The following is a 56,873-nucleotide window of genomic DNA, read 5'->3' as shown; positions in this document are numbered from 1 at the left end:
AAAATAACAGCGGGCTATATGTTCGGCCTTGGAGGAATTGCTTATGTAAGCTGGGTTCTCTGTACGGGAGTTGGTTATTTGTTCGGAGCCAGTTTGCCCCATGCCTTACAGGAAAGTATGAGTATTGCCCTCTATGCGATGTTTATTGCTCTGTTAATGCCAGCATTGGCGAAAAGCCGTAAAATCCTCCTCCTTGCTGGTATGGGAGCAATCTTTAACACAATATTATCTGTAACGGGTCTTTTATCCACCGGCTGGTCAATTATTGTGGCAACGCTTTTATCAGCCTTTCTGGTTGAATGGATGTATACGTTGATTGGCAAAAGGAGGACAAGTGAATGACGGCATCTAGTTTTATACTTATATTAGGGATGGCCCTCGTTACATACATACCAAGAATGCTGCCTTTTGTTTTGTTTAAAGAAATGAAGCTCTCTCCATTTTGGGAAGGTTTTTTACAAAACATCCCCTATGCAACGCTGGGTGCATTGATTTTTCCTGGTGTGCTTTTTATACAGGAAAACATTTGGATAGGATTAATCGGTGGGATGTCAGCTATCATTCTTTCTTTGCTTGGAGCCAATGTCATGCTTGTAGTGGTGGGATCGATTAGTATTTTAACAGTCTTGTCTATCTTTTTATAATTTTATTCGCGTACCTAAAAGGGGGACTCTCTCTCCCCTTTTTTTCTTTATTTTCAATTATTAGTTTGTCAGATTAAGATTTATTCCAGTATATATATGGTTGGTTTTTTATTGTTAAATTATGGGTTTTTAATTATGATTAATCACAATACCTAGTATAAATATCAAATTGCTTTAGGGAAGGGAAAATACATGACTTTTTTGCATGGGAAAATAGCTTTAGTAACAGGTGCGAGTGGTTCAAGGGATATTGGGACGGCCATTTGCAGAAAACTAGCTTCACAGGGAGCTGATATATTTTTTACATACTGGAAAGCAGAACAAGAATGGCCTGAAATCTTTTTTAATGAAATACAAACTAACGGAGTCCGTTGCAAAAGCATGGAAATTGACCTGTCAGATGCAAATGCAGCCTCCGAAACAATTAAGCGTATTTCAGAGGAATTAGGTGTACCTTCCATATTGATTAATAATGCAGCCCATTCAACAAGAGATGGGTATCTAAATCTGGACGCTAAAACTTTGGATGACCATTATGCCGTTAATATGAGGACTACTTTTCTGTTATGTACAGAATTTGCTCGATGTTTTAAGAATGCTGGATATAAATCAGGCAGAATTATTAATATGACATCAGGTCAGGACTTGGGTGCGATGCCTGACGAATTAGCTTATGCAGCCACAAAAGGAGCTATTTCAGCGTTCACTCGGTCATTGTCCGCTGAACTGGCATCATTAGGAATTACAGTCAATGCTGTAAACCCTGGTCCTACTGATTCAACATGGATGACAGATGAGATTCGGGAACATCTTTTACCTAAGTTTCCAATGGGACGTATAGGTGTACCTGAAGATGTAGCCCGTATGATTGGCTTCCTTGCTTCTCAAGAAGGAGAGTGGATAACCGGTCAGATTATACATTCAGAGGGAGGATTTATACGAGGTTGAAAAGAAATAGTAGATTCATATTGGAGATATAGATGAAAATAAATAAACAGGAATACCATTCAAATAGCTTAATCTTATTAAGTTTTAAAAAGAGAAAGGGGCTCAATTATACATATGTATAAGAATCATGAGTTAATTATTCGGCCAATCAGAGAAGAAGATTTATATTCTTTATGGGAATTAGTTTATAAAGAAGAATCTCCTGAATGGAAAAAGTGGGATGCCCCCTATTTTGAACATAAGTCTATATCGTATGATGATTACTTGAAGAAAAGGGATAAGATTATCAATCAAGATTACTACTGGGGAATAGAAGTAGATGGAAAAATAATTGGTACAGTCAGTTATTACTGGGAGCATGAGCCGTCAAAGTGGCTAGAAATGGGCATTGGTATATATAATCCTCAATATTGGAATGGGGGATATGGTACGAGAGCTTTAAAATTATGGATTGACCATTTATTTAAAACGATGCCTTTAGTTCGTGTAGGGTACACAACCTGGTCTGGTAATCAGCGAATGATCAAAGTTGGAGAAAAATTAGGTATGCAAATGGAAGCAAGGTTAAGAAAATGCCGTTTCTATGATAACGAATATTACGATTCAATTAGAATGGGCTTATTGCGAAAAGAATGGGAAACTATTAAATAAAATCAAGAGCTGTCAACCAGTTCTTTTTTGTTTTCGATAAAGCTTTGGTTTTTGGAAGGTATTTCATATCTCAATGTAGAATCAAATAATTGAGAAATTTGTCGAATCAGAGGTGAGTCAATGGGTGGATTTAATAAAATAAGTCCAATTGAAGCCGGGCAACGGTTTATTAAAATTTATTTTCCAAACTGTCAGGGTGCTCTATTGGCAGGGAGCGTTGTTCGGGGTGAAGCAACTGAAACATCTGACTTGGATATCGTTATTTTCGATAAAAATATCAGTTCATCCTATCGAGAGTCATTAGTTGAATTTGGATGGCCTATTGAAATGTTCGTATATAATTTAACCTCTTATAAACTGTTTGTTGAAAGTGACTGTGAAAGGGCAAGACCTTCACTGTCAAGAATGATTTCTGAAGGGATAATCTTAAAAGATTGCGGAATAATCGATTCAATTAAAAAAGAGGCTAAAGAAATACTGGCTAAAGGTCCAGAAGAATGGACAGCCGAAATAATCAATACGAAGCGTTATTTTATTACGGATGCACTCGATGATTTTAAAGGCTGTACGAATCGGGCAGAGGAACTCTTTATAGCCAATACACTTGCTGAATTGGTAAGTGAATTTATCTTAAGAGCAAACCGTCAATGGATTGGCACATCAAAATGGGTAGTTCGTTCTCTCAAGCAATATGATGAATTATTTGCAAACCAATTTGTAGAAGCATTTGATTGTTTTTATAAGACAGGAGAAAAGGATCAAGTAATCCATTTAGTTGAAAATATATTAGAACCTTTTGGAGGGGAGTTATTCCATGGCTTTTTACTGGGGGAAAAATAAAGGAAGTCGGAATTACTAAAGAATAGAGTAGAACAGGCAAATTGCAAGATAAAATGACTAAATATTCAGAAATAAGAGGTGGATTATGGATCCGTTCACGATTAAAGAAATTAAATCAGTAAATGAAATAGTTGAAGCATTCCCTGTGATGAAGCAGCTGCGTACTCATCTCGATGAAAACTCCTATCTTGAACTCGTCTTGGATGCACAAGAAAGCGATAGATATAAAATGTTTGCTTTGGTTGATGCGGGTGAAATAGTTGCGGTAATTGGTTTTAAAACGATGATCACTCTTTATTATGGACGATTTGTTTGGGTATGTGATTTGGTTACGGATATAAATAAACGTTCCAAAGGATATGGTGAACAATTACTTACATATGTTCATCAATGGGCTAAGGAAAACAATTATGAAACGATATCCTTATCATCAGGATTGCAGCGTAAAGATACCCATCGTTTTTATGAAGAGCGGATGAACTATGACAAAGTAAGTTATGTATTTAAGAAGTCTTTAAATTAGAGATGTTCTATATATCTAGACCAGTATTAAGGGGAGGTGGTAATCATGATAGAACTAAAGTATTTTGAACGCTCTGATTTTAAACAGCTTATCAATTGGATTGATTCGCCTGCATTTTTACTTCAATGGGGTGGCCCTGGGTTTAACTATCCCTTGAATGATACTCAATTAGAAAAGTACATGGAGAATGCCAATCATGCTAACTCAGAAGCTCTGATTTATAAAGTGGTTGATCAAGAAACAGGCAACGTTATTGGACATATCTCTTTGGGGAGAATTGATAGAAAAAACGAATCTGCAAGAGTTGGAAAAGTCCTAATCGGTGATAAAAACACAAGAGGTAAAGGGATCGGTCAGCAAATGATTAAAGAAATACTTAAAATCGCATTTGAAGAACTTCACTTACATAGGGTTAGTCTTGGAGTATTTGACTTTAATGACTCTGCCATTGATTGTTACGAAAAGGAAGGATTTGTAAAAGAGGGTTTACATAGAGATGCAAGTAAAAATGGCGATGAATACTGGAGTTTATGGGAAATGAGTATTTTAGAAAATGAATGGCTGGAGATTAAAAACGTATAGTAGAAGAGATAGTTTATACTTTAGATGAATACAAAATGGCAATTTGTGGTGTAATCGGTAATGAGATTGTAATTAAATCTATTAGAAAATGACCAACCAGCTGTTCATTCATAAGTTGAGGAATGAACAGTCAAAAAAGTCATACCTCGTCTTAGCTGAAGATGATTTTTAATAATCCTATTTTTGTAGACGGAGGTATTTTCAAAATGAAACAAAGTTTACTCGGAGCTGTTTGTTTATCCTTGGCCGCCAGTTTGTGGGGCGGTATGTACGTAGTGAGCAAATATGTTTTGAATTTTATTCCGCCATTGACGCTAGTATGGCTAAGGTATGTAGTTGCATTTGTTGTTTTGTACGCTATTTTAAAGACCATTCAAGTCAAAAGTAAAACTCGTGAAACGATACAGATGAAAGATTGGCTGCTGCTGGGGTGGATTGGGTTTATAGGTTACTTTGTATCAATTGCTTTTCAATTCATTGGTACTAAATTATCCGATGCCCATACGGGATCTTTAATAACATCAGCTACACCAGCTTTTATGGTTGTTTTTGCAACGCTTATTCTGAAGGAAAAGCTAACGGGCAGAAAAGTTATCTCGGTCATACTCGCATCAATCGGAGTCACCATTGTTATTGGATGGGATACAAAGGCTGGAGATTATTTTTTAGGTAGCATGATATTAGTGGGAGCTGCCATTACCTGGGCTTTATTATCCGTCTATGTAAAAATTGCCTCTGCGCGTTTTACGTCATTAACAATCACTACCTATGCGGTCATGTTTGCGCTTGTGTTTACAACACCTGTAATGATATGGGAACTTCAATCAAATGCTGCTGACTATGATAGTGCTTTAGTTATCATGGGGGTTATCTATCTGGGGGTAGTTTCAACTGCGGGAGCGTTTTTCCTTTGGAACAAAGGATTAGAAATGATGGATGCAGGAATCGGCTCATTATTTTTCTTTTTTCAGCCACTGGTTGGTTCTTTCTTAGGGTGGCTCATACTAAATGAAAAGTTGGGCATTAATTTCTTTGTAGGTGCCATTTTAATTATTGCTGGTGTTGTAATAGTTACTTTTCAAAAGGAAAAACAGGTGTAAATTCTTTCAAGAGGGCAAGTTATCTTGCTTTCTTTTTTACAGCTAAGGTGAATAAAAATAATGAGGAGTGAAAGATAGAATGTCATTTGAAATATATAGTATGGCACAAGAACAAGCAGAAACAATTGCTTTCACCTGGCATTATGATAGTGAATATTCTTTTTATGATTTGGAAGCGGATAAAGATGATTTAGAGGAATTTTTAGATGTTGATAAACGAGGTAACTCTATGTTCGCTGTATCAAAAGATGAAGAATTAATAGCTTTCTTGAGTATTCACAGAATTGACGATAACACGGTTGATATCGGTTTAGGGATGAGGCCTGATTTAACTGGAAAAGGGATGGGATTAGAATTTTTAAAGGAAGGTATGGAGTTTATTAAATTTGAAGCGAACCCTCAAAAAATCACCTTATCAGTTGCTACATTTAATCAAAGAGCAATTAATGTATATAGAAAAGTTGGATTTAAAGATGTTGAGATTTTTATGCAAGATACAAATGGCAGCACTTTCGAGTTTTTAAAGATGGAATACATATGTTAAATTTTGTTGTTTTATATTGAGAAACGAGTATCGTAAAGAGCGTTGTCTTTGAGCTTTCAGATAGAGTAAGTTCGATGAGGAGGAGATTTTTATTATAAAACGTATCATTGAACATTTTGGATTGCAGGTAATATCAATGAATGAAGTTGAAGATTCCTTTAGTTCAAACGTCTATAAATGTGAGTTGCTTAGGGGAGCGACGGTTTTTATTAAAATTCCTTATACAAAGTTAAAGTTTCAGCGGGAATTGGAAGCTTATGAGATTTTAAAAGGAAGAATTGCGATTCCTGATATGCTAGATTGTTGGTTTGGAGATGAGGAGTGCCCTAGTGCTTTTTTGCTTTCCGAATTAAAAGGACAACCTTTAACACCTGTGGCTTCACCCAAAGCAGTATATCATGTTGGAGTTATACATGCTTCAATGCATTCTATTCAGCTGCCGATAACGAACGAGTTGATTGCCATACAAAATGAATTCCCGAATTGGTCCGACTTTCTTGAATCAAAATTCTATAGTTTTGCTGTGGATGTAAGAGATGTATTGGATGAACATTTATATGAACAGGCTATAGAAAAGTTTGAAATCATGAAACGGCAACTCCCTGCCCCAGACGGACCAAGCTTAGTACATATGGATTTTCGCCCCGCCAATATTATAGTGGACGACAATCAAGTCTCAGGAATCATCGATTTTGAATCCGTACGATTTGGTTCAACAGAAATCGATTTCACTAAAATTTATCGTGATATTTTAAGCTGCGATCATACCCTCTACCAGGCATATAAAGAGGGCTATAAAAGTATCCGACCTTTAATTGATTTAGATATTGTATTGCCCTTTTATCGATTTACAGATGCCTTCAATAGCATTGGGTGGTGTAAGAAGCGTGGAATGGAAAAAAACGCTGCATTTCTTGAAGAAAATTTAGCGATTTTGAAAAAACTTTTACCATCAAATAGAAGTGAAGGTAAGTAATAAAAAGCTGCCCTATGGACAGCTTTGCTTTTACCGAAGTACATCTCCCTCATTATTAAAAAACGTAGAGCCAGTAGAGGTATGTCCATTAATCCATTCCTGCGAGATTTTTGATACATTAGCCCAATTAGGGATTTTTGCATTATGCTCTGCGATCCAGCTTAAGCAATATTGGGGATCAATATTTTCTTCATAGCATTGGGTTAAAAAAGTCTGGATATTGGTTTCTGTACAATTTTCAAAGGAGCCGCAGGTATGAGATAAAATTTGCTCCATTTTTATTTGAATAGAATCCTTGCTAGAGTTAGTCATCCAATTGCTCCTTTCATTTAGAAAATATAATCTGATTGTTCGTCTTGTGACTTGATATTTGAACCATGGCGGTCATTTACAGTAGGTATATGCTTTAAAGGAGTATCACCGTTTTTTGATGTCGTTTCCTGATTTCGTACCCGGAATTTAGATTGATCTTGATTATTCTTCATTTACTCTCACCTCCATTGTCTAACATTTGAAGAAATACAGAAAAATATTCAATTTCAAGCGCAAAATGTTAAGATACCTCACCAGAAATGAGAATGCTACACCTAATTTGAAAATAAATATTAGATAGTAAAAACACAATTAGTAGATAAAGGGCTATAAAATAAGCGGATTAAAATAATAAGCGTTAGTAAAGGGACTGATTAAATGGATGTGAAATTAAAGGAACAATTAAAGGAATTAGAGGAAAGCCATATTGGATTTGAAGTTCGTAAAAGTCGTGACAAGCTGGATAAAATACTGGCAGACGATTTCTTTGAGATTGGCAGTTCAGGGTTTATGTTTGATAAAAAAGCCTGCCTGGAAGATGGAGTGGTTTTAACTGAGATGTCACTCTATAACTATACTATTTATCCGTTAGCGCCAGATGTTGTTTTATCTACTTATTTCATTGTTGATAAAACTCGAAATCGTAACACCTATCGAAGTTCAATATGGAAATTGATTGGTGGCAGATGGCAATTATATTTTCATCAAGGCACTATCTCACCTTTACAATTAAATGAGGTTCTTAAAAATTCTAATTGAATTAGGATAGTTTCGTCTCAATAGAATAGCTTAGCTATTTCTCTTTAAATAAAAGGATTTTTAAAAACTTGATTGGAGGTAAATTGTGAGGTACTGTAATATGCCGTTTCATTAACACTGTATTCTATGCTTCTCCGCAAGAGCTCCTCCTATATAGGAAGTGGACAATCCAATCATTAAATATAAGGAGGATAACTAAATGGAGAATGGACAATTAATTGATATTAAAGGGAAAAAGATATATGTGGAAATTAGCCATAAAAAATGTGATAAAGCGATTTTATATTTACACGGAGGCCCCGGAGAAGGCTGCTTCTATTTTACCTATCACCAAAAGACTCGTTTAGGAGATAAATTTAAACTAATAGCATTTGATCAAAGAGGGGTATGCAGGTCTGAAGGCATAAGTAATGGAGAAGCATTTAGTCTTGATGATTTGGTTGACGATTGTGAGGGAATTCGGCAATTCCTTGGAATAAAGAAGTGGTCTATAATAGGTCATTCTTTTGGAGGTTACCTGGCAGTACTTTATGCATCACGGTATCCTAACTCCATAGAAAAAGTGATTTTTGAAGGACCAACATTTGATTTTGGACTAACAGCTAAAGCGCTTCTTAAAAAAACGGCTAGTTTATTTGAAAAATATAAGATGGTCGAGAATGAATTAAAGTGTATAAAACTTTATAATGACGCCACTCTTTCACCACGAGAACTGGTAGAGGGATATATGGAGATTGGTGAATTTCTAGAAGAAAATAGGATGGAAATCTATACTCATAATTTTAATAATCCAACTGATACAGGCGTATATTCAGATGGTCAGTGGGGTAACTTCTATAATAAATCAGCAATCCATTTCGACCGCTTAAGAGATGAAGGAAAGATATTTGAGTCAGTTTTTCCTTTGTTGAAAAAAATCAATATCCCCTGTCTCTTAATTTTAGGAGAGCATGATGCTGTGACCTGCCCGATTCAAGTTCAAACGTATATAACCGAGGTTAAACAAGGTGAAATATATACGGTGAAATATAGCGGGCATACACCTCATTATGAAGCTGCAGATGAATTCTGTGATGTGGTAACAGACTATCTAACAAAATAAGATGTAATGAAAAGGCTGCTAAATTGAAGGTGAACCCAAAAGTTGACTTTTGACTCTAACTTTTAGGGCGTACATCAATTGCAGTCTTTTTATCATGCATTTTGTTGCATATACAACAAAATATACTATAATAAAAGTAATAGCATAATTTAAGTGCTTAAAGTAATGGAGATGTATTTATGAAGGAAATTCTACGGGAAATAGGCATGATTGCCAGGGCTTTAGATTCGATTAGTAATATAGAATTTAAGGAATATGACCTTACTAAAGGGCAATATTTGTACCTGGTCCGCATTTGTGAGAATCCTGGTATCATTCAAGAGAAGTTAGCTGAGATGATAAAAGTGGATCGAACCACGGCTGCACGAGCTATAAAAAAACTTGAACTGAATGGTTTTATTGAAAAGAAAGCTGATCATCAAAACAAAAAAATAAAAAAGCTCTTTCCAACGGAAAAAGGGGCAAAGGTTTACCCATTTATAAAACGAGAGAATGATTATTCTAATAAAGTAGCATTAGCTGGATTATCTGAAACAGAGATAGATATTATTTTTGATCTCCTTCAAAGAGTTAGAAAAAATATTGAAGTAGATTGGGAATTTGTGAAAAAAGGAAATAAGAGAACGTATTGATTACATAAAGGAGACATCCATAAAATGAATGTAAATATACAAAAGTGCAATCATGAAGATATACAGATCCTCCAAGAAATTAGTATTCAGACATTCACTGATACATTTAAGGATCAGAATTCGCCTGAAAATTTAAAGGCCTATTTAGAAAGGGCATTTAATCGCGAACAGTTAGAGACGGAATTATCCAATGCTTCCTCTGAATTTTATTTCATCTATTTCTGTGAAGAACTCGCAGGCTATTTAAAGGTCAATTTCAATGATGCTCAAACTGAAAGAATAGCTGATGAGGCACTAGAAATTGAGCGGATTTATATAAAGTCAAAATTTAAAAGAAGCGGATTGGGCAACTATCTGATGGATAAGGCAGAGGAAATAGCCATTGGACAAAAGAAGAAGCTTATGTGGCTGGGCGTTTGGGAAAAGAATGAGATTGCTCTTAATTTTTATAAAAAAAGAGGATTTGTTCAAATAGGATCTCACTCCTTCTATATGGGTGATGAAGAACAAGTCGACTTTATCATGAGTAAATCATTGATATAACTATTTATAGATCCTTTCATGATTAAAAACGATGAAGTGGAGTGTTGTGTGATGGTGAAATTTATTGTCGATACTGAATTTTGGGATGTTTTCCCGGATGCTCAAATTAATATGTTAATTGTTAGAAATATTAATAATCGAGGTTCGGAAGAAAACCATGATGATTTCTCTGAACTACTTAACAGAGCGGCTAAGGAGGCTACTCAGTTTCTGACAGAAGATACATTTAGCCAAAATCAAGTTGTTGATGAATGGCGTAAAGCATTTGGCAAATTTAAAACGAAAAAGGGTACTCGTTCATCGATTGAAGCATTGCTAAAGAGAGCCAATCAAGGTAGAGAGTTTACACCAATTAATCCTTTGGTGGACATCTATAATAGTGTTTCTCTAAAATATGCTGTTCCCTGTGGCGGAGAAGATTTAAATTGTATCACTGGGGACTTACGTCTTGGGAAAGCAAAAGGAGGAGAACCATTCTTGCCACTTGGTGCTGATCAAGATTCCCCTGCTTTACCGGAGGAAATCATCTATTATGATCAGGACGGAGCTATTTGCAGATGCTTAAACTGGAGAGAAGCTCAAAGAACGATGCTAACTGATGACACAACGGATGCTGTCCTATTCATTGAATCCATTAACAAAGAACAAGCTGAACGTGCTAATCAAGCCATGAATGAATTGAAGCAATTGATTGATTCCTATTTCAACACTATAAGTACGGATATGATATTGACGGCAAAAGATTCAGCTTTTGAATTTTAATATTTTTACATATTTTGAATCATATCTTTTTAACTCTTCTTTGTTCTTTTCTTAGACGAACTTAAGGAGGAATATCACAATGTTCATGCCTGAGTGCTTTACTATCGATGACGAGGAAACCATTTATGATTTTATTGAAGAATACAGCTTCGCTACTCTTTTTTCACAGCATAACGGCGAACCATATGCTACGCATTTACCCCTAATATTAGATAAAGATCAATTTGCCTTATATGGCCATATGGCACGTGCAAACAAACAGTGGGAAGAAGTAGGAAACCAGCAGGTCCTTGCTGTTTTCCATGGCCCTCATTGTTATATTTCTCCTACTTATTATAAAACGACTAAGGCAGTACCTACTTGGGATTATGTATCTATTCATGTATATGGAAAAATGGAGATTGTGAGTGAAAAGAATGTCATCCATCATACCTTAAATAGCCTGGTTAATAAGTATGAAAAGGCAGATAGCTCATACCATTATCTAGACTTAGATTCCAGTACGGTTGAAGGTATGATCAGAGAGCTTGTTGCCTTTAAGATTAAGATTTCTAAAATAGAGGCACAGGCTAAGCTGAGTCAAAATCATCCTGTGGAGAGACAAGAGTTAATTATTAAACATTTGGAAAACAATCCGGATCAAAATGATAAACAAATCGCAGCTTTAATAAAGAGAAATTTAATTAACAATTGACTGAAGGTAATAGTGGGAAAATTTGATTTTCTTAGAGAGCATTAGTCCATATGGATTAATGCTTTTTATTTGGACAAAAGATTTCTCTTATTAATAATGGATTTGATAGGATCTTTAATTTTTGGTTCTAATATAAGCTACAATAATTGCTGATAGAAACAAGGAAATACTAGGAAATATGATGTTCCATTTTGAAAATGAAATATCAGGATATTGATAATAGTATTTAGAATGCCAAACTTCAAAGATCAGGTTGGCTATTAAAGTCACTAGCGGGCCAATAAAAATTTTATTGGTTATGGCTGAGACTAATACGCCTAATCCAATCACAATGGTTGGGACAATAACTAGCTGCAATAAAAAAGGATCCATAGTGTCAAGAAAACTCATATTTATATTCTCCTCAAGACAACGGTGTATATGAATCTCATAAACGCTAAGAATAGATTGTATTAGGTAAAGAGATACAAATATACAATAGAATTATAAATAAATGAAAATCGTTACAATAAGTGAGGTTAAAAAGTATGCAAGAGAGCCAAAGAAAACATAGGAAGGATTAAACTTACTTTGAGTTCCTTCTGGTCGTAGGCCAGTACTGCCTTGAATTTGAACATCAAGACTGCGACTTGTGTAGCCGCCAGTTGAAGTAAAAAAATAAATAATTATTGTAGAAAAGAAGCCAACAAACACACTGTAATCAAAGAAAGAAGCATCAAGCGATGAGGTTAATGCAAAGTTAATAATTCCAATGATTAAAAAGGTACCTATAAAAATAATATATTTTCTGATTATATTCACCTCCATAATTTAATTATATATTATTTGGGAAATTATGTTACTTCATACTTTCTACAGTATGTAAACAAATAGTAATAATATGAAGTTTAAGGCTGAATGATTCAATTTTGTTGCTTGAGGTTAATATAGGTTCAAATAGATGGCTAGAGACACTAATTCAACACTTAGGAGTGTGTTGAGTTAGTGTCTTTTTGTTTGTTTGCAGGAAGGATTTTTATGTGATTTATATATCTAATGGTCCAGGTTAATACAAGAAGGATATTGCGTGTAATTGAAGAATTATTTAATCATCACACATTTGAAGGATAATGATATGAAAGAAATTAATACCGAAAAAATCCATCCATTAATACGGAATCTTCTTTCCTATGCGACATCAGAATTTAGGATTGACGAGGAATACAATAAATATTTAAAATCTCCAAATCGAAAATTATTTGGTTTAGAATGCAATGGGAAATATGTTGGGTGCATAGGATTTGAAATGATTAGTCCAAAAGAATGTGTCATTTCACATATTGCTGTATTTCCGGAACAAAGAGAAAAAGGGATTGGCAGCAAAATGATAAATTTCCTGTCCAATCAATTCTGTCTTATCTCTGCTGAAACGGATAAGGATGGGGTGGATTTTTATCGTAAATATGGCTTCATGATAACAAGTTTAGGAGAAAAATATCCGGGTGTGGAACGATTTCAATGTGAATTTAGAAATGAAAGTATTTGTTAAACTTGCTTGGTATGAATCTAAGAGAGATTGATAATTTTTTTGAAATGAACGAAAAGGAACCGCAATGTTCCCATAAGTTACAATTGAAGAGGAGTTTATGATGGAAACACTATCAGACCGTTTATTGCTGAGACCATATAATAATCATGATTTAGATTTTCTTGAATCACTTTTAACGAATCCTAATATTGTGCGATATATAGGAAACGGACAAATAAGAGATCAAGAAGGAATTCAAAAATTTTTGAATTGGATTATTGATACATATGCCATTAATCCTAATTATGGATTGAAGCTCATTTTAGAAAAAGAAAGCAACAACAGAATAGGTCATGCAGGATTGGTACCCCAATTGATAGATGGAAAAAAAGAGATTGAAATTGGTTACTGGATTTCACAGGAATATTGGGGTAGGGGATTTGCAACTGAAGCAGCCAGAGGGGTAATGGAATATGGGAAGAATAAGCTGAAGCTTGAAAAAATGATTGCCCTTATTCAAAAAGACAACACTGCCTCTCAAAAAGTTGCTCAAAAGATTGGTATGCGAATAGAAAAAGAACTACTATTAAATGGAAAAGATGTTTTTGTGTACTATTGCTAATTTTCTTTTTTGGTCTGAAGCCGATGCAGATTTTATTGTGGATGATTTATCTGAAATTCCTGTGATTATTAAAAAGATGAACAATGTGTATTGTTGATTCAACATGAATTTAGTGCATAGGTTAATAAATGAAGATATATTATTTTAACGATATGTAGTTAACTACTATCAGGTTCTGATTAAAGATAGAGAACAATGGTGAGACACGCTATATTGATACCAGACTAAATCAGGCGCTCACTGTGCTAAAACTTTATACATAAGCGAATAATGGAGGACTGCTTTTTGCGGAAGATAATTTTTATATTTATCATCTATGCCACTTATATTAGTTTAGGGTTACCCGATCCCCTTTTAGGGATAGCTTGGCCTGAGATGGTGGGAGAATTTAATGTAGCACATAGTGCGGCAGGCTTAATCTCAATGACTATTGCAATTTGTACGGTTATTTCTAGCTTGTCGACTATGCGAATTAATAAAAAAATCGGAACGGGAAGACTAGTTCTAGGTAGTGTATTGCTTACTGTGATTGGATTGATAGGGTTTGCGTTTACACAAAATTTCTTATTATTAATTGTCTGTGCATTACCTTTAGGTTTTGGAGCTGGCGCTATTGACACCTCTGTAAATGACTACGTGGCTGCTAACTTCAAAGCACATCATATGAATTGGTTACATGCTTTTTGGGGAGTAGGAGCAACTCTCGGCCCAGTTATTATGGGTGTCGTTTTAAATAATCAATTTTCCTGGAGAAACGGTTATTTTATTATTGGCGGTATTCAAATTGTATTAGCTATTATTCTCTTCCTATCTATTCCTCTCTGGAAGACAAATCAACAAAAGGGATCCGAAAAGTCTGAAGAGAGTCCCGTGTCCAATGGCTCGGTTTTGAAAGAAAAGGGAGTTGTTTTTGCGCTATTATCTTTTGTATTTTATGTTGGTTTAGAAGGTACAATATTTTTGTGGGGAAGTAGTTATTTAATAGAAATGAAGTCATTATCAGTAGCTACTGCTAGTTTCATAATATCAGTATTCTTTGCAAGTTTAACCATGGGAAGGTTTATTTCTGGTTTTATTACGTTTTGGCTATCTAATCAGAAATTGTTACTGTTTAGCGAAATTGCACTACTCATAGGAATTATTACGGTTGCTTTTGGAACAGGCAGCGTTTTGTACGGTGGATTCATATTAATTGGTCTTGGATGTGCGGCAATTTTTCCAACCATGATACATGAAACTCCAAGAAGGTTTGGGAAAAGGAGTGCAAGTGCAATTATTGGGCTTCAAGTAGCTTTTGGCTCTGTTGGGGTAACCATTTTACCTCCGTTAGTAGGAATCCTGTTTCAGAATTATACAATGAATCTATTTCCGGTCGTTTTAGTAATTTTTGCTCTTACGTTACTTGGGGCAACCATTATTATTGAAAAGAGGAAAAGAGCAACTGAGTTTGATACTTTATCTAAACAGTTGTAAAAAACTCTGGGGTGTATGAGTGCTTACTGATCTGAACATTAAGGAGAATCTTTACAACCTTGCGGGGTTATCATTTCTTTTGATTTACTTACAGAAAGTCCAAGCAACTTTTACCTTTTAAAGAATTATAAAGAAACAGGATTAATCATCATGACAAACACAGATATAGGTGTCCGCCAGCTGAAAGGAATTATTGGAGAAGTATTTCATTCATTCAATTTCAAGCTCTGAAGGAGATACCCAAAATAGGCACAGATTTCATCTTTAAATGAATGAAATCCGTGCCTATTTTTATTGCCGTGCCAATTTCTAGTTAGTAAAATGAGCCAGTTTAGCGAAAGAAGGATTACTTCTTATCGTTATAGAATAAAGGACATAGAGAAAATAATACTAAACGAGGTGTTTGGCTTGGTAGGAGTTTTAGAATTGGTTCTAGATGTAAAAGCGACACTGGGAGAAGGTCCATGCTGGGATAGGCAAAGACAATTGTTATATTGGATTGATATTTTAGAAAAAAAGATATACATCTTTAATCCAAATACAAATGAAAACCACGGAATTCAGTTAGAACAATATATTGGGGCAATAGTACCTCGAAATATAGACGAAGCAGTAGTGGCATTAGAAAATGGTTTTTATTTTTTGAATTACTCCACGGAAAAAGTAACCCTGATAAATGAACCGGAGAGTCACTTGATTAATAATCGGTTTAATGATGGAAAATGTGATGCTTATGGACGCTTTTGGGCAGGTACAATGGACAAATCTTATATTAAAGAACAAGGTTCCCTTTATTGCTTAGATACAAATAGAAAAGTAGAGAAGAAGCTGAGTAAGATTGGCTTATCCAATGGCATGGCATGGTCACCTGATAATAAATTTATGTATCACATAGATACTCTATCTAAAAAGGTTAGTTGTTTTAATTTTAATCTTGTTACGGGTGATATTGAAAATCCCGTGGAAATTATCAGTTTCAAAGAAGAAGAAGGAATGCCTGATGGTATGACTATAGATGAAGAAGGAATGTTGTGGATTGCCCATTGGGGTGGTTCAAAAGTATCTAGGTGGAACCCTAAAACAGGTGAACAGATAGGCTCCATAGAGGTCCCAGCACTAAATGTTACATCTTGTACTTTCGGAGGGAAAGATTTAAATGAATTATATATAACTACAGCAAAATCGGGACTTAGTGAAGAACAACTTAAGAATTACCCATTATCAGGAGGACTTTTCAGGATCAAAATGGATGTAAAGGGAAGTCCATCTTATTCGTTTAAAGGGTAATAAACCTGATTGTTGAAAGAACATCTCTAGGCTGTTTTTTTATAAATATAAAAAGGGTGAGAATCGATGATAGGATTCTAACCCTTTTTAATTTGCATAATAATATTTATCCTTTGTATAAGTTTACTTTACTTTTATAAAAGTGTAGTTTATTATATATTTATGGTAAAAAAAGGAAGGTGTTGACCTTGAAAGAAAAAATGGAGGATTACGTTGAAAATAAAGTATATGAGCATCGAGTTTTAAAAAGATTGTCCCAAAAAGAGCTGGCTGACGCTGTGGGAGTATCCAAACAAACCATATATGTGATGGAGAAGAATAATTACTCTCCTTCCCTTGTTTTAGCTTTTCGAATTGCTGAGTTCTTTAACGTAGATATTAACCATATTTTTACTTATGTGAAAGGGTGCGATCAAAATGAAAAGTGAGGAAATATCAAATACAACTTTTTATCCATTAAAAACTTGGGCGGAAGCATCAACTGGTAATTGGAATATGCTTATTGGCATCGGTATTTTATTGCTTATAGTCGGAGTAATTCTGTTGTACGTATTTTATAGAAAAATAGGTAAGGCTGACGAAAGAACAAATCAAATACACTTAAAAAGTACCTTCATTATGTTAAGCGTAGTAATTTTATGTGACGTAATTTTCCCGAAAGAATATATGTGGCAAATTTTCTTCTTATTTAAATATTCTCTTGCATTCATTGCTTCAGGAATATTTCTAGCTGTTCAATATAAAAAGGATTTTTTAAACTAAGTAGGAAACAGAAGATCATTTAATTCATACAAATTTAAAAAACGGGATATTACAATACTATCCAGAGCTGTGAACAGCTCTATTTTTTATGCAGCAAAAAGGGGATGTTTTGTAATAATATGTATATAACAGATATAATCATAGTATTGTATATTTGCAAGCTTCATTTATAAAGTTGAAATGGGGATTAACTAATGATTTGGAAACAAAATAGAAATTGCAACCATACTTCATATAAATTTGAAGCTGATTTTATGAGTGACCCAATTTGGTGTAATGATTGTGGAGTAAATTTGGAGATAGATAATTTCCCTATATCAGATAAATTACAGGAAGAACTATTGGAATGGATATCGGAATATGGCAATTGGATTGAGTTAGAAACCGACCTATTAAAGGAAAATGGAGTAAAGCTAGAGGAATGGCACAATGAAAAAGGATTGCGGCTGTTCCAGGAAGTGAAGAAACAATTACGCGGAAAATATCCAATCGTATTTGTCCCATCTAGTTCAGCACAACAATATAACGAGTTAGAAAATGGTTGAAGCAGTTAAAAGTTGAAGACCAAGACTGCTACTGAGTAGTAATTATGGAGGCTAATGGGACAGATTCTCTATTAGCGAAATAATAAGTTTTTATGGATAAAAGTATTTAAACAAATGAAGTCTTTCTAGAAATAACAAAGGACATAATCTATTATCCTAATAGGTTATGTCCTTAATTTATATATCTATTTTAAATTTGGTGATGATAAATTAAAGCTAACTGTAAGGACAGTAGATATTTTAAGGTTTAACAGATTTTACTTTCTTTGGCAATGATATAAATGAATATGAACTTCATTGATAACCATTATCATTTATGATAATATTATTCAGAAATAATTTTGTTAATCTTTATCACTTCTAATTAGAAAGGAGAAGGAAGTGAAAAAATATATTTGGCTAAATCCTGTTGTTTTAAAAATGTATGAACAGGAAGAATTATATTCTACCTTAGAATGCTTAGATTTTCAGGTTGTTACTTGTGAGGAAAATCACTTGATGACTGTGAAAAATAAATACAAAGAGCGATACGAAGGATGTAATCAGCTCCTTTGTGATAATAGATGTCCTAAAGCAATTTCCTATGTAAAAACTCATTATGATCAAATTGGCCAGGAGTACGCTACTATCCAACCAATCTTAATTCATTGTGCTGAAGAACTGGCTAATAGATATAAAGATGATGATGCAGAACTATATATCATCACTCCTTGTACAGATTTAAAAGACCTAGGAACTAGCTTGGCATTGAAAAATACGATATTTCAAACATGGACTGAATTTTGCAGAGATCACCAAATCAAGCTTAATGGTAAACCAACTGAAAACAGTCCGATTCCACCAGGCTTTTTTGATAATATCCCTAATGTAGTCAGCCTTGCATCGAAGGATGATATTGATTGCTTTTTCCAGAGTACTCCTAAGCAAGAAAAACAATTAATAGAAATGTTATATTGCCAAGGTGGCTGCCATAATGGAGATGGAGTTAGGATAACAAATGAATAATCTTATAAAAAGATTGATACCGATTGCTTGTATTTTAATCGCATGGTATTTATGCAGCTATTTCGAAGTTTGGAGTGCCTATATTCTGCCTAGTCCAATGCAAGTATGGAATACCTTTGTATCAATGGTACAAAACGGAGAATTATTTATTCATATCTTTGCAAGTTTATATAGAGTACTAGTCGGCTTTTCGATTGCCTTTGTATTCGCCTTTTTTCTAGGCATCATTGCTGGTTTAAAGCCTGCCCTTTCTCCTTATTACAATCATATTGTGGAGTTCTTCAGAAATGTACCTCCACTTAGCCTGATTCCCTTGCTAATTTTATGGGTTGGTATCGGAGAAGAATCCAAAACAATCATAATCATTTTAGCTTCCTTTTTTCCAATGTTTTTAAATATAAAAAAGGGCTTTGGTTCTTGTGATTATAAGCTTTTGGAGGTCGGAAAAGTTTTAGGATTAAATCCAAGGCAACGTTTTCTGAAAATAATTCTTCCGTCTGCTGTCCCAGATATTCTTTTAGGAATGAAGGTTGGCCTGGGATATAGCTGGAGAGCTATTATTGGTGCTGAAATGATTGCCGCTGCAAGCGGTTTGGGGTACTTCATATTGGATGCGCAGACGATGTCTCGCTCTGATAAAGTGATTGTGGGAATTCTGGTGATCGGCCTCCTGGGAGTCATCTGCGATAAAATTTTCTCGTTCTTTAGCAAGAAATTCACTCGTATTGGAGGTATAGACAATAGCTGGGATTAAAATAAATCAACTTTATAAAAGTTTTATGGTAGATGGAAAAAAGCATGATGTTTTAAAAAATGTTAATGTCGAATTCCCTCAGAATAGCATCAGTGTCATTCTCGGAAAAAGCGGATGTGGGAAGACGACACTCCTGCGCATATTAGCCAATCTGGAGCAATGCGATGCAGGAGAAGTGTCCATTAATAGCAATGAAAAAATTAGCTTTGTATTTCAAGAACCCCGTTTGATGCCATGGTTACCCGTATCTAAGAACATTACATTCGGTTTAGAAAAACAAAAGATTAATGATGTGGAAATAGAAGAGTTAATGAATTTGATAGGATTAAAAAAGTTTGAAAAAGCCTATCCACACCAATTATCCGGAGGCATGCAACAAAGAGTCGCATTAGCAAGAGCATTAGCCTATGACCCATCCATTATCTTAATGGATGAACCATTTGCTGCACTCGATTATTTCACACGTGAGGCAATGCAGAAAGAATTAATAAGAATTAACCAACTAAAAAAGAAAAGTATAATCTTTGTTACCCATAGTATCGAAGAAGCCATAGCAATAGGACAAAATATCTTTGTAGTTAATGAAGGAAGGATTCATGCTCAATTTAACTTAGAGCAATATGAATATCCAAGAGATGTATTATCGCCTTCTCTAATAGAAATAAAGAAAAACATCATAGAAAAACTAGCGTGAGAGTGGGACATAAAATGAAAAAATGGTTATTATCTTTACTTGCTTTACTGAGCATATCAGTTATCGTTGCTTGTGGAAAAGATACCGATTCTGATAAGAACAGTACAAAAAATAACGAGGAGAACACGTATACTGTTGATAAGGTGCAGACAACTTATGTGCAATCTCCTTTAAATATTCCTTCTATTGTAGAAAAGGAAAAAGGATTGTTGGCCAATTCTTTTGCGGAAGAAGGGATTGAATTCGGCTATTCCAATTTAACAACCGGCCCTGAACAAACTCAGGCTTTGGCTTCAGGTGATATCCAATTCCTGAATGCAGTCGGTGCCACATCTGTCATTTTATCTGCATCGAATGGAGCGGATATCAAAATTATGAGCATGTATAGCCGTTCTCCTGAGGCTTTCATGTTATTTACAAACCTGAAAGATATTAAATCACCTGAAGATCTAGCAGGGAAAAAAGTTGCTGGTCCAAAGGGAACAATTTTACATGAACTGCTTATCAATTATTTAGCAACTGAAGGCTTAACAGAAAAGGATATTGAATTTGTTCAAATGGATATACCTTCTGCACAAGCAGCGTTAGTAGCAGAGGAAGTCGACTTTGCGTTACTAGCTGGCCCTACCGCATATAATATGATTCAAGATGGGTACCAGGTGGTTACAAATGGTGAAGGGCTGGTCGATGGAACAATTGTAGTTGCAACTAGTGAAGATTTCTACTCGAAGAATCCTGGCTTAGTAAAGAAATTTTTACAAGTACAAGAAGAGACACTGCAATATATCGATGAAAATTATGAGGAAGTCATGGAAATTACAGCAAAGGAAACCGAACTACCTCTAGATGGTGTAAAAGAAATGTATGAAATGTATGACTTCAATATGGAAATCAAACCATCAGATATCGAGAGTATGGAAAAAACAGTGAAATTCATGAAAGAGAATAATATGATCGAAAATGATGTAGATATTGAGTCCTTAATTTTAGATGTAGAATAATAGTAAAAAGCATGTTTCTGTATCAAGAAGCATGCTTTTTTTGATTAAAAGATATGGCAATACTAAACGGCCTCAATTTGATAGTGTAGAGGTGTTTTATTGTAAAATATAAAGGTAAAATCAAAAAAGATTCTTTTTTAAAGAACTATTTGCAAGATCATTAATAGAATATTGGCTCAAGACATCTTTTATTTTATGTTGTGCTTCTAGTAGAATATCTAAAATATTTTTGTCCATTTCATCGATTTCTTTATCCATTTTAGTCGGATGTGCGTCTTTCACAATGGCAACATACACATCATAAAGAGTTGTCTTTTCGGGATTAACAACCAGCTTATAACCACCGTAGCGCCCTTCAAAACCTTCAACCATTTTTTCCTGCATTAATTTAGCTAATACCTTCCTAATAAAGCTCGATTCAACATTTAGTTTTTCAGTTAAAGTGCTGCTAGTTACAAGCTTTTTTTCGTTTGCAAGTATTGCTAAGGACTTAATGGCAACGATGAAGTTCGTTTTACCTAAGTAGCTTAATTGTAAGAGGTCTTCCATACATTCACGTCCAATCTGTTACTATTTTAGCAATGAATTGTTTGAAATTAAAGATAAAATGATTGACCTTAAATGGATGGATTGTTAAGTTTTAAGTGTGATAAAAAATCACATTTAATCGAATGGAGGGATTTTGATGGGACGTTTAGATAATAAAGTAGCAATTATCACGGGTGCTGCGTCAGGTATGGGGTTAGCTGCAGTTCAATTATTCATAAGTGAAGGCGCAAAGGTTGTAGCAACAGATATCGCATTTGATAAGTTAGAAGAAGTAACTGCTGTAATAGAAGGCGATATACTATGTGCTCGTTTAGATGTCACTTCTGATGAAGATTGGAAAACTGTAATGGAACAAACAAAAGAGGCATTTGGTAAAATTGATATTTTAATTAATAATGCCGGTGTATCGTTTCATAAAACACTTTTGGAAGAAACATTAGATGGATGGAATCGTACTATTAACTTAAATTTAACCTCCGTGTTCCTAGGAATGCAATCCGTTATTCCTTATATGCAGGAAAATAGCGGTGGATCAATCGTCAATTGTGTATCTTTAGCAGCGATTATTGGAAGCGCTGACAATGGTGCAGCTGCGTATGCTGCAGCAAAAGATGGTGTCCGTGCCCTATCAAAACATGCAGCTATCAACTTTGCTAAAGATAATATCCGAGTAAATTCTATTTATCCAGGAGCCATTTTAACAGGTGCTGCCGAGCGTCATGGTGTGACATCCCGAGAAGTATTGGGGAAAGCATTTGAAGGTACAATACCATTACCACCATTCGCAGGTGAAGCGATTGATATTGCTAACGGTTATTTATATTTAGCCTCTGATGAATCCAAATTTGTTACTGGTGAAGAATTAATCATTGATGGTGGATGGAGTTCTAAATAGTTTTATTTACCTTACTGAATTTACGGGGTAAAAACGGTAAATAAAAAGAGATATTTTACATTACTGGTGCTTTGACTTTGAATATGTATAATGAACCAAATGTTGCGTTGATTCAAAAGGATTAACGCTTTTTTCTGTTGAACCTCTTATGTGGTGGAGAAACAGTTAGCTGAAGAAGGATTTCTTAAACCTAATAGAGAATTTACTTGTTTAGAGTGACTTTTTGGAAGAGTATGCTCGTGATAAAGGGGGAAATATGATGCGTTTCACTGTCACAGGTCATGAGTTGAATACGGTACATGATATGAAAAAAATAACTTTATTATTAACTCAAGCAACCTTAGATGAGCTACATAAAGAAGAAAATAAAAAAATCCAAATAACGACTTCTCATTGTTTAATCATTGCCGACAAAATCAATACAAAAGAACCTATTATGGGTGAGATGTCTTTATTGGAACAATCAATCCTTGAAGCAGAAGATGATATACACAGCATTATTAATGAAGGCAATACTACCAATTTATCTGGAATGATATTGCTTAGAAATGTAAAAATAATTCCATTTTCAGCACCTGATAACATCATTGAATTAGAATCCTATGCACTTTATACGGATCATATTATGGGCTTTAGTCTTACTGATTGATATGTATAGGTGAGAGTGATACTCCGAGCAGTCCGCTTCATATGATGTGACCAGCTCTTTTTTTCTAATTCTATAAACTGGGCAAGAAGGCCATGGAACGAATTATAGAGAATATTGAATGTAGGATTTACTGCTTAGAAATGAGGTTAATAGGATGCCATATTGCAAAGTCTGCCAGGCAGAAATATATTATGAAGACATAGGTGAAGGTAAACCCATTTTAATGTTACACGGGTATTCCCTCGATCATCGATTAATGAAAGGGTGTATGGAACCCATATTTACTGATAGAAATGGGTATCGCCGTATTTATTTTGACCTTCCTGGCATGGGTTTGACGAAAAACTATGATGACATTACAAATGCTGATGATATGCTGAATACCGTTCAAGATTTTATTCAAGCCATCCTGCCTGACCAAGAATATATCATTGCAGGTGAGTCCTATGGGGGATATATAGCAAGAGGAGTTATTCAAAATCAATATGATAGTTTATTAGGTGCTGCTTTTATCTGTCCGGTTATCTTCCCCTATTTAGAAAACAGAAGAGTGGAGAAACATCAAATATTTAAGACGGATGAAGAATTTTTAGCCACATTAACAACGGAAGATGTAGAGAATTTCAGCAAAAATAATGTCATACTTGATGAATACACATGGTTGAGGTATAAACGAGAGATTGTAAGCGGCAGTAAACTAGGTGATGAAAAATTTTTGATGGCGTACATAGACCAATATGGATTTTCCTTCGAGATTGACCAAACAAATTTTATTAAGCCAAGCGTTTTCCTGCTGAGCAGACAAGATTCGTCTGTTGGCTATCAGGACGCACTCGAATTAATTAAAAAGTATCCTAGAGCAACTTTCGCTATTTTGGATAAAGCAGGCCATAATTTACAAATTGAACAGCCCGAAATTTTTAACGTTCTAATAAATGAATGGTTGGATCGAATTGAAGGATTATGATAGATTATTAAATAATACAAAAAACAGGTACTTTCTCTTTTCTAGAAAGTACCTGTATTATTATTGTTTTTTATACTTGAATATAATAACTTCTTTTCGAATGATCAGATATAACAAAATTAATGACCAGCCCCAACAGGAAAAAAATAAAGGAACCCATGATATAAACAGGGCGAATATCAAATAGTTCGGCAGATAATCCAATTAAGGCTGTATATATGATGATTAAAACTGCCTCTAGCATCCCTAAGACACTGGAGAATCTGCCCATAATATCTACAGGCACATTGTTTTGGTAGAAGGTTAAAAAGCCTGTATTTGCAAATGATAAAGAAAATGTTAAAACGAAAAATCCTATTGAAGCCCATATAAAATCGTTTGAAAAGGCAAAGATTAGATAACCAATCGGAGTGAAGAACGCTCCAAGTCCCATTAGTACATTTATTTTCAATTGATTCGCAAAGATTGTATTTACTAGTGAACCCCCAATGATTCCTGCACCGGCAATACTAACAAGAAATCCATAGGTACTTTCGGATAAAAAGAGAACTTTGGTTGCAAATGCAGCCTCTAATGAATCTAAGGCAGACATACATACAGAAATTCCGCTAAACAGAATATATATTAATGTTATATGTTTATTTGTTTTATTGAATTGAAGGATGATTCTCCAATCATTCACCATTAATGAAGGTTTAATTTTTTCATATATACGATCTTCACTCCCAAATTCTACATTTGGAAGAAACAAAATAATGATTACTGAAAAGAACAAAGCGAAAGAATTTATTTGGATTGCTAAATTAGGAGAACCAATGATAAAAAGGAAGCCCGCTATGGAAGGCCCTAGTATAAAACCACAGGAATTAATAAAATTTCGCATGGCATTAAATCGTTGTCGATTTGTTTTTGGAATTAATTTTGTCATGTAGACCATTGAGGTTGGTTCAAAAATAGACCTGGCAATATTGATGATAAATACAATGAAGTAAATAAATGGAAGTGAATCTAAAAATGGTAAGATAAAAATAAAAATGGCTCTTATAATATCTAGATAAATCATGAGCTTTCTTTTATTGAACCGATCAATTAAAGTCCCAGACCAGAAATTTGTACATAAGGATGCAATAGGCAATAGGATATATAGGATAGAAACGGCTAAGGGTGATTCTGTCTTATCCAAAATAATTAAATTTAATGCAATCAAATAAATCCATGCACCAACATTCGATACTCCAATTCCAAGTAAGAGTAAAAGGGGGTATTTCCACTTCATTTAATCCACTCCCAGACATTGATTTTTAGGCCAATAAAAAAGTCTCACCTCCAAGGTTAACAACCTTGGGGACGAGACTTTTGGAATTTAGTAGTTCGCGGTGCCACCCCAGTTTATTCCTGTGTCGCCACAGAAATCTTTTCGAGTACGCAGGACAAGGCCTGGTTATACTCTATCTCTTTAACGGGAGAAACCGACGCATAATCAATATCAGATGAAATATCCTATACGAAGCTCCGAGACTTGGTTCGGCGGGCTATTACATCCTCCATTCTCAGCTACTGGAGTTCTCTGTTATGCTTAAGCGCGCTTACTCTTCTCTTCATCGCTTTTTCCTTATTATGGATTTATAACATTATATATTGTTTTGGATAATATGGAAATACTAAAATAAAAATGGGGATGTACTTCCTGATTTATAATTTTGTATTTACTAAGATTGAAATAGTATTTTTTTCAGTCACCACTTTGGCAGTCATTACAGTTAGAAAAATATATATTATTTGCCTTATAATAAATGTAAAGGGTCATAGCATAACTTCCTTGTTGAGGATTAGTTGTTCAACTTATTTAGTGGTATCAATAGATATATCAACAACGTCCTTGTATTATGGTGTTATGTGACCGGATTGTAGTGGAAGAATAAGTTTATTACTATCCTACCATTTAAATAGATTGTAAGAGCTGTCCTCTTATTAGCCATACTTCCCTGGCTTTCGGGACAGCTCCTTTTTACTAGGAAAAATAGTATAGATTAACCAGCGTTATAGAAGTTTTGATACGTTACAATTGATTGTGGATGAAGAGAGGCTTATGGCTTAAACAACATCTATAAACATCTATAATGAGCATGAATAAAGGAGACTTTTTGATGATTCCTATCAATATAAAAAATACGAGCTTGATCTTAGAGGGCGGAACATTCCGCATGGTATATACAGCGGGTGTCTTAGACGGTTTTTTAGAGAAAGAGATGATGTTTCCTTACATATTGGGAATCTCTGCGGGTGCTATTAGTGCTTGTTCCTATATTTCTGAGCAAAAAAACAGGACGATTCGCTTTATATCTACTTACCGGAATGATAAGCGCTATGTCGGAGTGCGCAATTTTCTAACGGAGCGAAGTCTGTTTGGGCTGACGTTTGCCTATGATACGGTTCCTAATCAGTTGGATTTCTTTGATTGGGAGACATATCAAAACTATCAAGGTCAAGTTTTGTTTGGCGTGACAAATGCCTATACCGGACAGGTAGAATACATGGATGGTAAAACAATGGACAAAGGGGCTACAATTTTGCGGGCCACATGTGCTATTCCAGTCCTGTTTCCTGAAATTAAAATAAATAATGTTCCTTATTATGATGGAGGATTAGCTGATTCGGTACCAATCCAAAAGGCGATAGCAGATGGCTATGAAAAGCATGTCATCATCTTGACCAGGCCGCCGGGCTACAGGAAGAAGCTCGACAGTCAGACAAAATGGGCAGTGAAACTATTGCGTAAGAAATATCCGCAACTGGTTCAAGCCATGGAGAACCGTGCACATCATTATAATCAAACCATGGATTTGATAGAAAAGCTGGAGCAAGAAGGGAAAGCATTCGTTTATCGACCGCCGTTTGAACTTAAGAGTTTTGAAAAAAACACAGAGATTATGTGGAAATCACATAATAAAGGGTTAGAACAATTTCATGACCGAAATCAGGAATTACTAGATTTTCTTGGAGCTGATTATGCAGGCTGCAAAGCTGAAGCTTCTCTCATGGAAATTTAGGTTTCTCTAATTGTGCGAGGGATAGTATTTCCGCATAAGAACAAGACTGTCAATGGACAGTCTTTTCTTATACTCTTAGAGTGGATGGAGAAGGTTGATTGGTTTGATAATTAAAAGAGCTGTCTTTTTTGCCTACACCTTTATATACAAATCTTCTGGAATCAGCTACATCTTTTCAGCATTCTTAACAATTTTCTTGTAAACTTCTTCTCGGTCAAAATCCTTTTCTCCCATTCCAAATACTTCAATGACACGGTTTTTTTCATTAATAAGATAAGTGGCATTTGTGTGGATTAGGAATCCTGAACCGGGGTCTTTATATTGGAAACGGAATGCATCTGCGAGCTTTCTTGTATCCTCTGCATCTCCACGCAATACATACCATCCGTCTGCAGCAGTTGTTTTAAAGGTCTCACCGTACTCTTTCATAATCGGGAGTGTATCCCGAGCTGGATCAATTGTGACTGTCAGGAATTCGACTTTATCGCCAAACAGACCGTCTTTCACAAGCCGATCGCGTATATCGACCATTTGATAGGTTGTATTTGGACAGACATCAGGACAGTTTGTATACATAAATTCCAATAGGCGTATTTTTTGTGGAATTTCCTTGAATGAATAATCCGTACCGGTAGTGGATTCCATTGTAACTTCATTAGGAAACTCCATTTGTGACTGCCTATAACCAGTGAAGTAGTATATACCAGCACCGATACTTAAAATTAATAAGATAGTAAAACCTATATATAACTTTTTCATATCGTTTAACAGTTCCCCTCTGTTTGTTATTCCTCCCCTATTTTACCATTATATAGATAGTGGTTATGGTAAAGTTGTTGGAAACTTGTGAGAAATGAGTGTCTATTTTGTGTCGTATGGAGAAAGAATGAATTAAGGTTCTAACTTGTACAAATGCCGGTAAACTATATAGATGGAATGTTTGAGGAGGGGTATATTTGCGGAGAAAATGGATTTTAATCATATTAGGCCTATTTCTAATTTATGCATTGGCGATATATGTTTATCTTTTTCATGGTGCCAATACAGCTATTCCTGAATCGATGAGGGGAACCAATGCAGATCCCTCTATGTTTATGAATAAGGAATTGTTAGAAAAGAGTGAAACGTATTCTAAAATACGAAACTTTTTCTTTTTTATCAGTACACCGCTTGAGTGGCTATTCTATGCGATTGTTCTGATATCTGGATTGTCCAAAGGGCTAGAGAAATGGGGGAAGCAATCCTGGAAAAGACATTCCGTTCAAATTAGCGCCTATGTCTTTTGGCTTTCACTCCTTTTATTTATTGTCTTCCTGCCGCTTTCATACATTCGATATAAAATATCGCTTGCCTATGGCATATCCTCTCAGGTTTTCTCCTCCTGGATGAAGGATAATTTTATTGAGTTTTGGGTGGATCTAGGAATGACATTAATTGTTGTTCTTGTCTTGTATTGGCTCATTCGGAAAAGTCCCGCTCGCTGGTGGCTGTATAGCTGGCTTTTATGCATTCCATTCACGATATTCGTCATGTTTATTCAGCCGGTTGTCATCGATCCGCTTTACAATGATTTTTACCCACTGAAAGATAAAGTATTGGAAGAACAAATCCTTGATTTGGCAGCAAAAGCCAATATTCCGGCTGAGCATGTGTATGAAGTAAATATGTCAGAGAAAACCAATTCTTTAAATGCTTATGTAACAGGGGTTGGCTCAAATTCCAGAATTGTACTCTGGGACACCACATTGAACAGCCTAGAGGATGATGAGATTTTATTTATCATGGCTCATGAAATGGCTCATTATGTGGAAAAACATATATACCTCGGTATTGCCGGGTATTTGGTTCTCATGTTGGTTGGTTTATGGCTGACAGATAAATGGATGAAAAGAGCCATACGGAACAGAGGGGAATTGTATCACTTAGAATCCATGAGTGATATTCGGTCATTGCCGCTCTTTTTACTGATTACGTCCATTCTGTTGTTCGCAGCAAGTCCCGTTACAAATTATGTATCCCGTGTGCAGGAAACAAGAGCAGACACCTATGCATTAAACATGACCGATAATCCTGAAGCAGCTATTTCCTCCTTTCAGAAACTTTCTGAAAAGGGGCTAAGCCAAGTGAATCCGCCTTTACTGATTAAAATATTCCGGAACAGTCATCCAACCATGCTTGAACGGATTGAAATGGCAGAGAAGTATAAAAAATAAAAAGTTATAATGAATAAAATGAAGAGCCCTTCGTTAGACGGAGTGGCTCTGTTTTTGCTATCGTGCAATAAAGGAATTTAAGCAATGAAGGTGGAATAAATAGAGGAAATACATAAAAGGAGAGGGAATATGCGAAAACAATTAAAACAAAATGAATATGCTCCTTATTATCAACCATATGTAGAATTAGTTCCGGAAGGTGATTTGATCCAAATTTTATCCGAACAAATAAAACAGACGATTGCCAATCTGGAAAAAACAACTGATACTCAGGCGGAATTCCGTTATGCCGAAGGAAAATGGAGTATCAAGGAAGTTTTGGGCATATGATTGATACAGAGAGAATCATGGCATACAGGCTTCTTGCAATCGCGCGAGGAGAACGCAGAAACTTGCCAGGTTTTAATGAAGAAGAATATGTTCAGCAAGCATCCTTTACAAAACAAACAGTAGAAGAGCTCCTACAAAACTTTTCTATCGTCCGTCAGTCAACGATTATATTATTAAAAAGTCTCCGCAGTGAAGAGTGGCTGCGCCGAGGCACAGCTAATGATTGCGATATAACGGTTCGGGCTCTGGCTGTTATCATTGCCGGGCATGAAGTGCACCATCGTAATATCATCAGTGAACGTTATATGAACGCTGACTCAATTCTAAATCAATCATAACCATATGAGCTGAATTTTCAGCTCTTTTTGTCATTAAAAATATATAAATAAAAGGATGAACGATAATGCCAATTCGAAACTCTGCTAAAGCCATTATTATTCAGGATGATCAATTACTCGCGATAAAAAAGGAAGACCATGAAGGTGTCTATTATATATTGCCTGGTGGCGGGCAGGAGCATGGAGAAACCTTTCATCAAGCGTTAATAAGAGAATGTATAGAAGAAATAGGACAGGAGGTTGAAATTGGTGATTTAATCCTGATTCGTGAATATATCGGACAAAATCATGAACATGCTGCTTTTGATATGGAAACCCATCAAATTGAATATATGTTTTTATGTACGATTAAAGGAAGGAATACAGTGATTCAAAATGGACTAAATCCTGATGAGGGACAAATCGGAGTAGAATGGCTGCCGTTAAGTGATTTATTAGCATACAGACTCTATCCTCAAGCAATGAGAAAACAGGTAATCAACTATCACAAAGGTGATAAGGTTCCCGTCTATTTAGGAGACATAAATTAAAGATTTGTATATTCTTTTGGGGGCGTCAAAGGTGAGGGATGATTGAATGAAGATTAAATTGGATGATTTAAGAGGAACTGAAGTGGCTGCTTTAATTAGTAGCCATCTTTACAGTATGGCCGAGCATTCTCCACCTGAGAGTATACATGCTTTAAATCTGGAAGAGTTGAAAAAAACAAATATCACGGTTTGGAGTGTCTGGGAGAATGAGGAGTTAGTTGGCTGTGGGGCCCTGAAAGAACTTGATATGACTCATGGAGAGATTAAATCGATGAAAACTTCACTGAATCATTTAAGAAAAGGGGTAGCTAGAAAGCTGCTAGAGGACATTATCAATATAGCGAAGGAACGTAACTATAAGAAACTAAGTCTGGAAACCGGATCAATGGCTGCCTTTAAACCAGCCCAAAGGCTTTAGAGAGTGTTGGATTTCAATATTGTAAGCCGTTTGCAGATTACAAAGAGAACCCGAACAGTGTGTTTATGACAATAGAATTATACTAACTATAGTAATAGAGGGATAGGTATGTTGAAAATACCAAAAATCGTAGAAACTATTTTGAATGAATACGAAGGATTATTCAATGAATATCTGCCAAATGAGTTGGAGGGCTTGTATTTACATGGCTCCATTGCACTGGATGCCTTTGAAAAAGGTAAAAGTGATATCGATTTTATTTCTGTCACAAGTCGGCATTTCACAGAAGATGAAGCTGGTATTCTCTCAAAGATTCATAGAATGATCGCTCAAAAATATAAGACTCCAGAGATGGACGGTGTCTATATTACTTGGGGAGACTTAGGGAAAGTGAACAATGATCATCAAAATCATTTTTATTATAATAGCGGAAATTTAAGCTTTGGCCCCTATTTTAATTTCAATCCTGTGACATGGACACTTTTTGCTAAAAAAGGAATTACTGTTCTTGGGCCTGCTTCCTCGGATTTTGAACTGGAATTCCGCTCGAAACAATTACAATCCTATGTATTCGCGAATATGAATACATACTGGGGCGATCGAGTTCAGTGGTTGGAATCCTCATTCGATGAATTGCTGAACATGCCTGCTCACGATATACGGGAGGAAATAGAATGGACAGTTCTTGGGCTGCTTTGTCAATACTATACGTTAGCGGAAGACGATATCATTTCCAAGACAGGGGCAGGGAGATATGGTTTAAGCCATATGCCAAAAGAGTATCATCAGATTATTAATGAAGCTGTTCTTGCTCGCACAACTGATAAGGAGACTTTATATAGTTCAAACAAGGAACGTTTGGATTCGACCCTAACATTTTCAAAGTATTTGATTAAATACTGTCAACGTTTTCATTTTATTTAGGGAAATACCGTGATTAAAGAGTGAAAACAAGAAAATCACAGGGCGGGATTAAATGATCCTCGCTCTGTGATTTTGTTTATACACCGAATTTATTCGTTACAAGTTGTTTGAATTAATTCCCAAAGTTTTTCTCCAATTCAATTAGCTCGGCGGAAAGTTTCATAAATGCTTCTTTGTCCTTATTGTCCAAGGCATGATCGATTTCTTCTTTCAGTTTCCTATGTGCATGGGTTAGTTGAGCTTCGTAAATCATCATATCCATCAGTAGATCTTCCATGGTCCCCTGGTCAACAGTCACATCAACAGCTTTTACGATATCTGTATTTGCTTTTTCGTGATTCATGGATATCCCCCCGTTGCTTTTTTTTATTATAAGTCAGATGAAAAGAAAAATCAACTAAATATTTAAATTATTCAGAAAATTTACTTTGGTAGTTTGAAATAGTTATTTATCATATACCCAGAATATAAAATGAATTAACCGTAACAATCATGGGGGTTCTGGGTTAAAATTGAAATTTTGGTGAATAAACCAATTATTTTAAAATATTATGTTATATTGAAATTGTAGTTTAATTGCAGGATTTATAAGGAGGAAGCTATGGAAAAGAACGTGATTACCAGGAGAGAGGATTACGAAATAAGTCCATTTACATTTGCTGTTGTTCCAGTAGAATACGGATCGAAAACGTATTCTAAAGTGATTGAATTTGATGAAGAAATTTTAGTACCTTTTAGGCCATCGGAAGTAGTAAAATCCAGCTGTGATTATTTTGGGGCTGATTATCCTGGGAGGTGCCAGTCGACGAAAAAGCTCCTCGGTATCTCGCATAAAGTGCCGATATCGTTAGAACCGGCTAATCGATTATTCTTTTTTCCTACTACATCTCCTGCAAAAGAATCATGTATTTGGCTTTCTTATGAACACATTGTATCCAGAGTTAAGATTGACGCGACTAAAACCCAAATTAATTTTCATAATAAGCAATCTATCGTTGTTCCAGTTTCATATAGTATCATTGAAAACCAGATGCTCAGAACTGCAATGCTGAAGTCGAAGCTGCTTCAAACCTTAGCAGAGACGGAGCGAAAGACACATTATTTATATAACGCCATGCAAGTTAATGATAGGAATTCGGATTTCCAAGCAAAGCATGGTTTAATGCATTCATCAAATAGTTATAAGGAAGGTCGATGAAACTTATTGCTGTTAATTTTTCAGTTGGTCAGTCCACTGCTTCAAAAAATAATACTCCAGTAATTCCTGTACTTTATTTCGAATACGGGGATTGAAATAATTATGGTATTCCTCATAGCCTTTATACAGAAATAAAAAGGAGGTGAATGATTCGTCTCTTTTTGTTTCTTCCACTTTGAGTTGATGTGTCCTCATATAGTGGCTTGCTTGCTTCAATTCTGCTTGGACCTGTTTCATGGTTTCATCAATTAATAATATGTATGGTTGTTTTAATTTAAGGGGCGATGCTTTTACCACTTGAAGGTCTCGGGCAAGTACGGTGAGGACCATGGGTAGATAGATCGCTTTTTCCATTATATTGCGCTCTTCTGTAGGGATGCGGGTCATGTAAATCGCGTCCTTTCAATGTCTGTAAAAAAACGAACGTATGTTCTTATATAGAATAATCGCTTTTCACATTTTTGACAAGTTTATTTTCTAACTAATTCTCTCCTTACAGCAATCTGATATAATAGGGGTAAGGATTGTTTCAATCTAATGTATATGGGGATATTTATATAGTATGGACTGAATTTGTTATTTGTTTGTGAGGAGAGACTATGGATCTTAATTGGTTAACAGAATGGCTAACATTGGAGCATTTAGCCGAATTAATAAGTGATTATAGAAACTTAGGTCCCATTCCGGGATTGTTGCTCCCGTTTGTTGAAGCGTTCCTTCCTTTTTTGCCTTTGTTTGTTTTTGTGACGGCTAATGCCAATGCTTTTGGCTTATGGATTGGATTTCTTCTCTCCTGGACAGGTGCTGTCGCTGGTGCGATGGTTGTGTTTTATTTGTCCAGAAAATATGGAAAGAAAAAAGCCCTTTCATTTTTACATAGACATTCGGCTGTGCAAAAAGCGATGCTCTGGATCAATCATCATGGATTTGGCCCGTTGTTTATCTTGCTTTGTTTCCCATTCACTCCTTCCGCGATCGTAAATATAGTTTGCGGATTATCTGACATTAGTCCAAAACAATATATGCTTGCTGTCTTTGCAGGGAAATTGGTCATGATCTTTACTATTAGTTATATTGGCCATGACATTATGTCTTTAATTCGCGAACCAGTAAAAAGTATTATTGTTGGTATCGTCATTTTCCTTTTATGGCTAGTAGGCAAACAAGTAGAAATCCGTTTGAATCGGGTGGAACAGAAGGACCATTCGTAGAATGGAAGGATATCTGTGAAGAGTGAAAAAAGCAGTTGTTAATAGTTGACTGAAAGTTTATAATTATAACTAAATTATTCCATTAAAGGAGGTGTAGAGATGAATCGTTCTGTGAAGGTATGTTTGCAATGGCTTGAAAACTTGTCATTGATCCGTGCCATTTTTCATGTGCAATTTCGCCAAGGGGGTAGTCTGCCCTTTTCAGGAAATTTCATATGAAAAAGAACGATAATAAGTCTCTATACCCTTGATAAAATAGGAATTCAAAAGCCATGGGGAAGTCTTATATCGACTTTCCTATGGCTTTTTTTCATGTACAGGGTATGAGCATGAGAGGGGTTCATACACATGATTGTATGCAGTGTACAGCAAATTGAAAAAAACTATGGCGGAACAAAGCTATTTGAAAATATTACGTTTGAGATCAAGGAAGGAGAACGAGTTGGATTCGTCGGTCGGAATGGCTGTGGGAAATCAACAATTCTAAAAATGATAGCAGGCGTCGAAACAATTGATGAGGGGGCTATTCACATTAAAAAGGGTGCAGCAATAGGCTTGCTGTCACAAATCCCTGACTTTACTGACGGCATCACGGTATATGAATGCTTGCAATCTGCTTTTGGCCATATGATTGAGCTGAAGGAGAGACTGGATAAATTAGAACATAGTATGGCTACTGAGACCAATGATAGCTCATTGGCTCGCAGTATAGAACAGTATGGAGAAGTTCAGGAGCAGTTTGAACGGCTTGGTGGCTATGAGATGGATAGCACGATTATGAAGATAGCCAATGGGCTGATGCTCGATTTGATGCTCGATAAACGTTTTGTTTCCTTAAGCGGAGGTGAGAAAACAAAAGTTTGTTTAGGAGTGCTGCTTCTGCAAAAGCCAGATCTCCTATTGTTGGATGAACCAACCAATCACCTGGATATTGGTGCAGTTGAATGGCTTGAAGGATTCCTCGAAGACTATGATGGGACAGTTCTGATTGTCTCGCATGATCGATTTTTCCTGGATCGAACAGTTAAGAGGATTTTAGATTTGGACGATGGAGAGGTATTCGTATACGAAGGAAACTACTCTGAATTCGTGCAAGCAAAAGAAAAGCGGCTTTTGGAAGAATTTAATCAATATAAGGAACAGCAGAAGAAAATCAAAAAAATGAAGGAAGCGATAAAACGATTGCGGGAATGGGCCAATCAGGCGAATCCACCGAGTGAAGGATTGCATAAACGTGCCCGCAATATGGAACGTGCCTTAGAGAGAATGGAGAAAATTAAACGGCCCATTTTAGAAAGACGTAAAATGGACCTAGACTTCGACCAATCTGAGCGAAGCGGTAAAGATGTCCTGCAGCTTCATGGAATTACGAAGCGATTTGGTACGCAAACACTGTTTGAGAATATGAACCTGCTTGTTCAATACGGTGAACGAATTGCGATTGTTGGTGCTAACGGCACCGGGAAATCAACCATTCTTAAACTGGTTCTGAATGAGTTTACACCTGACGTTGGAGAGGTCAAACTGGGCAGCAATGTGAAGATTGGATACTTGTCTCAACAGCTATTTCAAGAAGGAAAAGACATGACCGTTTTGGAGGCCTTCCGCCAAGAGGTCCATGTTACAGAAGGGGAAGCCCGTCATATTCTGGCCCGGTTCCTTTTCTATGGTTTTCAAGTCTTTCAAAAGGTAGAAAAATTAAGCGGGGGTGAGCGTATGAGATTACGACTCGCTCAGCTAATGTACCAGGATATTAATTTATTGATACTGGATGAACCAACGAATCATTTGGATATTGATTCGAGAGAAGTGCTGGAAGAAGCATTAAGTGAATTTTCGGGGACCATTATTGTGGTCAGCCATGATCGATACTTGCTGAATAAGCTATTTCAAAAAACATATTGGCTACAAAATCGAATATTACAGGTTTATTTAGGAAATTACTCTTGGGCGAGAGAGCATATGCTTGCAGATATGTTACAAGTAAAGCAAGCAAGTCAATTGGTGACTCAGAGTCAGAGTAATGTGAAGCTTGTACACCATGTAATTTCGAATGAGACTTACGAATCACTGGAGAAAAAAATTGATAAAGTGGAACATCGCTTATCAGAAATCATTCGTGATATGGAGAAGGAGACAGCGGTAGAAGCACTTCAACTACTATATGTAAAAAAGAAAGAAGCAGAAGAGGTACGTGAAGATCTTTATGAAGAATTGGATAGGTTGGATTGTGGAGAGTAGATGATCTAAAATAAATCAAATATGGGCTGAAGAGACGGCAAGCTAATGATTGCCGTCTTTTTCTTGCTTTGAAATAGAATTGTGCAGGGGAAAAATGAAATTTGTCGAATAAGATTGTTGTAGGCGAAGTGATGATATTTCTATTTTTTTATACATATAGACAGTTAGGAAAAAGTGGAATTGTTTCGGAGGAAGGTGTGAAAACGGTGATTTTGAAAAAATCCTTATATCGAGAGTTTTTATTGATTATGTTGTTTCTGCTTGTTCTAATCTCTAATGTTTGTTTATATCGTACAGCGTTTGGAGTTGAAATTTTACAATACAATCCAAATGGTGCAGTGGTAGGCTCCATAATTGATTTGGCATTGGTTTTGCCGGTTTTATTTATGGCATGGAAGAGAAGCTGGGGATGGAAAAATATGATTTTATTGGCGGCCAGCGGTCTCGTTTTAGTCCGCTTCCTAATTCCAATGGAATATTTGGCGCCATTTGAATCAATCACTTGGGTCGGCTTTCTGATTGAAGGTTTATTAGTATGTTTTGAAGTGCTGCTCATCGTCTCATTGTTCAAATATATGCCGTACATTATCCGTGCTGTTAAAAATAGTCCACTACCGGTGGTTTTTTCATTCTCGAATGCCGTTGAGCAAAAAATGAAAAAAACGCCTGTTATTATTCAAATGATTTGTTCAGAAATGCTGGTTTTTTATTATGCTTTTGCAAGCTGGAACAAAAAGATGAAGCTGAGTGAAAAGCAATATACCTTGCATCAAAAATCAAGCTATATTGCTTTCCAAGTGATGTTGATTCACGCGATTGTTTTTGAAACAGCAGCAATTCATTGGTGGTTGCATGAAAAATATTTTCTATTGTCCATGATCTTACTCCTTCTAAATTTATACTCGGTCATTCTATTTGTGGCAGATATACAGGCTGTCCGTTTGAATCCCTTAAAGATTACGGAGGACCATATGTATATATCTCTTGGATTAATGAAACGTATGGAAATAAAGTGGACAGATATTGAATCCATAATTGATGAACAAGAACTACTTAAGCAAAAAGTTACTGAAAAGACGATTGAATTCATTTCCCGTGATCTAGAAGAAGTTTATCCAGATGTTATTTTAAAATTAAAACACCCCATACAAGCCACTCTCATATTGGGCATAAAGAAAGAATATGAACAAGTTGCGATTCGATTAGATGAACCAGAAAGATTCAAGGTTATTCTGAGAGAAAAGGTCACATTAGATAGGGATACTAATCATTAGGAGTAACGATAAAAAAGGCATTGGGGGATATCATGATTCACATAGAGCATGGGCAGCCCATACAAATCCGCAAATATAGTGAGCAAGACTTTGTTTCTGTAAATAAGCTGAATGCGGAAGAACAATGGACAAACTTGGTTGCGGGGAAAGATAAAACAAAGCAAGCCTGGAACAATTCTAATATAGCATTTGTTGTACTTTCAAAAGAGGAAGTTATCGGATATATAAGGGGCTTTACTGATAAACATGTCACTCTCTATATTTGCGAACTTTTAATCGACAAAAGATACCGGGGGCTAGGGATTGGTCAGTATCTGCTAAAGTTTGTACATGGATTGTATCCCTCTACGAGAATAGAGATGCTGGCAAGCAGTGAATCTCAATCCTTTTATAACCAAATCGGTTACAGACCTTTTTATGGATTTAGAAAGACATTTGGTGAGTAATTTTAGTCATCTGTTTTCGTTTTTTTGAAAAGTTTAAAGTAAGGATAGCGCCTAATAAGAAACAAATATAAAGTGAGATATCCCAACGTATGTAAGTAACAGTAGATACTTCTAAAGTCGTAAATCATTTAAAACTTAAAATGGTCTAAAGTATTTCATTAAATGACAACCCTTTTATCCATATATCGCTAATTAATAGTGGCTTAGAATTCAATAAAGAAGCTAACCAAAACAATGATCATCAATCCAGATGGTCATTGTTTTATATTTGCAGTGAAAGTTTTCCCCTTGCCGATTGTAATTTTCATATTAGTACCTATTTTAACTTCTCCTCTTTCTCTCATCTGCTGTGATATATAACAAAAACTAATCTTGTAATCACAATTAAAATAAACCATTTTTTACAATGCTGGGATATAGAGTCAATTGAGGAGAAAACACCATTAATTATGATAAAATAGAGAGATAGATATAAAGGGGGGAGGCACATTTAATGTCTTTGCAATTTTATATTGGAAAAACAGGTACAGGTAAGACAGAGGCTATTTTAAATGACATTAGGACCAAGCTGGAGAGTGATCCGGAAGGTCCTTCGATTATATATATTGTTCCAGATCAGATGACTTTTCAGGCTGAGCTGGAATTAATTAATACGCCAAATCTAGGCGGTATGATACGTGCCCAAGTGTTTAGCTTTAGCCGGCTTGCTTGGAAGGTTCTACAAGAAACAGGCGGCATGGGCAGACGGCATTTAAATAATGTCGGTGTCAACATGGTGATTCGCAAAATCATGGAGGAAAATAAGGACGAGTTAAAGACCTTTCAACGTTCTAGTGATAAGCAGGGCTTTATTACCCAGTTGAGTGATTTGCTGAAGGAATGTAAGCGATATTGCCTGACTCCAGAGGAAATGTTGAACCAATCAGCTGGAAAGGTATCACCGATTTTACGGTCAAAGCTTGATGATTTATCCCTTTTATACAATGGATTTGAGCGTGAATTAGAAGGTCAGTACGTAGATTCAGAGGATTACTTTACTTTATTAGTAGAAAAGATGCCTGAATCAGCTTACCTTCGCGATGCTGAAATTTATATAGATGGATTTTACAGCTTTACAGCTCAAGAATACGGCATTATGGCAGCTCTAATGCAACACTGCAGGAATGTGACGGTTTCGTTGACATTAGATCAACCCTTTAAAGAACTGGCGCCTGATCCACTTCATTTATTTAGGATGACAGGGGAAACTTATTTTGATCTGTATCAGATTGCGCTCCAAAACGGAGTAAAGGTGGAGGAGGATCGTTTATTTAAGGAACCGCATCGATTTATTCAAAATGAATCCATGCAGCATTTGGATAAATGGTTTGCCAACAGACCGGCACCAGTTTACGACCAAGAGCCGAATTTTGAATTTTGCCCGGCTGGTAACAGAAGGGCTGAGGTGGAAGGAATCGCGCGTAAGATTCTAAAGAGTGTTAGGGAAGGATATCGATACAGAGATATCTTTGTGTTAATGAGAAATAGCCAGGAATATGCTGAAGTGGTGGAAACCGTCTTTATGGACTACGGTATTCCTGTCTTTATTGATCAAAAGAGACCTATGCTTAATCACCCTTTGATCGAGCTTATTCGCTCTACGCTTGAAGCCTTAACGAATAATTGGCGTTATGAACCGATGTTCCGTGCTATAAAAACAGACCTTTTGTTTGATAAGAATGCCTATATACCAAAAGAGCGTGAGAGTGCTGCCCTGCTAGAAAATTACGTATTATCCAGAGGCTATTATGGTGACCGCTGGAGTAAGAAGCAGAGCTGGAAGTATAAAAGAAATCGCGGTCTTGAACTGGTGGCCAGTATCCAGACAGATGAAGAATTGAAAATGGAAGCGTTGCTGAATGAAACGAAGGAACAAGTGGCAGAGCCCATCCGTCGACTTGCAAATCGTTTTAAAAAAGCAACATCCGGAACGGATTATGCTCAGGCTTTATATATGTATTTAGATGAGCTTGACATACCGGAAAAGCTTGAAAAAATGGCTCAAAGCGATGAAAAGGAAGGCAGGCTCATCCATGCAACCGAGCACGACCAGGCATGGAATGGTGTCATGGATTTGCTGGATCAATTTGTAGAAATTGTTGGGGACAGGCCGGTTACGCTAAAGAATTTTGGCGCAATCCTAGAAAGCGGGATTGAAACACTGAACTTCTCTTTAATTCCACCTTCCCTTGACCAAGTAGTCGTGACCAATATGGATTTATCACGTCCTCAAAATGTAAAGATTGCTTTCATAGCAGGCTTAAATGAAGGGGTGATTCCTTCAAAAGTAAGTGAAGGGGGAATCCTTTCAGATACGGATAGAGAAACACTGAAGTCTACCGGAATAAAGATGGCACCGACATCAAGCACCAAGTTGTTGGATGAGGAGTTTGCTGCATACAAGGCATTCCTGCTTGCATCCGACTATGTATATTTTTCTTATCCACTGGCTGATGACGAAGGAAAGCAATTATTGGCTTCCTCTTATATGAAACGAGTGAAGGATTTATTTGGTTCGGTGAAAGAAACTTTCTTTGTGCATGATCCGGCTGAAATGAGTGATGAGCTGCAACTGGAGTATGTGGTTCAGACGAGTGCAACGCTGTCATTCCTGGCAAGCCAGCTTCAACAGAAAAAAAGGAATTATCCGGTATCCCCTGTTTGGTGGGAAGTATATAACGAATATGTTAAAGACGGTCCGATGAAGGATCAGGCGGCCTTTGTTCTTTCAGCGCTTTCGTATCAAAATAAAGCGAAGAAAATCCCTGACCAAAAAGCGGTTGAATTGTATGGAGATACAATCCAGGGAAGCGTATCGAGAATGGAGCTATTCAATAGCTGTCCATTTGCGCATTTTTCCTCACACGGCTTAAAGCTTAGGGAACGGGATATCTACCGTTTAGAAGCTCCTGATATCGGAGAAATGTTCCATGGTGCTCTGCAATGGATGACGGAACAAATTATCGAACGTGGGACAAGCTGGGGAGCTTTATCACGGGAGCAATGTATCCAATTAGCCAGAACGGCTGTAGAGGTAATGGCACCGAAACTGCAGAATGAAATCTTATTATCTTCCAATCGATTCCATTATTTAAAAAGGAAACTGGAACAAATTGTGGCGAGAGCCTCAATCACTTTAAGCGGACAAGCGAAAAACAGCCAATTTTCACCGATTGGGCTAGAGCTTGGATTTGGCCGGAGAGGTTCTTTGCCGCCTCTGACCTTTGAGCTTAAAAATGGAACAAAGATGGAACTGGCTGGGCGAATTGATCGGATTGATCAGGCGAAGACAGATGATGGAACCTATTTGAGAATCATTGATTATAAATCGAGCTCGAAGGATTTAAACTTCACGGAAATCTATTATGGAATCGCCTTGCAAATGCTGACTTACCTCGATATCGTGGTCACACACTCACCACTGTTGGTTGGGGAACAGGCTAAGCCTGCAGGTGTCCTGTATTTCCATGTTCACAATCCATTAATTAAAAACAATGGAGTTTATACGTTAGACCAGATTGAACGTGAAGTCTTTAAAAGCTTTAAGATGAAGGGATTGCTTTTAGGGGATGACCAGGTTGTTAAAATGATGGACAGTGATTTGGAAAATGGGGAATCCCTGATTGTACCTGCTGGATTTAAGAAGGATGGGCATTTTACGGCGGCTTCACGAATCGCAAGTGAAGGAGAGTTCTCTCTTTTAAGCCGGCATGTGAAGAGAATGTATGCCGATACGGGTAATGCAATTACGAGCGGTGTAGCTGATATCAAACCTTATCGTTTGCAAAATAAATTACCATGTACCTTCTGTAATTATAAAACAGTTTGCCAGTTTGATCCTTCTCTTGAGAGCAACGAGTACAGAGTATTTAAACCGGCTAAAAAAGAAGAAATCTTTGAGGCTATACGGGAGGAGGAAGAAGATGATGAATAACCGTAAACAAATTCCCGTAAAACCGGCAGATGCCTTATGGACAGATGACCAATGGAAAGCTATCACTGCGGATGGAAATGATATTCTAGTAGCGGCTGCGGCCGGAAGTGGTAAAACAGCTGTACTGGTTGAGAGGATTATCAGGAAGATTATTTCAGAGGATAACCCTCTTGATGTGGATCGTTTATTGATAGCCACCTTTACCAATGCTTCAGCTGCTGAAATGCGCCACCGTATTGCGGAGGCGCTGGAGAAGGAAATTAAAAAGAATCCGGACTCCAGACATTTACGTAAGCAGCTCAGCTTGCTGAATAAGGCGAATATCTCAACCCTTCATTCCTTCTGCTTGGATGTAGTCCGGAGTCATTATTATTTGCTGGACATTGATCCTGGATTCCGAATTGGGGACTCAACGGAAATCGAATTAATTAAAGATGAAATTCTTGAAGAAGTATTGGAAACACAGTATGGAATATCTGATAATGAGCCGTTTTTCAGGCTTATCGATGCATTTACGGATGACCGCAGTGATCGTACGATTCTCGAAATTATCCGAGTGCTTGATGATTTTTCAAGATCAAATCCCAATCCTAAAGAATGGCTGGAAAGCCTTGCGGATATGTATGAGATAGGGGAACATACCAGGATTGAGGATCTGCCATTTTATCCAGTCTTGAAATTTGATATCATGATGCGCCTCGCTGCAGCTAAAGAAATGATCCATGAAGGCTATCAATTAACCTTGCTACCTGATGGTCCAGCTGCCCTGGGTGAAACATTTAAATTAGATGAAGAGCTTATTAACAAGTTATCCGAGTCGCTTGAAGCAGATTGGCAGTCGATGGCAGATGCATTTTCAGCGGTTAGCTTTGCAAAAGCAAAAACGATTCGCAAGGGAACCTGTGATGAAGACTTGGCAAAGCAAGCCAAGAAAATGAGAGATGATGTTAAGAAATTGCTGAATGGAATTACGAGCGATTTATTCTTCCGGAAAGCAGATAGTTTTTTAAAGGATATATCAGATATGAAGCCGTATGTAGTGACGCTTGCCGGGTTGGTCACAGCGTTCCAAAAACGATTCCTGGCAGAAAAGCTTGAACGCGGGATTGTTGATTTTTCCGACTTGGAGCATATGGCGTTAGAAATTCTTGGGACTTATGAGTATGGAACATTAAAGCCAACAGATGTTGCGTTGGAGTACCGTGATAAATTCAAAGAGGTACTTGTCGATGAATATCAGGATACTAATATGGTGCAGGAAACAATCCTTCAGCTTGTTACACAGGACGGTGAGTCAACCGGCAATATGTTTATGGTTGGGGATGTTAAGCAATCTATCTATCGATTCCGCCTGGCTGAGCCTAATCTTTTCATGGGGAAATACAGCAGATTTTTAACAGAGCCGACAGATACCGGAATGAAGATTGATTTGAATAAAAATTTCCGCAGCCGAAGTGAAGTATTGGCAGGTACGAACTTTTTATTTAAACAATTGATGGGAAAAACGGTTGGTGAAATAGAATATGATGAACCCGCTGAATTGAAAAAAGGAGCAGCCTATCCTGAGGATGAAGAGTACCCGGTGGAACTTTATTTGATTGATAAATCGGCAGAAGGAGCTGGTTACGGATCTGAGGATGATGACGAGGCAGACGAAGATCTTGAAACGGTACTGTTAGAAGCTAGGCAAATGGCTGAATTAATTAAACAAATGATTAATGAACGCCGTAAAGTGTATGATGCCAAAACGAAAACATACCGAAACATTACCTATCGGGATATTGTCATCTTGCTGCGTTCCATGCCATGGGCTCCTCAAATTATGGATGAATTCAGAGCGCAGGGTATCCCGGTTTATGCCGATCTCTCAACAGGATACTTTGAAGCGACAGAAGTAGCTATTATGATCTCTCTCCTGCAAATTATTGATAATCCATATCAAGATATTCCGCTTGCATCTGTGCTGCGTTCTCCTATAGTGGGGCTGGATGAAGAAAACTTGTCAGATATCCGGATTACCTTGCCAAAGGGGCAATTCTATGATGCGTTAAAGGCCTATTGCCAGTACGGTTCATTTGAAAAATACGGAACTGTCTATTTAAAAGTGAAGCGATTCTTTGGTTATCTTCACGAATGGAGAAACCAGGCGCGTGAGGGAGCACTATCCAGTTTAATTTGGCAGCTGTACCGGGATACGGGCTATTATGATTTTGTTGGCGGTATGCCTGGCGGCAAACAAAGGCAGGCCAATTTATTGGCACTATATAACCGTGCCAGACAATATGAGGAAAGTTCATTCAGAGGAATATTCCGCTTTCTCCGTTTTATCGATCGGATGAGAGAAAGGGGCAGTGATTTGGGTGCGGCACGTGCCCTGGGTGAACAGGAAGATGTTGTCCGGATTATGACCATTCATAAGAGTAAGGGACTGGAATTCCCTGTCGTGATTTTGGGCGGTTTGTCTAAGAAGTTTAATCAGATGGATCTAAAGCGTTCCTATTTAGTGGATAAGGATCTGGGTCTTGCATTTCGATATGTGAATCCGGAGTTAAGGATAACCTATCCATCCTTACCGCAGATTGCCTTTAAAAAGAAGCAGCTCCTTGAAAATATTGCGGAAGAGATGCGCGTCCTGTATGTAGCGTTAACCCGTGCAAAAGAGAAGCTGTACTTAATCGGAACACTCTCAGATGCTGAAAAATCCTTTAAGAAGTGGTCTGCCAATGAGAATAAAGAAGGCTGGCTTCTACCTGATTATACGAGAGCAAATGCCACGTCCTATATGGATTGGATTGGTCCGTCTCTAGTGCGGCATCGTATCTTTAAAGAAGGGGCAATCGCCAGTGATTCACTTGCTGAGATTGCTAGTCATCCATCAGAATGGCAGGTACATGTCCGGAAATCTAATACGTTGCAATCAGTTAAAGAGGAAGAAAACCTGGAAAGTAAACGATTATTTAAATCAATTGAACAAATGGAACCAATTGAGGTAGAGTCTGAGTTTAAAGAACAGGTCAGGGACCAAATGGAATGGGATTATCGATTTAAAAGCTCGACAACTGGGCGTTCTAAGCAGTCTGTGTCCGAATTGAAACGATTAAATGAATCAAAGGATGAATACAGTGCAACTGATTTGGTTCGGGCGACCTTTAAACGGATGAATTTAAAGAGACCGGCTTTTATGCAGCAAAAAACAATGTCACCTGCAGAAAAGGGAACGATGATGCATTTAGTGATGCAGCATTTGGACTTTACAAAGCCAGTCACGGAAGAGTCTGTTCAGACGTTACTGGAGTATTTGGTGATGAAGGAATACGCTACGAAGGAACAAGTCAGTGAGATAAGAACTGACCAGATTTTGAGCTTTTTTGAAAGTGAATTGGGTCAACGCTTGCAGCATGCCAAAAAAATACGCAAGGAAATTCCATTTACAATGGCACTTCCTGCACATGAAGCGTATCAGGATTGGCAGGATGGCGACGAGAACATTCTTGTTCAGGGAATAGTGGATTGCCTATTTGAAGATGAGAATGGGATTGTACTGCTTGACTATAAAACAGACGCGATAACAGATCGATTTAAAAATGGATTTGAAGAAGCTGAGCCTGTATTAAAAGAAAGATATGAAAAGCAGATTCAGCTATATACAAGAGCGATTGAACAAATCCTGAAAAGAGAAGTTTCAGAAAGATATCTGATGTTCTTTGACGGTACACATGTATTGAAGCTTTAACTGCTGAAGGCGGCACATTTGGACGGGAAACCGTGCAGTTGTGTCGTCTATTTTTATATTTTCTCTTTCGATACTGTCTAATTTGGGAAAATATATGGCCAACAGGACCGCTATATCATTTATTGGTATTGGACCGATATAATAAATTCTTTCAAGTTAGAAGCTACTTCTTCTAATTCGCCGGTTTCGTGATACCAAATATAAATTTTATGATCTATGATTGTATCCACAATTTTATAGCATAATTTGTCCCCTGTATCATCCTCGCCAATAGATATGAGATTTTCATCCATTTCTTCCTCTCGCATATCTTTATTTTGTCTTACAATATCATCCCAGGTTCTTTTTAAATTTCTAGGATCTTTAATAGGGAAAAGCGTTCATCGTCCATTCATCAATCTGTGCATGGTTAGATAGTTTAAAGAGATCTTTATACTGTTTGGGGAAAATTACATCTAAGTGTTCTTCTGCTAATTTTATATCTAAATCTGTAACTCCAGGTTTTTTTGTATCAAGCAAATCGACAATATCATTCATTTAATACATAACCTCCCTTTTAATCTTATATAAAGATTCTTGATATATTTTTAAAATCCTTCTTCAGTGGACCTAAAGAAATCCTATTAGCATTTATGCCAATAGGATTTATCTTAGAAGTATCAGTGATCTGGTTTAAGGCTGTAGAAAGTCTTTTTTCTTATAGGCTGGATTCGGATATTTATAGAATCCTTCCCCTGTTTTCATACCCAATTTGCCTTTGTTAATAAATTCTGTTTTGACTAAATCTGCAATGTCCTTGAATGGATTTTGCTCTGGATTTGGATGCTTTGCTGCTTTAGTACTGACGATGTTATAAACTGTTTCCAAACCGACTACATCAATAATCGCAAATGGTCCAAGAGGTGCACCTGTAGCAATCATCCATGTTTTATCGATTGTATATGGATCCGCTACTCCATTTCCCCATAGATTTTGGGCTGCATCCAGTAATGGAACGAGTAAGCTGTTTAGAATATAGCCAGGTTGCTCTTTTTTTATATGGAGCGGAACCATTCCAATTGCGGCTGCGAATTGCAATACATCTTCAACCACTTGGTCATCAGTTTGAGGATGTGGCATGACTTCTCCAGTATTATTCATCCAAACGCGGTTTGCGAAGTGCAGGGCCAGGAATTTCTCCGGACGTCCGGTATATTCGGCAAAATCACTAGGAAGCATCGTAGAAGAGTTTGTTGCAAACACCGTATGTTCAGGTGCAACTTTACTCAACTCAGTGTAAAAGTTAATTTTGATTTCTTTTAACTCTGGAATAGCTTCGATGACCAAGTCGGCATTAGCTGTTGCGATTTTTAAGTCTGTTGCATATTGAATACGTGATTGAGCAGACCGGGCTGCTTCCTGTTCATTTTTAAAATAGGCAATGTAGGTATCTTCTAAATCGGTGATACGATTCTTTGCTTGTTCAATGGCGCTCTCATTAATATCATAAATGGTGACATTAAAGCCTTTAAAGGCTGTTTGAAAAGCGATTTGACTCCCTAAAACCCCACTGCCTGCAACTGTCACATTTTTATAATTCATGATTAATTTCCCCCAATCTGTAAATTGGATATTAAGTTCTTACCAGTAAATATCCATACCCTTCAAGGAAAATATACTACTATATTGTTAAAAATAAAAATAGTAAGACTTTAGACTTGTTCAAGTGAAATAAAACGATATAGATAGGAGTAAAACAGGAATGGATGTCACTTAATAATGGAAATATAAATGAATACGATCATTGTGCTAATTTAGGAAAAGGTATGAAAAGGAGGGGATTATATGAGTAAAGCAAGGAGCGGTGTATGTGAACTCTGTCTACGAAATTATGTCGAACGGACGATTCACCATTTAATTCCACGCGAATATGGTGGGGGCCCCAATGATACCTCCAAGCTATGCATTCCATGCCATAAACAGATACATGCTCTTTATCCAAATTTGGATTTGGCTGTCAGACTTAATACGATTGAGAAACTGAGAGATGATCCTGAAATCAAGAAATATTTAAAGTGGATTGTAAAGCAGCCGGCAGGTAAATTACCGCGTATAAAAAAATCCGGCTATAAGGCCGGAAAAAGGTGATTGATTAATTATTCGCAGAGATGGGCTGATCAACCCCATTTATACCAATAACGGAGTTTCCGCTAAGTCCATTTGTATCAAAAATAATTCCACCGGTAATTCCAGAACCTGATCCATTCACACTTTTAGTTGCATATTTTGGGGAGATAACCAGAGAGTCGCCGAATTGAATAATTCCGCTTCCTGCATTAAGGACTTGAACGGAACCGACAAGAGCAGGCATTAAGTTTCCTCCCTTCTTTCATTTTTGGGCCGATTAAGAAGCTGTCTTACATTCATGACTCTAGTTTCGGATCGGATAAACCGGCCGTTTCCTACCTGTAATAAAGAGGAAGCAGAGATGGCCTGTGTTCGGATGCAATCAACAAAAAGGTATGGATTAACATTCTCAAAATTGATATGGACCATTTCTTCAATTGGTTCAAAGTCAGGCACTGTGTAAAATACTTTGTAATCTCCGAAATTACCTTCCTGTCCGTAAAAAATTTCCTGTTCCCGCTGATAGGCAAGGACATTGTCAACTGAGTAACTATATTGAAGTTCTCCTATATCAAATGTAGATCCCCTTGATAAAATGGATACATGAATATGATCGACTATCGATGTTCTTTCCCACATGGCATGGTCCTCTTTAACGATTAACAATAGGCTGCAAGGGTCCAAATTCTAATGCGTTTAATGGCGTGTCAGAGGCAGCAAATAGCTGCATGGTTTCTGTATCGCCGACTTTAATAGCAGAGGCGCTCGATACAGATATCAACTTTATACAGCCAACCTTAATTTGTTCGTTTACGACATGGAAATTCATCACATTGCTCACTGCTCCTTCATTGAATCAGGATAAACCTCTATAAATCTGATGATGGCGTTTTCGATATCTGTTTTGAGTACTTCTAATATTTGCTCCCGAATTGCCGGGATTTTTTGCTCAGTCCGGTTATGAGGTGGCGTTTGGTCCAAATAATGATGAATGCGCTGAGGAAGCTGCCGGGCAAGATCCTCCATGATAAAGGAGCGCATGGTTTCATCCGTTTTTTGTTCGCAGATATGTTCGGCTCTTTTAAAGATTTCATCCTTCTGATTATTTAGGTCAAGTAAAACCTCACTCGTTAGTTGATGGACAAATTCATCCCTGGATGGAAAGAGAAATGGACCGGAAGGAGTATGATTATTGATGGCCAGCTCATCGATTTTTTCTAAATCTGAAGGGGTTAGCCCTATATTTAAGGTACCCTCCAATCTTTCCACTTTCAGTTGGTCAAATTTATACTCTATCCGATCGACACGAATCGGTGCCTGGTGTTTTGCCTCTGTTAATTCTTCTTTTAATTTCTTTACGTCTTCTTCCAGTTTGAAAATAGCCTGCTGTTGATATTCCAGCGTATTTTGTAAATAGTGTAGGAATTGGGTTAAATCCTGCTGCACATGACTCATCCTTTCCTATTCTGGACTTGAACCTGCGGAGAATCTTCTTCAGTCTCAAAAAGGGGATGGTGCGCTTCCGGAGCAGGTGCCTCAAAGCCACCGGAATTGGTTATGAGTGACTTGGATTTGATGATACCGGCACTGCCGATTTGCAGCACGGATGCATTAGCAATTGCATTAATTTTAATGGTATTAATCATAATCGTTTGCTTAACAAAGATGTTCATTTTCTTCACCTCTATAACGTAAATGCAATTGGTTGATCGACAACATCTGCATCAAACGTATTCGTAGCACTGTAAGGATTGTTTACAGCTACATAATCACCTGTATTAAATGAACCCGCTCCGGAAAATGTTTTAGCATTAGAGTAGGGAGTGACTTTGTAAATATCCCCCACATTAAATACACCGCTGCTCCCTACACTGAGAATTTGGACAATACCTACAATACCTGGCACATTTAACACCTTCCTTGAGTATACCTGTATCTACCTTCTTAACAATTCTTTAACAGTATATGAGGAATGGGCTGAAAGGTGAGGGAACCTCTTTGCTTTAGAAAAAACAGATAATTATGATAGGGGATTTTAGCAGAAACTGCTAAACTGGTTTTATAAGAAATTTTTAGGAGAGATGGGGTGTTCTATTGCAATCCATAACGGATAAACAAAGGATACATGTGGTTGATTTTCTGCGTGGGATTTCAATTGTAGGAATTTTATTGGTCAACATGCTCGATTTTCATTCGCCTTTTTTGTATCTTGAATTAGATTATTGGGATAACAAGCTAGATCTCTATACATATGCACTCATTGATATTTTGGCACAGGGGAATTTTTACCCGCTTTTTGCCTTTTTGTTTGGGTTCGGTACGGTCATTTTAATGATTAGGGCAGAACAAAAGGGGAAATCGTTTCCTGCTTTATTTACAAGGCGGATGATCTTTTTGCTTTTGCTGGGAATGATTCATGCATTTTTAATTTGGCACGGTGATATTTTAATCACGTATGCCGTTTGTGGGTTACTTTTGCTGCTTGTTTATCGATTAAAAGGTAAAACATTGCTTCGTTTATCGGTATGGTTATATACCATTCCTTATGGAATATTTGGGTTGCTTATTCTGCTGCTCGAATTATTGACCCCAACATCTGGTTTGTTAAATACCGATTTTTCGAAAATAAATAAAGCCATTGAAATCTATTCAAGCGGGACGTTTACAGAGATTTTTACATTGAGATTTAATGACTGGGCTGCTGTCAATGGACCGGCAAATATGTTTTTTTTATTTTTATCCGTTTTTCCATGTATTTTGGCAGGAATGGCATTTGCCAAACTGGAATGGCTCACCAATCTTAAGGTTCATCAGAAAAAGTTACAGATCATGTTCCTTGTATCATTGCCTATAGGACTGCTTTTGAAAATGTATCCGTATCTGTCGAGCCAAAATTATGCGGCTGAATTTTGGCAGGATATTTTTGGCGGCCCCTTCCTGACACTGGCCATTATAACAGGGATTACCCTTATTTATGAGAAATCTCCAAAGGTTAGAAAAATGGCTGTTCCTTTTGTCAGACTGGGACGAATGTCGCTTACAAATTACCTTATGCACTCCATTCTGTGTACGCTGATCTTTTATTCATACGGCCTCGGATTATATGGCGAAGTGGGAGCTTTTATGGGTACTTTATTAGCTGTATTGATTATCTTGTTTCAAATGGTATTTACAAAATATTGGTTACGCTCTTTTAGAATGGGACCAATTGAATATGGCTGGAGAATCGTTACTTACTGGGACAAACCATCATTCAAGCGGGAAAAGGTATATGATACATTTTAATAAAGGTGGAACGCAGTTTAATAAGAGTATAGCTTAAAAGGATAGAGATAAGTAATTTATCATTTTGTAGCAGAAAAGAGCTGCATAAATGGTTTTAAACCAATATGAAAGGAATGTGGGAAGGATGAAATTTTCAACCGTCAATGATAATGGACAAGCAGTAGCAGGACTGATTGATCAGGATTTATTTTATTCTTTAGAAGTAATTAGGCAATCCAGTGAGGTACTGAAAGGATTGCCAACTTCTTTACAGGCTTTGATTGAAGAATCTGAAACATGGCTGCCAAAGCTTCAGGGATGGGTACAAGCTGCAGAGAAAACAGAAGGTAAATCAATCGACTCTTTAATATGGCTGGCTCCTCTGCCGCGTCCGCACAAAAATATTTTTTGTGTAGGTAAAAATTACGCTGCACATGCTACTGAATTTGATGGCGGGGTTCCACCGGAGGATATGATTGTATTTACGAAGGCTCCAACCGCAGTCAATGCCCATAAACAAGTTGTGCCTCTTCATACAGAAGTAACGAATGAGCTGGACTATGAAGGGGAATTGGCTATTGTAATTGGCAAAAAGGGAACCTCTATTTCCCGTGAAAAAGCTTATGATCATGTTTTTGGATATACCATCTTAAACGATATTACAGCAAGAGATTTGCAATCAAAGCATCAGCAATATTTCCTGGGAAAAAGCCTGGATGGTACGTGTCCAATGGGTCCATGGATTGTTTCAAAAGATCATGTGCCACATCCGTATGATCTGGAAATTAAAACAAAAGTAAACGGGGAAACAAGGCAGCATGCCAGAACGTCATTATTTTTGTTTCCTATTGACGAAATCATCGCTACTATTTCAAAAGGAATAACGCTTGAGCCTGGCGACATTATTGCGACAGGTACACCGGCAGGAGTAGGAAAAGGGTTTAAACCACCGCGTTATTTAAAAGACGGTGATGTGATTGAAATAACTATAGAATCGATTGGGACCTTGAAATCTATCATTTCTAAATAAATTGTAAATACATAATGTTCGAAGATTACAACCTAGTATGCTACTATTATGTTGAATATTGCTGAAAGTGGGGGGATTTTATGAGTGGGTCTACTTATGAACATATTTTTATGTGGGTGTTATCTATTATTGTGTTCTTAGTGTCTTTAAAAATGACAGGTAAAAATTTGAAAATAATGATGATGATTAATAGGGTGCTATACATATTAATTATTGCAACAGGTATCATGATGTTAATGAATGTTTCCAATATTAGTGGTGAATACATCGCCAAGACGGTTATTGGTGTTTGGGTAATCGCTGCAATGGAAATGACAAACGTGAAGCGATCAAAAGGAAAGAATCACAAATCTTTCTTCATCCAGTTTTGGATTGCGTTTGTATTAGTGTTATTGCTAGGCTTTAGATTACCTATTGGTATTCAATTATTCGGATAAGTTATGGCTCAGTCGATCGAGACTGGGCTTTTTTTTATTTAATCTAATAAATTTATTATAATAAAAGGTTTTTTCATTTTACTTCCAGAATTAATTTAAATTCAGAAGGGAGATGAAGTTCTTGAGATTTACGGAACGTACTTTGAGAATTTTTAAATACGCGCAAATAGAAGCCGAAAGGATAACTAATATTATTTATCCAGTTCATTTAGTACTAGGAATGTTGCTTGAAAGGACTGGTGTCTGTGCTGAGCTATCTATTAAGAATCCAGAACTTCGGAATCTGTTAATTAAGCGGATTAAAGAAGTGTACTCGAATACATACGAACATGGAATTAGTTATGAGTCCTTTAAAATGAACATTTCTTTATCGACTGATCAGGTATTAATACATGCAAGTAACCGAATGAAACACTTTAACCAGATTTATTTGAATGAGGGTCATCTGGCTGATGCAATATTTAAAAGCAATGATCATTCAACAAGTTCCATACTGGAAGGCTTAGATGTTTCCAGCATACTTGCAATAATGTCCTTCCCTAGAGATATGCTTGTTCCTCTGAAGGATTATGAATTCCCAAGTATTTTAACAAGTAATATAAATTATCGGAAAGCGGAGCAAAATGATGCCGCATCGTTAAAAGCCTTTGTGGAAAGTGAATTTGGAAATGGGTGGCTGGATTCAATTGAAAATGGTTTTTTACAAGATAATATTCCTATTTTCATCGCTTTAGACGATAACCAAATTATTGGATTCGCTTGCTTTGATGTAGTAAGAAAAAGGAAGGGATTGTTCGGTCCGATGGGTACTACTCTATCAAATCGAGTCCAAGGAATAGGATTCATTCTCCTTCATCATTGTTTAAGAGAGATGCAGGAAATAGGCTATGAATATGCAATCATCGGGCAGGCTGGACCACTGGAATTTTATGAAAAAGCGTGCAATGCTGTCGTGATTCCAAGGAATTAGTGACTGTGATTTTGAACTTACAGATACTTACAGATACTTACAGAGGGAAGGGGTTAAACCTATATTTGTAAGGTGAAAACCCTTATAGTATTCAATCTTACTATTTAGACCAATGGTTATATTTTGATTGTTTTATAAAATAACGCTCGGTTCGTTTTGTTATAATGAAGTTTATAAAATAATAATTTTCTCTATAGGGATATCATCCCGTCGATTAAATAATGTGAACTAGCAGCAGGTGATAATATGATTTTGGAATGTATAGTGGAAAATGAAAAAGATGCCATTAAAGCAGAGCAGCTTGGATTTAACCGTTTGGAATTAGTGTCTGCTATGTCGGAAGGCGGACTAACCCCAAGTTATGGAACAATAAAACGTGTAATCGAAAATGTGAAGATACCTGTTCAGGTGATGCTGCGACCGCATAGCTATTCTTTTGAATATGATGAGTTCGATTGGATGTCGATGAAAGAAGAGCTTCAAGCCTTTTCAGATTTGGGTGTACAAGGGATTGTATTTGGCTGCTTGAGGAATGGGAAAATCGACCAGGATCTACTGGAGAAAGTGATAAAGGAAGTACCGCATTTTGATATTACGTTCCATAGGGCGTTCGATGAACTAAAGTCTTATGTAGAGGGACTCGAAGTGCTTTGTCAGTACTCCCAGCATGTAAAGCGGATTCTAACTTCCGGCGGTGAAAGTAGAGCCTATGAAGGCAGGGAAACACTGCAGCAGCTGATTACGTTATCAGATGGATGGTCGGGTCCTGAGATCTTAATCGGCGGTGGCCTGGATAAGGAGCATATTCAGGAATTGCATTCATTCCTGAATGCAAAGGAATACCATTTTGGGTCCGGGGTCCGAAAAGACCGTTCTTTTGCCAATGGGTTCGACACCGAAAAAATAGAGTACTTGCTCGAGTTATTTGAAAGTAAATGTCGAAGAAATACTACTCTATGATTCATAGAATATTAATTTTAGTTTATCCGGTATCTTGGATATTCAAAGAAACTATTAAAACTATATGGTCATTATGTGGATTGTCCGTTATGGTTCTATAACCTAGTGAATGAAGGTAGCTAGAAACAGTCAGAGGCAATGGCTAAGCCGCTTTTTTATTATTCAGTCAGGATAAATACTTGGTAGTTTCATATCAATTTAATAGGATAGAAGCATTTTTCTATGATAATGAAGTGTGTGAATATCATGCAACATAGCGGTGTTCATATATTTTCTTACCAAACAATGAGAAATGTTAATTGAGCTAGTTGTTCAAATGGATCTTTGATGCTGCCGCCAAATGTGCGGCTTTTTTTATTTATTACGAATATAAAACGCATCCATACATTCAGCATATTTTATTACTAAATATAATTTTTTGACAGCGAGAGGAGAAACAGTGATGCATAGAATTAAAATCGAAACAATCACTTTTTGGATAGTTACACTGTTAATGGGGGCTGCAACGATAATAATGTTCATAGAAGGTGACGGTACGAAAGGATTCATGGGTATTTTAACTTGTATAAGCTTAGTAGTATTAGGGGGGTGGCAATGGAAAGCAAAAAAGCCGCTTGACGGGCCGCTTATGATGATGACGTATTTATTTATTTTCATTTCAGTAGGTATTGGTACATTTGGCGGAGCGTACGCGATTAAGCACTTTGATGATTTCCTCCATGTTACCTCAGGTATTTGGCTTGGGTATGCAGCATTGGTACTCACTAGGCAAATAATTGGTGAGAAGCTTACACAAAAATTGCCGAAAGCGTTTCTGGCTAGTATCATGGTTATCTTTGCGCTTTGCCTAGCTGGTGCATGGGAGCTGCTCGAGTTTGCGGGCGATCAATTATTTCATTTTACCGCTCAAGGGCGAGATCATAAGGATACGATGTTTGATATGATGGATGGATTGATTGGTGGGATTATTAGCGCAGTTTTTTACCTTATCATCAGAAAATAATAAATGAAGTCGGCCGCATGATTGTGGCCGGCATTTTTACTATTTTATTATTTTTCGTTTGAGTTAGTTAGATACGTTGATTTTAGAAGGAGTAACACTAATTTTGTTGAAATTATAATATTGAAGTTCGGTAATAGAAGAAGGATATAGTCTAAAACTTTTTATTTTGACAGGGGATTCATATGAAAAAAATCATGCTTATTGGTTCTGGAGGTTCAGGGAAATCAACTTTAGCAAGACAACTAGGTGGAAAGTTGAATATAAATGTCTATCATCTCGATTCATTATTTTGGAAACCTAAATGGGTAGGCATTCCTAAAGAGGAACAAATACAGGTTCAAAATGAGCTAGTAACAAAAGAATATTGGATTATTGATGGTAATTACAGTAGCACGATGGATATAAGGTTAAATGTAGCCGATACGATAATCTTTCTTGATATACCGAGAACAATCTGCATTTACAGAGCATTTAAAAGAATGCTCCAATATCGAAATAAAACAAGACCAGATATGGGAGAAGGCTGTGAGGAGAGATTTTCTTTCGAGTTTTTAAAATGGATCTGGGAATATCCAAAAAAGCAAAAACCAAAAATTTTAAACAGACTCAAACAGCTAGCGGAAGACAAAGAGATTATCATTTTGAAATCAAAAGGAGAAGTTGAAAGGTTCTATGAAAAGATTAAATGATTATATTTACTGAAAAAGGGGGAGGATTTTTTTGCAAATCTTTTTTAAATATAACTGGATGGTAAGAGAAGAATGGTATCGTTGGTGCGAAGGGGTAAGTGAACAGGAACTTCTGCAAAAAAGAACGGGTGGAATGGGAAGTATATTACATACACTTTTCCATATAGTTGATGTTGAATGGAGCTGGATACGTTTATTGGAAGGTAAAATAGA

General features: G+C 36.7%; 67 protein-coding genes, 3 pseudogenes and 1 other annotated feature (2 of these 71 running past the window's edge). Of the genes and pseudogenes, 53 read left to right on the top strand and 17 right to left on the bottom strand.

Going from position 1 to position 56,873, the window contains the following annotated elements:
- The 10 genes from AC4G3N_RS13490 to AC4G3N_RS13445 all read left to right on the top strand — a co-directional run.
- Positions 1–342 carry the 3' end of an AzlC family ABC transporter permease gene (locus AC4G3N_RS13490; RefSeq protein ID WP_491090337.1) on the top strand. The gene continues 381 nt to the left of window position 1, outside the view, so the window shows 342 of its 723 coding nt (coding positions 382–723); the start codon falls outside the window, past its left edge; the stop codon is at positions 340–342.
- Positions 339–644, top strand: coding sequence for an AzlD domain-containing protein (locus AC4G3N_RS13485; RefSeq protein WP_066101807.1), 306 nt, complete (start codon positions 339–341; stop codon positions 642–644). Before AC4G3N_RS13490 ends, AC4G3N_RS13485 begins: the two co-directional genes overlap by 4 nt.
- A gap of 192 nt (positions 645–836) precedes the next feature.
- Positions 837–1,592: an SDR family oxidoreductase gene (locus AC4G3N_RS13480; RefSeq protein ID WP_066101804.1), complete on the top strand. Its 756-nt coding sequence runs from the start codon at positions 837–839 to the stop codon at positions 1,590–1,592.
- 114 nt (positions 1,593–1,706) lie between these two features.
- Positions 1,707–2,243 (top strand): GNAT family N-acetyltransferase, encoded by a 537-nt coding sequence (locus AC4G3N_RS13475; protein WP_491090336.1) that lies wholly within the window; start codon positions 1,707–1,709, stop codon positions 2,241–2,243.
- Positions 2,244–2,363: 120 nt separating this feature from the next.
- On the top strand, positions 2,364–3,083 hold the full coding sequence (locus tag AC4G3N_RS13470; RefSeq protein ID WP_140461132.1) for a nucleotidyltransferase domain-containing protein: 720 nt from the start codon (positions 2,364–2,366) through the stop codon (positions 3,081–3,083).
- A gap of 85 nt (positions 3,084–3,168) precedes the next feature.
- Positions 3,169–3,606, top strand: a complete 438-nt coding sequence (locus AC4G3N_RS13465) for a GNAT family N-acetyltransferase (RefSeq protein ID WP_066101797.1) — start codon at positions 3,169–3,171, stop codon at positions 3,604–3,606.
- A gap of 45 nt (positions 3,607–3,651) precedes the next feature.
- Positions 3,652–4,188, top strand: coding sequence for a GNAT family N-acetyltransferase (locus AC4G3N_RS13460; protein ID WP_491090335.1), 537 nt, complete (start codon positions 3,652–3,654; stop codon positions 4,186–4,188).
- A gap of 206 nt (positions 4,189–4,394) precedes the next feature.
- Positions 4,395–5,288: a DMT family transporter gene (locus tag AC4G3N_RS13455; protein WP_491090334.1), complete on the top strand. Its 894-nt coding sequence runs from the start codon at positions 4,395–4,397 to the stop codon at positions 5,286–5,288.
- Positions 5,289–5,367: 79 nt separating this feature from the next.
- The gene (locus AC4G3N_RS13450; RefSeq protein ID WP_066101788.1) at positions 5,368–5,832 is read left to right on the top strand and encodes a GNAT family N-acetyltransferase; all 465 of its coding nucleotides are present in this window, start codon (positions 5,368–5,370) and stop codon (positions 5,830–5,832) included.
- Positions 5,833–5,968: 136 nt separating this feature from the next.
- The gene (locus tag AC4G3N_RS13445; protein WP_175354228.1) at positions 5,969–6,808 is read left to right on the top strand and encodes a phosphotransferase family protein; all 840 of its coding nucleotides are present in this window, start codon (positions 5,969–5,971) and stop codon (positions 6,806–6,808) included.
- Between the two features lie 30 nt (positions 6,809–6,838).
- Here the strand turns inward: AC4G3N_RS13445 and AC4G3N_RS13440 are convergent, their stop codons facing one another.
- Together AC4G3N_RS13440 and AC4G3N_RS13435 are read right to left on the bottom strand one after the other, a co-directional pair.
- Positions 6,839–7,120: a hypothetical protein gene (locus tag AC4G3N_RS13440; RefSeq protein ID WP_066101781.1), complete on the bottom strand. Its 282-nt coding sequence runs from the start codon at positions 7,118–7,120 to the stop codon at positions 6,839–6,841.
- A gap of 17 nt (positions 7,121–7,137) precedes the next feature.
- Positions 7,138–7,293 (bottom strand): hypothetical protein, encoded by a 156-nt coding sequence (locus AC4G3N_RS13435; protein WP_175354227.1) that lies wholly within the window; start codon positions 7,291–7,293, stop codon positions 7,138–7,140.
- A gap of 205 nt (positions 7,294–7,498) precedes the next feature.
- Here AC4G3N_RS13435 and AC4G3N_RS13430 point away from each other — a divergent pair, with 205 nt between their 5' ends.
- The 6 genes from AC4G3N_RS13430 to AC4G3N_RS13405 all read left to right on the top strand — a co-directional run bounded on the left by AC4G3N_RS13430 (position 7,499) and on the right by AC4G3N_RS13405 (position 11,612).
- Positions 7,499–7,879, top strand: a complete 381-nt coding sequence (locus AC4G3N_RS13430; protein WP_066101778.1) for a nuclear transport factor 2 family protein — start codon at positions 7,499–7,501, stop codon at positions 7,877–7,879.
- A 199-nt stretch (positions 7,880–8,078) separates the two neighbouring features.
- A complete protein-coding gene (locus AC4G3N_RS13425) occupies positions 8,079–8,981 on the top strand; it encodes an alpha/beta fold hydrolase (RefSeq protein ID WP_139891485.1) in 903 nt (300 codons plus the stop codon).
- Between the two features lie 179 nt (positions 8,982–9,160).
- On the top strand, positions 9,161–9,613 hold the full coding sequence (locus tag AC4G3N_RS13420; RefSeq protein ID WP_066101766.1) for a MarR family winged helix-turn-helix transcriptional regulator: 453 nt from the start codon (positions 9,161–9,163) through the stop codon (positions 9,611–9,613).
- Between the two features lie 24 nt (positions 9,614–9,637).
- A complete protein-coding gene (gene paiA, locus AC4G3N_RS13415; protein WP_490558833.1) occupies positions 9,638–10,156 on the top strand; it encodes a spermidine/spermine N(1)-acetyltransferase in 519 nt (172 codons plus the stop codon).
- Positions 10,157–10,207: 51 nt separating this feature from the next.
- On the top strand, positions 10,208–10,918 hold the full coding sequence (locus tag AC4G3N_RS13410) for a B3/B4 domain-containing protein (protein WP_490558832.1): 711 nt from the start codon (positions 10,208–10,210) through the stop codon (positions 10,916–10,918).
- A gap of 79 nt (positions 10,919–10,997) precedes the next feature.
- On the top strand, positions 10,998–11,612 hold the full coding sequence (locus AC4G3N_RS13405; RefSeq protein WP_491090333.1) for an FMN-binding negative transcriptional regulator: 615 nt from the start codon (positions 10,998–11,000) through the stop codon (positions 11,610–11,612).
- Positions 11,613–11,726: 114 nt separating this feature from the next.
- On the opposite strand, the gene AC4G3N_RS13400 is transcribed toward AC4G3N_RS13405, so the two are convergent.
- Both AC4G3N_RS13400 and AC4G3N_RS13395 read right to left on the bottom strand, forming a co-directional pair.
- Positions 11,727–12,002 (bottom strand): DUF2651 family protein, encoded by a 276-nt coding sequence (locus AC4G3N_RS13400; RefSeq protein WP_139891482.1) that lies wholly within the window; start codon positions 12,000–12,002, stop codon positions 11,727–11,729.
- A gap of 93 nt (positions 12,003–12,095) precedes the next feature.
- Positions 12,096–12,413, bottom strand: a complete 318-nt coding sequence (locus AC4G3N_RS13395; protein ID WP_139063794.1) for a hypothetical protein — start codon at positions 12,411–12,413, stop codon at positions 12,096–12,098.
- Between the two features lie 271 nt (positions 12,414–12,684).
- Between AC4G3N_RS13395 and AC4G3N_RS13390 the strand changes: the two genes are divergently transcribed.
- From AC4G3N_RS13390 to AC4G3N_RS13340, 11 genes are all read left to right on the top strand, one after another.
- Positions 12,685–13,140, top strand: coding sequence for a GNAT family N-acetyltransferase (locus AC4G3N_RS13390; protein WP_306821539.1), 456 nt, complete (start codon positions 12,685–12,687; stop codon positions 13,138–13,140).
- Positions 13,141–13,237: 97 nt separating this feature from the next.
- Positions 13,238–13,741, top strand: coding sequence for a GNAT family N-acetyltransferase (locus AC4G3N_RS13385; RefSeq protein ID WP_066101750.1), 504 nt, complete (start codon positions 13,238–13,240; stop codon positions 13,739–13,741).
- 285 nt (positions 13,742–14,026) lie between these two features.
- Positions 14,027–15,214 carry an MFS transporter gene (locus AC4G3N_RS13380; RefSeq protein ID WP_225983657.1) on the top strand — a complete coding sequence of 396 codons (1,188 nt, stop codon included), beginning with the start codon at positions 14,027–14,029 and terminating at the stop codon, positions 15,212–15,214.
- Positions 15,215–15,622: 408 nt separating this feature from the next.
- Positions 15,623–16,501, top strand: coding sequence for an SMP-30/gluconolactonase/LRE family protein (locus AC4G3N_RS13375; RefSeq protein WP_139891480.1), 879 nt, complete (start codon positions 15,623–15,625; stop codon positions 16,499–16,501).
- Positions 16,502–16,689: 188 nt separating this feature from the next.
- On the top strand, positions 16,690–16,929 hold the full coding sequence (locus AC4G3N_RS13370) for a helix-turn-helix transcriptional regulator (RefSeq protein WP_077247964.1): 240 nt from the start codon (positions 16,690–16,692) through the stop codon (positions 16,927–16,929).
- Positions 16,919–17,263: a DUF2178 domain-containing protein gene (locus AC4G3N_RS13365; RefSeq protein ID WP_066101743.1), complete on the top strand. Its 345-nt coding sequence runs from the start codon at positions 16,919–16,921 to the stop codon at positions 17,261–17,263. The genes AC4G3N_RS13370 and AC4G3N_RS13365 overlap by 11 nt, the downstream gene beginning before the upstream one ends.
- A gap of 194 nt (positions 17,264–17,457) precedes the next feature.
- The gene (locus tag AC4G3N_RS13360) at positions 17,458–17,808 is read left to right on the top strand and encodes an immunity protein CdiI family protein (RefSeq protein WP_066101738.1); all 351 of its coding nucleotides are present in this window, start codon (positions 17,458–17,460) and stop codon (positions 17,806–17,808) included.
- Positions 17,809–18,189: 381 nt separating this feature from the next.
- Positions 18,190–18,813, top strand: coding sequence for a hypothetical protein (locus tag AC4G3N_RS13355; RefSeq protein ID WP_491090332.1), 624 nt, complete (start codon positions 18,190–18,192; stop codon positions 18,811–18,813).
- On the top strand, positions 18,806–19,567 hold the full coding sequence (locus AC4G3N_RS13350) for an ABC transporter permease (protein ID WP_066101732.1): 762 nt from the start codon (positions 18,806–18,808) through the stop codon (positions 19,565–19,567). Before AC4G3N_RS13355 ends, AC4G3N_RS13350 begins: the two co-directional genes overlap by 8 nt.
- Positions 19,568–19,592: 25 nt before the next feature.
- Complete coding sequence (locus AC4G3N_RS13345) at positions 19,593–20,261, top strand: ABC transporter ATP-binding protein (RefSeq protein WP_187393492.1); 669 nt, start codon at positions 19,593–19,595, stop codon at positions 20,259–20,261.
- A 14-nt stretch (positions 20,262–20,275) separates the two neighbouring features.
- Positions 20,276–21,262: an ABC transporter substrate-binding protein gene (locus AC4G3N_RS13340; RefSeq protein WP_139891476.1), complete on the top strand. Its 987-nt coding sequence runs from the start codon at positions 20,276–20,278 to the stop codon at positions 21,260–21,262.
- A gap of 120 nt (positions 21,263–21,382) precedes the next feature.
- On the opposite strand, the gene AC4G3N_RS13335 is transcribed toward AC4G3N_RS13340, so the two are convergent.
- Complete coding sequence (locus AC4G3N_RS13335) at positions 21,383–21,811, bottom strand: RrF2 family transcriptional regulator (RefSeq protein ID WP_066101725.1); 429 nt, start codon at positions 21,809–21,811, stop codon at positions 21,383–21,385.
- A 136-nt stretch (positions 21,812–21,947) separates the two neighbouring features.
- Here AC4G3N_RS13335 and AC4G3N_RS13330 point away from each other — a divergent pair, with 136 nt between their 5' ends.
- The 3 genes from AC4G3N_RS13330 to AC4G3N_RS13320 all read left to right on the top strand — a co-directional run bounded on the left by AC4G3N_RS13330 (position 21,948) and on the right by AC4G3N_RS13320 (position 24,322).
- A complete protein-coding gene (locus tag AC4G3N_RS13330) occupies positions 21,948–22,706 on the top strand; it encodes an SDR family NAD(P)-dependent oxidoreductase (RefSeq protein ID WP_491090331.1) in 759 nt (252 codons plus the stop codon).
- Positions 22,707–22,929: 223 nt separating this feature from the next.
- Positions 22,930–23,355, top strand: a complete 426-nt coding sequence (locus tag AC4G3N_RS13325) for a hypothetical protein (RefSeq protein ID WP_139891475.1) — start codon at positions 22,930–22,932, stop codon at positions 23,353–23,355.
- Positions 23,356–23,509: 154 nt separating this feature from the next.
- A complete protein-coding gene (locus tag AC4G3N_RS13320; protein ID WP_066101718.1) occupies positions 23,510–24,322 on the top strand; it encodes an alpha/beta fold hydrolase in 813 nt (270 codons plus the stop codon).
- A 70-nt stretch (positions 24,323–24,392) separates the two neighbouring features.
- Here the strand turns inward: AC4G3N_RS13320 and AC4G3N_RS13315 are convergent, their stop codons facing one another.
- Positions 24,393–25,598: an MFS transporter gene (locus tag AC4G3N_RS13315; RefSeq protein ID WP_491090330.1), complete on the bottom strand. Its 1,206-nt coding sequence runs from the start codon at positions 25,596–25,598 to the stop codon at positions 24,393–24,395.
- 64 nt (positions 25,599–25,662) lie between these two features.
- Positions 25,663–25,933 (bottom strand) — a binding site (T-box leader).
- A 536-nt stretch (positions 25,934–26,469) separates the two neighbouring features.
- Between AC4G3N_RS13315 and AC4G3N_RS13310 the strand changes: the two genes are divergently transcribed.
- Positions 26,470–27,372: a patatin-like phospholipase family protein gene (locus AC4G3N_RS13310; RefSeq protein WP_139891473.1), complete on the top strand. Its 903-nt coding sequence runs from the start codon at positions 26,470–26,472 to the stop codon at positions 27,370–27,372.
- A 165-nt stretch (positions 27,373–27,537) separates the two neighbouring features.
- Here the strand turns inward: AC4G3N_RS13310 and AC4G3N_RS13305 are convergent, their stop codons facing one another.
- Entirely contained in the window at positions 27,538–28,131 is a 594-nt protein-coding gene (locus tag AC4G3N_RS13305; RefSeq protein WP_139891472.1) for an SCO family protein, read from the bottom strand.
- Positions 28,132–28,328: 197 nt separating this feature from the next.
- Here AC4G3N_RS13305 and AC4G3N_RS13300 point away from each other — a divergent pair, with 197 nt between their 5' ends.
- The 5 genes and pseudogenes from AC4G3N_RS13300 to AC4G3N_RS13280 all read left to right on the top strand — a co-directional run bounded on the left by AC4G3N_RS13300 (position 28,329) and on the right by AC4G3N_RS13280 (position 32,125).
- Positions 28,329–29,585 (top strand): M48 family metallopeptidase, encoded by a 1,257-nt coding sequence (locus AC4G3N_RS13300; RefSeq protein WP_491090329.1) that lies wholly within the window; start codon positions 28,329–28,331, stop codon positions 29,583–29,585.
- Positions 29,586–29,714: 129 nt separating this feature from the next.
- Positions 29,715–30,253: pseudogene (locus AC4G3N_RS13295) on the top strand (DinB family protein).
- 65 nt (positions 30,254–30,318) lie between these two features.
- Complete coding sequence (locus tag AC4G3N_RS13290; RefSeq protein ID WP_491090328.1) at positions 30,319–30,783, top strand: NUDIX domain-containing protein; 465 nt, start codon at positions 30,319–30,321, stop codon at positions 30,781–30,783.
- Positions 30,784–30,829: 46 nt separating this feature from the next.
- Positions 30,830–31,287 (top strand): annotated as a pseudogene (locus tag AC4G3N_RS13285) (GNAT family N-acetyltransferase).
- Between the two features lie 22 nt (positions 31,288–31,309).
- A complete protein-coding gene (locus AC4G3N_RS13280) occupies positions 31,310–32,125 on the top strand; it encodes an aminoglycoside adenylyltransferase domain-containing protein (protein ID WP_491090327.1) in 816 nt (271 codons plus the stop codon).
- A 112-nt stretch (positions 32,126–32,237) separates the two neighbouring features.
- On the opposite strand, the gene AC4G3N_RS13275 is transcribed toward AC4G3N_RS13280, so the two are convergent.
- Entirely contained in the window at positions 32,238–32,468 is a 231-nt protein-coding gene (locus AC4G3N_RS13275) for an IDEAL domain-containing protein (RefSeq protein ID WP_066101689.1), read from the bottom strand.
- 258 nt (positions 32,469–32,726) lie between these two features.
- On the opposite strand from AC4G3N_RS13275, the gene AC4G3N_RS13270 reads away from it, so the two are divergent.
- Complete coding sequence (locus AC4G3N_RS13270) at positions 32,727–33,323, top strand: competence protein ComK (RefSeq protein WP_066101684.1); 597 nt, start codon at positions 32,727–32,729, stop codon at positions 33,321–33,323.
- 12 nt (positions 33,324–33,335) lie between these two features.
- Here the strand turns inward: AC4G3N_RS13270 and AC4G3N_RS13265 are convergent, their stop codons facing one another.
- Positions 33,336–33,710, bottom strand: a complete 375-nt coding sequence (locus tag AC4G3N_RS13265; protein WP_066101681.1) for a YhjD family protein — start codon at positions 33,708–33,710, stop codon at positions 33,336–33,338.
- 212 nt (positions 33,711–33,922) lie between these two features.
- Between AC4G3N_RS13265 and AC4G3N_RS13260 the strand changes: the two genes are divergently transcribed.
- The 7 genes from AC4G3N_RS13260 (at position 33,923) to addA (ending at position 46,201) form a co-directional block, all read left to right on the top strand.
- A complete protein-coding gene (locus tag AC4G3N_RS13260) occupies positions 33,923–34,534 on the top strand; it encodes a TVP38/TMEM64 family protein (protein WP_066101678.1) in 612 nt (203 codons plus the stop codon).
- 99 nt (positions 34,535–34,633) lie between these two features.
- Positions 34,634–34,753 (top strand): RAxF-45 family protein, encoded by a 120-nt coding sequence (locus tag AC4G3N_RS13255; RefSeq protein WP_368072416.1) that lies wholly within the window; start codon positions 34,634–34,636, stop codon positions 34,751–34,753.
- A gap of 129 nt (positions 34,754–34,882) precedes the next feature.
- A complete protein-coding gene (abc-f, locus tag AC4G3N_RS13250; protein ID WP_066101673.1) occupies positions 34,883–36,775 on the top strand; it encodes a ribosomal protection-like ABC-F family protein in 1,893 nt (630 codons plus the stop codon).
- Positions 36,776–36,876: 101 nt separating this feature from the next.
- Positions 36,877–38,049: a beta-carotene 15,15'-monooxygenase gene (locus AC4G3N_RS13245; protein ID WP_491090326.1), complete on the top strand. Its 1,173-nt coding sequence runs from the start codon at positions 36,877–36,879 to the stop codon at positions 38,047–38,049.
- Positions 38,050–38,081: 32 nt separating this feature from the next.
- A complete protein-coding gene (locus tag AC4G3N_RS13240; protein ID WP_066101664.1) occupies positions 38,082–38,495 on the top strand; it encodes a GNAT family N-acetyltransferase in 414 nt (137 codons plus the stop codon).
- 493 nt (positions 38,496–38,988) lie between these two features.
- Positions 38,989–42,468 carry a helicase-exonuclease AddAB subunit AddB gene (gene addB / locus AC4G3N_RS13235; protein WP_491090325.1) on the top strand — a complete coding sequence of 1,160 codons (3,480 nt, stop codon included), beginning with the start codon at positions 38,989–38,991 and terminating at the stop codon, positions 42,466–42,468.
- Positions 42,458–46,201: a helicase-exonuclease AddAB subunit AddA gene (gene addA / locus AC4G3N_RS13230; RefSeq protein WP_491090324.1), complete on the top strand. Its 3,744-nt coding sequence runs from the start codon at positions 42,458–42,460 to the stop codon at positions 46,199–46,201. The genes addB and addA overlap by 11 nt, the downstream gene beginning before the upstream one ends.
- A gap of 119 nt (positions 46,202–46,320) precedes the next feature.
- On the opposite strand, the pseudogene AC4G3N_RS13225 reads toward addA, so the two are convergent.
- Positions 46,321–46,738, bottom strand: a pseudogene (locus AC4G3N_RS13225) (SMI1/KNR4 family protein).
- Positions 46,739–46,873: 135 nt separating this feature from the next.
- Positions 46,874–47,782, bottom strand: coding sequence for a 3-hydroxyacyl-CoA dehydrogenase (locus AC4G3N_RS13220; RefSeq protein WP_066101657.1), 909 nt, complete (start codon positions 47,780–47,782; stop codon positions 46,874–46,876).
- A gap of 243 nt (positions 47,783–48,025) precedes the next feature.
- On the opposite strand from AC4G3N_RS13220, the gene hlpB reads away from it, so the two are divergent.
- Complete coding sequence (gene hlpB, locus AC4G3N_RS13215; RefSeq protein ID WP_148630864.1) at positions 48,026–48,328, top strand: HNH nuclease-like protein HlpB; 303 nt, start codon at positions 48,026–48,028, stop codon at positions 48,326–48,328.
- A 4-nt stretch (positions 48,329–48,332) separates the two neighbouring features.
- Here the strand turns inward: hlpB and AC4G3N_RS13210 are convergent, their stop codons facing one another.
- Genes AC4G3N_RS13210 through AC4G3N_RS13185 form a run of 6 tightly spaced genes read right to left on the bottom strand, consistent with a single transcriptional unit; the run spans position 48,333 to position 50,213 of the window.
- A complete protein-coding gene (locus tag AC4G3N_RS13210) occupies positions 48,333–48,551 on the bottom strand; it encodes a spore germination protein (RefSeq protein ID WP_066101652.1) in 219 nt (72 codons plus the stop codon).
- Complete coding sequence (locus AC4G3N_RS13205) at positions 48,551–48,946, bottom strand: spore germination protein GerPE (protein WP_148630866.1); 396 nt, start codon at positions 48,944–48,946, stop codon at positions 48,551–48,553. The genes AC4G3N_RS13210 and AC4G3N_RS13205 overlap by 1 nt, the downstream gene beginning before the upstream one ends.
- 13 nt (positions 48,947–48,959) lie before the next feature.
- Entirely contained in the window at positions 48,960–49,136 is a 177-nt protein-coding gene (locus AC4G3N_RS13200) for a spore gernimation protein GerPD (RefSeq protein WP_139063800.1), read from the bottom strand.
- Positions 49,137–49,144: 8 nt separating this feature from the next.
- Positions 49,145–49,762 (bottom strand): spore germination protein GerPC, encoded by a 618-nt coding sequence (gene gerPC / locus AC4G3N_RS13195; protein ID WP_139891462.1) that lies wholly within the window; start codon positions 49,760–49,762, stop codon positions 49,145–49,147.
- Entirely contained in the window at positions 49,759–49,980 is a 222-nt protein-coding gene (locus AC4G3N_RS13190) for a spore germination protein GerPB (RefSeq protein WP_139891461.1), read from the bottom strand. Before AC4G3N_RS13190 ends, gerPC begins: the two co-directional genes overlap by 4 nt.
- An 11-nt stretch (positions 49,981–49,991) precedes the next feature.
- Positions 49,992–50,213: a spore germination protein gene (locus tag AC4G3N_RS13185; RefSeq protein WP_139891460.1), complete on the bottom strand. Its 222-nt coding sequence runs from the start codon at positions 50,211–50,213 to the stop codon at positions 49,992–49,994.
- A gap of 188 nt (positions 50,214–50,401) precedes the next feature.
- Here AC4G3N_RS13185 and AC4G3N_RS13180 point away from each other — a divergent pair, with 188 nt between their 5' ends.
- The 8 genes from AC4G3N_RS13180 to AC4G3N_RS13145 form a co-directional block, all read left to right on the top strand.
- Positions 50,402–51,592, top strand: a complete 1,191-nt coding sequence (locus tag AC4G3N_RS13180) for a DUF418 domain-containing protein (RefSeq protein ID WP_148630868.1) — start codon at positions 50,402–50,404, stop codon at positions 51,590–51,592.
- A gap of 124 nt (positions 51,593–51,716) precedes the next feature.
- Positions 51,717–52,601 carry a fumarylacetoacetate hydrolase family protein gene (locus AC4G3N_RS13175; protein WP_148630870.1) on the top strand — a complete coding sequence of 295 codons (885 nt, stop codon included), beginning with the start codon at positions 51,717–51,719 and terminating at the stop codon, positions 52,599–52,601.
- Positions 52,602–52,681: 80 nt separating this feature from the next.
- Positions 52,682–53,038 (top strand): YisL family protein, encoded by a 357-nt coding sequence (locus tag AC4G3N_RS13170; protein ID WP_491090323.1) that lies wholly within the window; start codon positions 52,682–52,684, stop codon positions 53,036–53,038.
- Positions 53,039–53,159: 121 nt separating this feature from the next.
- Complete coding sequence (locus AC4G3N_RS13165; RefSeq protein WP_491090322.1) at positions 53,160–54,008, top strand: GNAT family N-acetyltransferase; 849 nt, start codon at positions 53,160–53,162, stop codon at positions 54,006–54,008.
- 246 nt (positions 54,009–54,254) lie between these two features.
- Entirely contained in the window at positions 54,255–54,968 is a 714-nt protein-coding gene (locus tag AC4G3N_RS13160; protein WP_066101628.1) for a copper homeostasis protein CutC, read from the top strand.
- A gap of 442 nt (positions 54,969–55,410) precedes the next feature.
- On the top strand, positions 55,411–55,971 hold the full coding sequence (locus AC4G3N_RS13155; RefSeq protein ID WP_066101624.1) for a DUF2238 domain-containing protein: 561 nt from the start codon (positions 55,411–55,413) through the stop codon (positions 55,969–55,971).
- 182 nt (positions 55,972–56,153) lie between these two features.
- Positions 56,154–56,660, top strand: coding sequence for a DNA topology modulation protein (locus AC4G3N_RS13150; protein ID WP_066101621.1), 507 nt, complete (start codon positions 56,154–56,156; stop codon positions 56,658–56,660).
- 31 nt (positions 56,661–56,691) lie between these two features.
- On the top strand, positions 56,692–56,873 hold the beginning of the coding sequence (locus AC4G3N_RS13145; RefSeq protein WP_066101617.1) for a DinB family protein. 289 nt of this gene lie beyond the right edge of the window; the window shows 182 of its 471 coding nt (coding positions 1–182); the start codon lies at positions 56,692–56,694; its stop codon lies beyond the right edge, outside the window.

The organism is Bacillus sp. z50 (genome assembly GCF_058313585.1).
This window is presented reverse-complemented; position numbering and strand designations above follow the sequence as displayed.

Bases quoted from the DNA above. Each gene is read 5' to 3' on its own strand.
- AC4G3N_RS13350 (WP_066101732.1), top strand. From the start codon at position 18,806: ATGAATAATCTTATAAAAAGATTGATACCGATTGCTTGTATTTTAATC.
- AC4G3N_RS13210 (WP_066101652.1), bottom strand. From the start codon at position 48,551: ATGCCTGCTCTTGTCGGTTCCGTTCAAGTCCTTAATGCAGGAAGCGGA.
- AC4G3N_RS13405 (WP_491090333.1), top strand. From the start codon at position 10,998: ATGTTCATGCCTGAGTGCTTTACTATCGATGACGAGGAAACCATTTAT.
- AC4G3N_RS13385 (WP_066101750.1), top strand. From the start codon at position 13,238: ATGATGGAAACACTATCAGACCGTTTATTGCTGAGACCATATAATAAT.
- AC4G3N_RS13270 (WP_066101684.1), top strand. From the start codon at position 32,727: ATGGAAAAGAACGTGATTACCAGGAGAGAGGATTACGAAATAAGTCCA.
- AC4G3N_RS13240 (WP_066101664.1), top strand. From the start codon at position 38,082: ATGATTCACATAGAGCATGGGCAGCCCATACAAATCCGCAAATATAGT.
- AC4G3N_RS13265 (WP_066101681.1), bottom strand. From the start codon at position 33,710: ATGACCCGCATCCCTACAGAAGAGCGCAATATAATGGAAAAAGCGATC.
- abc-f (WP_066101673.1), top strand. From the start codon at position 34,883: ATGATTGTATGCAGTGTACAGCAAATTGAAAAAAACTATGGCGGAACA.
- AC4G3N_RS13460 (WP_491090335.1), top strand. From the start codon at position 3,652: ATGATAGAACTAAAGTATTTTGAACGCTCTGATTTTAAACAGCTTATC.
- AC4G3N_RS13345 (WP_187393492.1), top strand. From the start codon at position 19,593: ATGGTAGATGGAAAAAAGCATGATGTTTTAAAAAATGTTAATGTCGAA.
- AC4G3N_RS13480 (WP_066101804.1), top strand. From the start codon at position 837: ATGACTTTTTTGCATGGGAAAATAGCTTTAGTAACAGGTGCGAGTGGT.
- AC4G3N_RS13310 (WP_139891473.1), top strand. From the start codon at position 26,470: ATGATTCCTATCAATATAAAAAATACGAGCTTGATCTTAGAGGGCGGA.
- AC4G3N_RS13420 (WP_066101766.1), top strand. From the start codon at position 9,161: ATGAAGGAAATTCTACGGGAAATAGGCATGATTGCCAGGGCTTTAGAT.
- AC4G3N_RS13305 (WP_139891472.1), bottom strand. From the start codon at position 28,131: ATGAAAAAGTTATATATAGGTTTTACTATCTTATTAATTTTAAGTATC.
- AC4G3N_RS13220 (WP_066101657.1), bottom strand. From the start codon at position 47,782: ATGAATTATAAAAATGTGACAGTTGCAGGCAGTGGGGTTTTAGGGAGT.
- AC4G3N_RS13315 (WP_491090330.1), bottom strand. From the start codon at position 25,598: ATGAAGTGGAAATACCCCCTTTTACTCTTACTTGGAATTGGAGTATCG.
- AC4G3N_RS13445 (WP_175354228.1), top strand. From the start codon at position 5,969: ATGAATGAAGTTGAAGATTCCTTTAGTTCAAACGTCTATAAATGTGAG.
- addB (WP_491090325.1), top strand. From the start codon at position 38,989: ATGTCTTTGCAATTTTATATTGGAAAAACAGGTACAGGTAAGACAGAG.
- AC4G3N_RS13450 (WP_066101788.1), top strand. From the start codon at position 5,368: ATGTCATTTGAAATATATAGTATGGCACAAGAACAAGCAGAAACAATT.
- AC4G3N_RS13155 (WP_066101624.1), top strand. From the start codon at position 55,411: ATGCATAGAATTAAAATCGAAACAATCACTTTTTGGATAGTTACACTG.
- AC4G3N_RS13410 (WP_490558832.1), top strand. From the start codon at position 10,208: ATGGTGAAATTTATTGTCGATACTGAATTTTGGGATGTTTTCCCGGAT.
- AC4G3N_RS13320 (WP_066101718.1), top strand. From the start codon at position 23,510: ATGCCATATTGCAAAGTCTGCCAGGCAGAAATATATTATGAAGACATA.
- hlpB (WP_148630864.1), top strand. From the start codon at position 48,026: ATGAGTAAAGCAAGGAGCGGTGTATGTGAACTCTGTCTACGAAATTAT.
- AC4G3N_RS13255 (WP_368072416.1), top strand. From the start codon at position 34,634: ATGAATCGTTCTGTGAAGGTATGTTTGCAATGGCTTGAAAACTTGTCA.
- AC4G3N_RS13340 (WP_139891476.1), top strand. From the start codon at position 20,276: ATGAAAAAATGGTTATTATCTTTACTTGCTTTACTGAGCATATCAGTT.
- AC4G3N_RS13190 (WP_139891461.1), bottom strand. From the start codon at position 49,980: ATGAACATCTTTGTTAAGCAAACGATTATGATTAATACCATTAAAATT.
- AC4G3N_RS13470 (WP_140461132.1), top strand. From the start codon at position 2,364: ATGGGTGGATTTAATAAAATAAGTCCAATTGAAGCCGGGCAACGGTTT.
- AC4G3N_RS13150 (WP_066101621.1), top strand. From the start codon at position 56,154: ATGAAAAAAATCATGCTTATTGGTTCTGGAGGTTCAGGGAAATCAACT.
- AC4G3N_RS13455 (WP_491090334.1), top strand. From the start codon at position 4,395: ATGAAACAAAGTTTACTCGGAGCTGTTTGTTTATCCTTGGCCGCCAGT.
- AC4G3N_RS13440 (WP_066101781.1), bottom strand. From the start codon at position 7,120: ATGACTAACTCTAGCAAGGATTCTATTCAAATAAAAATGGAGCAAATT.
- AC4G3N_RS13485 (WP_066101807.1), top strand. From the start codon at position 339: ATGACGGCATCTAGTTTTATACTTATATTAGGGATGGCCCTCGTTACA.
- AC4G3N_RS13400 (WP_139891482.1), bottom strand. From the start codon at position 12,002: ATGAGTTTTCTTGACACTATGGATCCTTTTTTATTGCAGCTAGTTATT.
- AC4G3N_RS13435 (WP_175354227.1), bottom strand. From the start codon at position 7,293: ATGAAGAATAATCAAGATCAATCTAAATTCCGGGTACGAAATCAGGAA.
- gerPC (WP_139891462.1), bottom strand. From the start codon at position 49,762: ATGAGTCATGTGCAGCAGGATTTAACCCAATTCCTACACTATTTACAA.
- AC4G3N_RS13475 (WP_491090336.1), top strand. From the start codon at position 1,707: ATGTATAAGAATCATGAGTTAATTATTCGGCCAATCAGAGAAGAAGAT.
- AC4G3N_RS13275 (WP_066101689.1), bottom strand. From the start codon at position 32,468: ATGAATCACGAAAAAGCAAATACAGATATCGTAAAAGCTGTTGATGTG.
- AC4G3N_RS13430 (WP_066101778.1), top strand. From the start codon at position 7,499: ATGGATGTGAAATTAAAGGAACAATTAAAGGAATTAGAGGAAAGCCAT.
- AC4G3N_RS13200 (WP_139063800.1), bottom strand. From the start codon at position 49,136: ATGAATTTCCATGTCGTAAACGAACAAATTAAGGTTGGCTGTATAAAG.
- paiA (WP_490558833.1), top strand. From the start codon at position 9,638: ATGAATGTAAATATACAAAAGTGCAATCATGAAGATATACAGATCCTC.
- AC4G3N_RS13260 (WP_066101678.1), top strand. From the start codon at position 33,923: ATGGATCTTAATTGGTTAACAGAATGGCTAACATTGGAGCATTTAGCC.
- addA (WP_491090324.1), top strand. From the start codon at position 42,458: ATGATGAATAACCGTAAACAAATTCCCGTAAAACCGGCAGATGCCTTA.
- AC4G3N_RS13290 (WP_491090328.1), top strand. From the start codon at position 30,319: ATGCCAATTCGAAACTCTGCTAAAGCCATTATTATTCAGGATGATCAA.
- AC4G3N_RS13160 (WP_066101628.1), top strand. From the start codon at position 54,255: ATGATTTTGGAATGTATAGTGGAAAATGAAAAAGATGCCATTAAAGCA.
- AC4G3N_RS13465 (WP_066101797.1), top strand. From the start codon at position 3,169: ATGGATCCGTTCACGATTAAAGAAATTAAATCAGTAAATGAAATAGTT.
- AC4G3N_RS13365 (WP_066101743.1), top strand. From the start codon at position 16,919: ATGAAAAGTGAGGAAATATCAAATACAACTTTTTATCCATTAAAAACT.
- AC4G3N_RS13335 (WP_066101725.1), bottom strand. From the start codon at position 21,811: ATGGAAGACCTCTTACAATTAAGCTACTTAGGTAAAACGAACTTCATC.
- AC4G3N_RS13330 (WP_491090331.1), top strand. From the start codon at position 21,948: ATGGGACGTTTAGATAATAAAGTAGCAATTATCACGGGTGCTGCGTCA.
- AC4G3N_RS13360 (WP_066101738.1), top strand. From the start codon at position 17,458: ATGATTTGGAAACAAAATAGAAATTGCAACCATACTTCATATAAATTT.
- AC4G3N_RS13175 (WP_148630870.1), top strand. From the start codon at position 51,717: ATGAAATTTTCAACCGTCAATGATAATGGACAAGCAGTAGCAGGACTG.
- AC4G3N_RS13205 (WP_148630866.1), bottom strand. From the start codon at position 48,946: ATGTGGGAAAGAACATCGATAGTCGATCATATTCATGTATCCATTTTA.
- AC4G3N_RS13425 (WP_139891485.1), top strand. From the start codon at position 8,079: ATGGAGAATGGACAATTAATTGATATTAAAGGGAAAAAGATATATGTG.
- AC4G3N_RS13280 (WP_491090327.1), top strand. From the start codon at position 31,310: ATGTTGAAAATACCAAAAATCGTAGAAACTATTTTGAATGAATACGAA.
- AC4G3N_RS13170 (WP_491090323.1), top strand. From the start codon at position 52,682: ATGAGTGGGTCTACTTATGAACATATTTTTATGTGGGTGTTATCTATT.